Source organism: Limisphaera sp. VF-2, from assembly GCF_049537125.1.
Taxonomy (GTDB): Bacteria; Verrucomicrobiota; Verrucomicrobiia; order Limisphaerales; family Limisphaeraceae; genus Limisphaera.
The window spans coordinates 1,845,077-1,902,747 of the sequence record NZ_JBMVQY010000001.1 but is presented as its reverse complement, the minus strand read 5'-3'; the positions used below and the strand labels follow the sequence as shown (position 1 = coordinate 1,902,747).

At 63.9% G+C, this 57,671-nt stretch carries 40 protein-coding genes and 1 riboswitch (2 of these 41 running past the window's edge); of the genes, 16 read left to right on the top strand and 24 right to left on the bottom strand.

Going from position 1 to position 57,671, the window contains the following annotated elements:
- The 10 genes from ACPDIT_RS06750 to ACPDIT_RS06705 form a co-directional block, all read right to left on the bottom strand.
- Positions 1-308, bottom strand: partial view of a tetratricopeptide repeat protein gene (locus ACPDIT_RS06750; RefSeq protein ID WP_423442413.1) — the beginning only. It extends 637 nt beyond the left edge of the window; the window shows 308 of its 945 coding nt (coding positions 1-308); it begins with the start codon at positions 306-308; its stop codon lies off the left edge, out of view.
- A gap of 4,328 nt (positions 309-4,636) precedes the next feature.
- A complete protein-coding gene (locus ACPDIT_RS06745; protein WP_423442412.1) occupies positions 4,637-4,852 on the bottom strand; it encodes a hypothetical protein in 216 nt (71 codons plus the stop codon).
- A 77-nt stretch (positions 4,853-4,929) separates the two neighbouring features.
- The gene (locus ACPDIT_RS06740; protein WP_423442411.1) at positions 4,930-5,370 is read right to left on the bottom strand and encodes a hypothetical protein; all 441 of its coding nucleotides are present in this window, start codon (positions 5,368-5,370) and stop codon (positions 4,930-4,932) included.
- A complete protein-coding gene (locus tag ACPDIT_RS06735; RefSeq protein WP_423442410.1) occupies positions 5,364-6,317 on the bottom strand; it encodes a hypothetical protein in 954 nt (317 codons plus the stop codon). The genes ACPDIT_RS06740 and ACPDIT_RS06735 overlap by 7 nt, the downstream gene beginning before the upstream one ends.
- A gap of 27 nt (positions 6,318-6,344) precedes the next feature.
- Complete coding sequence (locus tag ACPDIT_RS06730; protein WP_423442409.1) at positions 6,345-6,617, bottom strand: hypothetical protein; 273 nt, start codon at positions 6,615-6,617, stop codon at positions 6,345-6,347.
- 12 nt (positions 6,618-6,629) lie between these two features.
- Positions 6,630-6,905: a WXG100 family type VII secretion target gene (locus ACPDIT_RS06725; RefSeq protein WP_423442408.1), complete on the bottom strand. Its 276-nt coding sequence runs from the start codon at positions 6,903-6,905 to the stop codon at positions 6,630-6,632.
- A gap of 17 nt (positions 6,906-6,922) precedes the next feature.
- Positions 6,923-9,673 (bottom strand): FtsK/SpoIIIE domain-containing protein, encoded by a 2,751-nt coding sequence (locus tag ACPDIT_RS06720; protein ID WP_423442407.1) that lies wholly within the window; start codon positions 9,671-9,673, stop codon positions 6,923-6,925.
- 2,334 nt (positions 9,674-12,007) lie between these two features.
- The gene (locus ACPDIT_RS06715; RefSeq protein ID WP_423442406.1) at positions 12,008-13,171 is read right to left on the bottom strand and encodes a hypothetical protein; all 1,164 of its coding nucleotides are present in this window, start codon (positions 13,169-13,171) and stop codon (positions 12,008-12,010) included.
- A 2,198-nt stretch (positions 13,172-15,369) separates the two neighbouring features.
- A complete protein-coding gene (locus ACPDIT_RS06710) occupies positions 15,370-16,299 on the bottom strand; it encodes an NYN domain-containing protein (protein WP_423442405.1) in 930 nt (309 codons plus the stop codon).
- 162 nt (positions 16,300-16,461) lie between these two features.
- Positions 16,462-16,656, bottom strand: coding sequence for a hypothetical protein (locus ACPDIT_RS06705; protein WP_423442404.1), 195 nt, complete (start codon positions 16,654-16,656; stop codon positions 16,462-16,464).
- Between the two features lie 1,093 nt (positions 16,657-17,749).
- On the opposite strand from ACPDIT_RS06705, the gene ACPDIT_RS06700 reads away from it, so the two are divergent.
- The 3 genes from ACPDIT_RS06700 to ACPDIT_RS06690 all read left to right on the top strand — a co-directional run bounded on the left by ACPDIT_RS06700 (position 17,750) and on the right by ACPDIT_RS06690 (position 19,776).
- Complete coding sequence (locus ACPDIT_RS06700) at positions 17,750-18,217, top strand: MerR family DNA-binding protein (RefSeq protein ID WP_423442403.1); 468 nt, start codon at positions 17,750-17,752, stop codon at positions 18,215-18,217.
- Between the two features lie 58 nt (positions 18,218-18,275).
- Complete coding sequence (locus tag ACPDIT_RS06695; protein WP_423442402.1) at positions 18,276-18,698, top strand: mercuric transporter MerT family protein; 423 nt, start codon at positions 18,276-18,278, stop codon at positions 18,696-18,698.
- 550 nt (positions 18,699-19,248) lie between these two features.
- The gene (locus ACPDIT_RS06690) at positions 19,249-19,776 is read left to right on the top strand and encodes a putative iron-sulfur cluster-binding metallochaperone (protein ID WP_423442401.1); all 528 of its coding nucleotides are present in this window, start codon (positions 19,249-19,251) and stop codon (positions 19,774-19,776) included.
- 763 nt (positions 19,777-20,539) lie between these two features.
- Here the strand turns inward: ACPDIT_RS06690 and dps are convergent.
- Both dps and ACPDIT_RS06680 read right to left on the bottom strand, forming a co-directional pair.
- On the bottom strand, positions 20,540-21,031 hold the full coding sequence (gene dps / locus ACPDIT_RS06685; protein ID WP_423442400.1) for a DNA starvation/stationary phase protection protein Dps: 492 nt from the start codon (positions 21,029-21,031) through the stop codon (positions 20,540-20,542).
- A 395-nt stretch (positions 21,032-21,426) separates the two neighbouring features.
- Positions 21,427-22,545, bottom strand: a complete 1,119-nt coding sequence (locus ACPDIT_RS06680; protein WP_423442399.1) for a sigma-70 family RNA polymerase sigma factor — start codon at positions 22,543-22,545, stop codon at positions 21,427-21,429.
- A 401-nt stretch (positions 22,546-22,946) separates the two neighbouring features.
- Between ACPDIT_RS06680 and ACPDIT_RS06675 the strand changes: the two genes are divergently transcribed.
- The 9 genes from ACPDIT_RS06675 to amrA all read left to right on the top strand — a co-directional run bounded on the left by ACPDIT_RS06675 (position 22,947) and on the right by amrA (position 31,385).
- Positions 22,947-23,864 carry a MerR family transcriptional regulator gene (locus ACPDIT_RS06675; protein ID WP_423442398.1) on the top strand — a complete coding sequence of 306 codons (918 nt, stop codon included), beginning with the start codon at positions 22,947-22,949 and terminating at the stop codon, positions 23,862-23,864.
- A gap of 93 nt (positions 23,865-23,957) precedes the next feature.
- On the top strand, positions 23,958-24,416 hold the full coding sequence (gene tsaE, locus ACPDIT_RS06670) for a tRNA (adenosine(37)-N6)-threonylcarbamoyltransferase complex ATPase subunit type 1 TsaE (protein ID WP_423442397.1): 459 nt from the start codon (positions 23,958-23,960) through the stop codon (positions 24,414-24,416).
- Complete coding sequence (tsaB, locus tag ACPDIT_RS06665; RefSeq protein ID WP_423442396.1) at positions 24,385-25,071, top strand: tRNA (adenosine(37)-N6)-threonylcarbamoyltransferase complex dimerization subunit type 1 TsaB; 687 nt, start codon at positions 24,385-24,387, stop codon at positions 25,069-25,071. The genes tsaE and tsaB overlap by 32 nt, the downstream gene beginning before the upstream one ends.
- Positions 25,068-25,706 carry a thiamine phosphate synthase gene (thiE, locus tag ACPDIT_RS06660; RefSeq protein ID WP_423442395.1) on the top strand — a complete coding sequence of 213 codons (639 nt, stop codon included), beginning with the start codon at positions 25,068-25,070 and terminating at the stop codon, positions 25,704-25,706. The genes tsaB and thiE overlap by 4 nt, the downstream gene beginning before the upstream one ends.
- A 54-nt stretch (positions 25,707-25,760) precedes the next feature.
- Positions 25,761-26,993, top strand: a complete 1,233-nt coding sequence (locus ACPDIT_RS06655; RefSeq protein WP_423442394.1) for a KamA family radical SAM protein — start codon at positions 25,761-25,763, stop codon at positions 26,991-26,993.
- 128 nt (positions 26,994-27,121) lie between these two features.
- A complete protein-coding gene (gene nusB / locus ACPDIT_RS06650; RefSeq protein WP_423442393.1) occupies positions 27,122-27,625 on the top strand; it encodes a transcription antitermination factor NusB in 504 nt (167 codons plus the stop codon).
- Positions 27,626-27,668: 43 nt separating this feature from the next.
- Positions 27,669-28,514, top strand: coding sequence for a PHP domain-containing protein (locus tag ACPDIT_RS06645; RefSeq protein ID WP_423442392.1), 846 nt, complete (start codon positions 27,669-27,671; stop codon positions 28,512-28,514).
- On the top strand, positions 28,511-29,425 hold the full coding sequence (gene ftsY, locus ACPDIT_RS06640) for a signal recognition particle-docking protein FtsY (RefSeq protein WP_423442391.1): 915 nt from the start codon (positions 28,511-28,513) through the stop codon (positions 29,423-29,425). The genes ACPDIT_RS06645 and ftsY overlap by 4 nt, the downstream gene beginning before the upstream one ends.
- Before the next feature lie 697 nt (positions 29,426-30,122).
- Positions 30,123-31,385: an AmmeMemoRadiSam system protein A gene (gene amrA / locus ACPDIT_RS06635; RefSeq protein ID WP_423442390.1), complete on the top strand. Its 1,263-nt coding sequence runs from the start codon at positions 30,123-30,125 to the stop codon at positions 31,383-31,385.
- A gap of 328 nt (positions 31,386-31,713) precedes the next feature.
- On the opposite strand, the gene ACPDIT_RS06630 is transcribed toward amrA, so the two are convergent.
- Positions 31,714-32,052, bottom strand: a complete 339-nt coding sequence (locus tag ACPDIT_RS06630) for a c-type cytochrome (RefSeq protein WP_423442389.1) — start codon at positions 32,050-32,052, stop codon at positions 31,714-31,716.
- Between the two features lie 552 nt (positions 32,053-32,604).
- Here ACPDIT_RS06630 and ACPDIT_RS06625 point away from each other — a divergent pair.
- Positions 32,605-33,159: a cob(I)yrinic acid a,c-diamide adenosyltransferase gene (locus tag ACPDIT_RS06625; protein WP_423442388.1), complete on the top strand. Its 555-nt coding sequence runs from the start codon at positions 32,605-32,607 to the stop codon at positions 33,157-33,159.
- Positions 33,160-34,056: 897 nt separating this feature from the next.
- On the top strand, positions 34,057-34,458 hold the full coding sequence (locus ACPDIT_RS06620) for a hypothetical protein (RefSeq protein WP_423442387.1): 402 nt from the start codon (positions 34,057-34,059) through the stop codon (positions 34,456-34,458).
- Between the two features lie 191 nt (positions 34,459-34,649).
- On the opposite strand, the gene ACPDIT_RS06615 is transcribed toward ACPDIT_RS06620, so the two are convergent.
- The 4 genes from ACPDIT_RS06615 to ACPDIT_RS06600 are packed head-to-tail and all read right to left on the bottom strand — an operon-like array spanning position 34,650 to position 39,319.
- On the bottom strand, positions 34,650-35,903 hold the full coding sequence (locus tag ACPDIT_RS06615) for a hypothetical protein (RefSeq protein ID WP_423442386.1): 1,254 nt from the start codon (positions 35,901-35,903) through the stop codon (positions 34,650-34,652).
- Positions 35,904-35,945: 42 nt separating this feature from the next.
- A complete protein-coding gene (gene wecB / locus ACPDIT_RS06610; protein WP_423442385.1) occupies positions 35,946-37,076 on the bottom strand; it encodes a non-hydrolyzing UDP-N-acetylglucosamine 2-epimerase in 1,131 nt (376 codons plus the stop codon).
- A gap of 15 nt (positions 37,077-37,091) precedes the next feature.
- Entirely contained in the window at positions 37,092-38,261 is a 1,170-nt protein-coding gene (locus ACPDIT_RS06605; RefSeq protein WP_423442384.1) for an NAD-dependent epimerase/dehydratase family protein, read from the bottom strand.
- A 29-nt stretch (positions 38,262-38,290) separates the two neighbouring features.
- Complete coding sequence (locus tag ACPDIT_RS06600; RefSeq protein ID WP_423442383.1) at positions 38,291-39,319, bottom strand: polysaccharide biosynthesis protein; 1,029 nt, start codon at positions 39,317-39,319, stop codon at positions 38,291-38,293.
- Positions 39,320-39,666: 347 nt separating this feature from the next.
- Between ACPDIT_RS06600 and ACPDIT_RS06595 the strand changes: the two genes are divergently transcribed.
- Positions 39,667-41,139 (top strand): family 16 glycoside hydrolase, encoded by a 1,473-nt coding sequence (locus ACPDIT_RS06595; protein WP_423442382.1) that lies wholly within the window; start codon positions 39,667-39,669, stop codon positions 41,137-41,139.
- Positions 41,140-41,809: 670 nt separating this feature from the next.
- Here the strand turns inward: ACPDIT_RS06595 and argS are convergent.
- The 5 genes from argS to ACPDIT_RS06570 form a co-directional block, all read right to left on the bottom strand.
- Positions 41,810-43,549, bottom strand: a complete 1,740-nt coding sequence (gene argS / locus ACPDIT_RS06590) for an arginine--tRNA ligase (protein WP_423442381.1) — start codon at positions 43,547-43,549, stop codon at positions 41,810-41,812.
- Between the two features lie 99 nt (positions 43,550-43,648).
- Positions 43,649-44,116 carry a PTS sugar transporter subunit IIA gene (locus ACPDIT_RS06585; RefSeq protein WP_423442380.1) on the bottom strand — a complete coding sequence of 156 codons (468 nt, stop codon included), beginning with the start codon at positions 44,114-44,116 and terminating at the stop codon, positions 43,649-43,651.
- Positions 44,117-44,358: 242 nt separating this feature from the next.
- Complete coding sequence (locus ACPDIT_RS06580) at positions 44,359-46,467, bottom strand: hypothetical protein (RefSeq protein ID WP_423442379.1); 2,109 nt, start codon at positions 46,465-46,467, stop codon at positions 44,359-44,361.
- A gap of 4 nt (positions 46,468-46,471) precedes the next feature.
- Positions 46,472-47,137, bottom strand: a complete 666-nt coding sequence (locus ACPDIT_RS06575) for a PEP-CTERM sorting domain-containing protein (RefSeq protein ID WP_423442378.1) — start codon at positions 47,135-47,137, stop codon at positions 46,472-46,474.
- A 271-nt stretch (positions 47,138-47,408) separates the two neighbouring features.
- Positions 47,409-47,577: riboswitch (cobalamin riboswitch) on the bottom strand.
- A gap of 842 nt (positions 47,578-48,419) precedes the next feature.
- Positions 48,420-53,726: a beta strand repeat-containing protein gene (locus ACPDIT_RS06570; protein WP_423442377.1), complete on the bottom strand. Its 5,307-nt coding sequence runs from the start codon at positions 53,724-53,726 to the stop codon at positions 48,420-48,422.
- A gap of 566 nt (positions 53,727-54,292) precedes the next feature.
- On the opposite strand from ACPDIT_RS06570, the gene ACPDIT_RS06565 reads away from it, so the two are divergent.
- Positions 54,293-55,096 carry a 3-keto-disaccharide hydrolase gene (locus ACPDIT_RS06565; protein WP_423442376.1) on the top strand — a complete coding sequence of 268 codons (804 nt, stop codon included), beginning with the start codon at positions 54,293-54,295 and terminating at the stop codon, positions 55,094-55,096.
- Positions 55,097-55,162: 66 nt separating this feature from the next.
- Here the strand turns inward: ACPDIT_RS06565 and ACPDIT_RS06560 are convergent, their stop codons facing one another.
- Both ACPDIT_RS06560 and ACPDIT_RS06555 read right to left on the bottom strand, forming a co-directional pair.
- A complete protein-coding gene (locus ACPDIT_RS06560) occupies positions 55,163-57,499 on the bottom strand; it encodes a glycoside hydrolase (RefSeq protein ID WP_423442375.1) in 2,337 nt (778 codons plus the stop codon).
- Positions 57,500-57,627: 128 nt separating this feature from the next.
- On the bottom strand, positions 57,628-57,671 hold the final stretch of the coding sequence (locus tag ACPDIT_RS06555; protein ID WP_423442374.1) for a radical SAM protein. It continues 1,048 nt past the right edge of the window; the window shows 44 of its 1,092 coding nt (coding positions 1,049-1,092); the start codon falls outside the window, past its right edge; it ends in the stop codon at positions 57,628-57,630.

Sequence of the window (57,671 nt, the reverse complement as noted above, 5' to 3'; positions counted from 1 at the left end):
GAGAGGACTTTCTCCTGAAGTTCTGGTTCAACATCTGATGTAACAATCTGAGCACAGACTTTTGCGGCGTCCGGCCGAGGCAGTCGACGCAGAATGCGGATTGCCGAATCCCATGCTGGAGACAGAGACTTATCGGAAAGGCTCTCGACGGCCTGCTGGATCGCACAGGGATCACCGATAGAGCCGATCGCCTCCAACGCTTTGATGCGGTCTTCCAAGGACGCCGTGCGGACAATATGCAGGAGGCGCGGAACGTTCCGCTGTGCTGCCAGCTTGTCAATATTGGGACGAAAGAACGGGATGGTCATGTCATCTCCTGGTGCTTGTTACGCCTGCCGTGCACGATGGCCCCCCGCCCCACCGCACACGCGAAGGCGGGATACGGCTATGAAAGCTCTCTGTGAGCGTCGCCCGGCGACAACGGGAGTACACCACAAAGGAATGCAGCAAGTGCGGCATGCGTTGGTTGCTCGCTGCGTCTGCTCCCCTTGAATTGTTCTGGCCGCACCGTCACAGGGCAGGACGGTCGCTCCCGTCCGAACGGGAAAGTGAAAAGGGAATCTCGCCTCTCGGATGCATTTACGCAGGTGGCTAACGTAATCGTGCAATGTGCCAACAAGAATGTTGGTTACCATCCTCTTACACTGGAAGGATGGAGGCTGGTTGAGTTCTAAGGTGGCCGGGCTTGGGAATGCCACCGCGCCGGTGAACGTCTCGACTGCGCCAGTAAATGTACGCGCGGCAGCCGCGCAGGCCGTGAACCGGAGCCAAGCCTCACCCGCTGCGGCGAGAAGAACAGCGGGTTTCAGTCTTTCGAGCGTCATACGGACTCCGTGCAGTGCAGTTGGAATGTGATGGAATGGTTGCCCAAACCCGGGCGGCCTGAGTGCGTTCGACAGGGCTGCCCCCGATCGGACCACCCGGAAAGACCCACCTCTTGTCGAGAATTGCCTCCCGTGGCGGAACAACCGAAGACGAAGCCAACGATCAATGAAGCCTCGCGAGCCTGCTGCCGGACCTTTTTGTGCAGCCACGCGTTCATGGAGATCCTATGGGGTGAACACAATCGGCCTTTGTTCATCGCATAGCAGAATTATGGCCAGTGTCAACAGTTTTTTAATACGAGCGGACCCGGGCTTCCTGAAAACGCGGCGAGTCTTCCTAAGCCGCCGGGTGCAAAGTGGGTGCAAAGCAGTTCAATGATCTTCCGGACACTTGTAAACGGGCGATCCGGGCGCCCGGTTCGTGCCATCGGGTCAACGCAAAACCCGAGTTTTGCGGAGTGCGACTGTGCATGCTCGCTCCGTTCGGGAGAGCAACAAGATCAGCCCCGTCGGGACTCTCCTACGCCGGCCGCGGCGGCACACGAGATCCGAATGTGCAATGGCCTCAGAGTGCATCCGCGCACTCGGCCAGCCGCATGGACGGTCAAGCACGAACCTTGCTGTTGCTCATGCTCAAGGACGCTGGCCTGATGCGTCCATGCAGATTGCCCACACGGAGCGATCCGGTTGCGCACCCTAACGGCCCTCTTGTGCACTTGCACAGCCTCGTCATCTCGAGGCAACTGACACTGAAGAAGTCCCCACAGTCGGACAGTACCGTCCTGATCGGCAATCCCCACGTCCAAACGAGCCGGCTGATGGCGCTGTATGGGATCGTATCTCTCAACGGATTTGTGCCATCGTTTACTGCTACGTCTAGCGCCTTTGCCCTTCAAAGGTGAGAAAACGGCTCTCCCGCCGGGGCACCGGCCCCAATGGGCCCCTAAGTCGATGTGCAACCCGGCCACAACGGGGGCGTTTCGCTGGAAAGTTGGAGACTTCGCAGGAACAGCTCCATACGGCGAGCATGACATGCTACGAGGCTTTTCATCTTGAGGAAGCGCCATGGTTGCAACCCGACCATGTGACCACCGGCATAGGCCACGGTGTGGATGCTTGGTTCATCAGGCAGTGCTGAAAGCGCAGAGACCAACGGTTGCCGGGGCAAATGGTGCGCAGGCACCGTGGCGCGTTGTCTCCGCATGCACTCGGGCTTCTCCCGTGCGCTTTGACTGGCTTGGCGTACGGCTAGCAGGATGCAACCTCCGCCTCGCCCTGCAGGAGTTGCCCGCACAGTCACGCGCTGCGTTCGTTGACATGCCATGCGCACGACCTTGGAGTAGAGTTTGCTGCGAGAAACGACTCTTGCACACCGGCAACCTCCGTACTCCCTTTTCGACAACGGGCAACCCTTTGAGCCTCGCCGAGCACGTGTCTGAAAGCTCGGGAGACGGCGGTACGTCTCATACAATGGGTGTTCAATTTCCGGGTGTCGGCTCTTGACGCAGTTCCTAACATCGTCGCAATGAAGGCAGATCCATCCCGAGCCGTTCGCCGACGCGTTAATTGCTGAGGAGACTTGCAGACGGCCCTCGGTGTTGCCGAACCTTGAGAAGCTGCACCAGCAGACCAGGGAGTCGGCGTTGGCTTCCGCACAGCGCCTTGGAAAGCGCACCGGCCCATTCCTCCATAGCGTTCGGAGGGCGCTCCGGTCCCCGTACGTTCCCTCACATGACCTAGGGAGGCAAGACGGTGTAATCGGTCGCAGCGCAAAGGATGCATCTGTCACCAGACTGCAGTTCTACTAAGAGCATCCAGGTAACTACAGCCGAGCGGGCCTGAAAGGAGCGCAGGCACAAACAAGTCGGCACCCCGGCCGCGCGGAGCTGCGAAGCGCTAGGGGCGAGCCGTGCGCTGTCAGGTTTTACCCCGAAAGAATCGTCTCAATCGCGAGCCACCTGTGCGAGCTCGAGGTCGATCGATCCGGACTCGCTCGGGCCCGACGATCCGGCGCCAAAAAGCGACCGTCACCTCCGACAGGAGCGAGCCCAGGTACTGGAAGCGTATCTCCCTTGGAAGAAAGATCAGGATCAAAATGAAGGCCAGAGCCAACAAGACGCACAGCACCTTCGCAAGAGCGATCCTCAGGAGAAGGCGGAGAAGTCTCATGGGCCGAAACGCCAAACCCGTGTGCGTTCGCCGGCATGGACGAGAGGGATGCGGTTGCGCCGGGCCTCACGTTTGGCGCAGCAGTATTTGCCTGTTCGCGTGCCGGCAGCACCACGTCCTCGCCCCTCTCGCCCTCCAGAATCGCCGGCCCCTGCCGCAACGAGAACCCGGTAAAGACGTTTCACCGGCCGGCTACCCATGTTCAAGGTCTCGACGCAGCTCCTGTTGGTACAGGCTTCGGATCCGGTTGCAACCTTGGCTCATGCGCGGGTGACATTCACGGGCCGCCCGAAACTCCAGCGTAAGCCTTCAAGGCTGCAGCACATCAGACGCACCATACTCCGAACTCCCACATTTTTGCGAGTGCGAACTTGAGGTCCGTGGCCGACGGAATGCATTGGGGCATGCCGTGAAAGCCGTGTGGTGGGGAAGCAGGAACCGGGGCCTCGCTGCGTCCGGAGGGACACCAAGCACAGCTGCCGTTCGGCTCCGGCCCGTCCCGAAAGGTGCCCCATGCGCTTGAACCCGCGTTCATGCTGCACCCAGGTTGCCTCCACCGCTCTGCTACCCAAGGGTTCGTTGGGCTGTGGGGCCTGGCCCTAATCTATCGGCTCCATCGCGCTTGTGCAGGCAGGACAGTTCCCGGACCACCTTCCGCCGCTTCGCACTTGGCCTTTTTGGCTCGCCCCACAGTTCCTCCCACGGCCGTCTCGCCTTTGCCGGCAACTCGTTCATCCATCGGGGCTTCGATGGTTCCCAGCAAGCCGCCGTGGTCACCCCCGTCGCGCCCCAAACCTGCCCCGCTTACCGTCGCCGGGGGCCCGACGCAAGCCGCGTTTCTGTGAAGCCCAACCAGCCCAGAGCAGGTGTGCAAGGTGGCCTCAGGGCCATGGATCCCCCGGTTGAGCCGCTGCCCGCAAGCCAGGTAGCAGGACACAGTGGCGGTGATCGGCCCACACACCAGCCTCTGCGGCCCGGGCCTGCAGCACCCGGCGCGGCTGCAGTACTTTCGCTTCCGGCCCCAAGTTGTGACCCCTGACAGCGAGGCACCCTTCGGTGGACGGGGCCAAGTACACCGCCAACCTCGTTGCAGCCCTGCAAGGAGGGCGACCCGTGAGGCCCCCATACAGACAGACCGACGCAGACAAAGCCCGGATTCATGGCGTTTCTGAATCCGCTCCCCACCGCTCTTCCCCGTTCAAAAGCTGAAGCGCGCCAACGTAAGTGGAGATACCGCGCTTCTCACCGGGTCTTGACCAGATCCCACGCCAATAAGAAACGACACCATGCCCGAAACACCAACGATCATTTCTTGCTGAATACAACCTTTTCAACGCCCCATGGTTCCTGCGCATTTCACGAGCCCAGGACTGCATTGCGGGGACGACCGGGGTTGCCGGGTATGCCGTGCGCAGGGCGTCTCTTCTCATGGCGCCGGCCTTGATCTCCAACATGTCCTGGGCCTCTCTCCCGCGATTCTTATGAGAGTTGAGTTATGCAGCTCATCGACCGTCGCGATCCATCAGGGATGTGCCTTGGAGTCGTCATCCAGGAGAATCCCGACGCACATTTTCTGGGGCCAGTTTGCTTATCGGACCGGAAACCTTGGCGAACCCATCCCCTGCACCGCTCAGCCTTCTTTGTCACCGAGGGTCCCGCAACGCCAGCCGAAGGACATGCTCGAGCTCCGCCATGGCTTTCAAGGCCTCCGGCACTTCGGCCTCCCATTCTCGCCAGAACGCCCTCTCAAAGTAGTCGCCAACGCTGTCGGACCACTGCTGCCGAGTGATTGCCCACTGGCTCTCGAGGTTTCTCCACTCTCCCTTCAGCCGCTCGTAGCCTGCGTCCAGTGCACTCATTGGACAACCCCGTGATCCTCAACCTGCTCCACGCCTCGCTGATCTCCGTTTGCCAAGTGCATCCCCCATAATCGACTTCAAAGGAGATGCCTTCCGATCGTGATCCGGACCACGTTCGACGCAAGTCGACCCTTCCAGGGTTTTGGCCCGGGCTCTTCCCAGGCACTCAGGTTTTCATAAACCGCTTGCACCGAATAAGCGCCCAGTCTCACCAGCCGGTACCCACGCGTCAGCTCGTACTGCTTTTCCACCGCCTCCCCCGCCTGTAGCTCGATGACATCCGCATTCCGGGGTGCTCCCACATTCACAAACATCCGGCAAGGAACCTCCCGGCCTGCCTCGTCCCTGACAATGAACCTGATCTCCCGGCACTGGGGAGGTGCACACTCTACATTCCACGCCAACCGGGCATTGACCCGTACACTCGCCGCCCCACAATTCCGCAGCACGACCGTGCCGATGATCCTTTCACCCACCGCATAGGCGCTTTTCTCCAATGCCAGCGACAGCGTTAACATGGGCCCCACCACCCTTCTCGGTCACTCGATCGCGGCCTATGCCCGGCTTTGAACCTGTCCCGCTCAGCCTCGTACCAGTGCTTGAGACGTCTCAATTCCTCCACCTCTTCATGGGTCAGGCCGTACTTGTCGGCATTTTCAATCTCCTCATCATACGCGGCAATCTCATACTCCAGGTAAGCCACATCGTTGCTCGGGAACCCCCGATCCCGTATATCCTTCGCATGTTTGGCCTCATGCGCAATCGAGGATGCGAGCCAACCCGGGGACCGACGGAACGCCGCCGGCCCGATCAAAACGCAGCGATCCGCGTCGGTGGTACCCACACAATCCAAGCGCGGCTCATATCGGGGTTTACCGTTGATGGCACTCGGATCGATGTCATAAATCGCAATGGCGATATCAATCGCATCCTGGTACCGGCCCTCAGCAATGGCCCGCTTTAGTTCGTCGCGCGTGCAAGGTGCGACCGCCTGCCAGGTCCGGGAGACCCCTCCCGTGGCCGCGGCCGGTTCTGTAAAAGAGGGCGTTCTGATCTCCGTATAGGACCGGAGCTCTGCCAGCTTCCTCTCCAAGAACCCGTGTGCCTTCACGGCGCTGGTGGCACACAAGGCCTGCAATCGGCCGGCGTGCACACGGAAGATCCGGTATTGCTCGTTCGCCTGCCTCTGCCAGTACTCCAGCCGCCGCAATGCTTCCTCGGCCTCTTTCAGTTCGCTCGCGGCCCGCTCTTGCAACTCATCGTTCTGCTCGTCGTCGAGGATTTCCCGGTGATGTTCCACCTGCTCCAGCAACGCCTGTCGGCGCTCTTCAAGCAGCTGCAAGCGCCTTTGGATGTCGGCTTCCATGGCCTCCAGAACCTCGCCCGTCACAGCCACAAAGCGCCTCAGACCGGCGTCCAGATCCTCCAGCGCCTGAAACGAAACCACACGGACTTCGCCACTCATGGCCCCCGTGGAGCTTGCACGTCCACTCTAGTAACGCCGATCCAGGTATCGATCGAGGAATTCTGCCTTTTTTCGCAGGTACCGCGCGTAGGCGTCAGCACGATGGTAAAAAAGGGTCAAGCGGGTTATGGTATGCGAAAGCACCCGTTCGAACCGCAAGTACTTCTCGTCGCGCCATACCTCGCGCAAACTGTGAAAGCTGTTGATCATGGCCGTTTGCCGTTGCCGGACGCCCTCCGCCCGCGCCTCGAGGGAAGCGGCAAACTTCCGAATCTCGTCAGGATCCGCGATCGCCTTCATACCCGGCTCTCTTTACCCACGACTCCGGAGAAACTTTTCGACCGCTTCTGCATCCTGCTCAAGAAGCGGCGCCAGGGTTCTGACCTCTTCAGCAAAAACTTGCAACTGGCGTTGGGTTGCCACGAATTCCTCCACAAAACGTTCGTATTCCTGGTCGCGCCAGGTTTGCGCCAGGCGTGCCAAATCGTTGCCAAGGCCGTTGACTTGACCCTCAACCTCCTTTGCGAAACGCTTGAGCTCTGCGGCAAAGCTCCGCAGCTTCTCCGGATCAACATGCACCTGTGGCATTGGGTCACCTCCTGTGATTATCCACCCGTGAGACGAGTACGCAAACGGTCTGCCGCCTGCCGGAGCCACGCTCTCTCCGGAAGCGCAAAAGGCCTGAACTTCTGCAACGAGCCCGGTCGGTCGTGGTCAATGAAAAGCATCCTGTAGGGTTTGGCCAGTTGAGCCGCAGCCGGTTCATCCAAGAGAGCCATGGAATCTTCAGCGCTCATGGGCCCGGCCACGCGCAGGTTGAATTCACGAAGTCCCTGACGGTTCACCACCCGCATTACGTTGGCACAAGTATCGCACCACGTCAACACATGTACCCCCGCCTCAGGTCCTTCCCGAAGCAGGAACGCAAACTGTTCCGACGGGCTGGGGCGTCTCTCTTCTCCCGAGGTGTGGAACGCAAAGCCCCATTCTCCCTCCTCCAGACGCAGTTCCCGCGCCCGGTGCAGCCCCTGGATGACGAGGTATAGCTCGGGGCCTTTTATCCGCTCATCAGACTGCCGCTGCTGGAGCACTCTGATGAGCTCATCGAGCAGCCCCTGCAGGTCCCGGCGACCCCGAACCTCAATCCGGTGGGGAAGAAGTGCAGCCATTTCTTCAGCCAGGTCGGCCCACGGGCTGTCGGCAGCCGTAAGATCCACAATGCAAAACCGGGCCGCCTCCGGACGTCGCTGAGCGCTCACACTCAACACCGCTGCAGCAAGCACCCCCACCCCGTCAGCTTCCTCCCGGGTGACGACCAGCAGATGACTACCACTCTGACGCCGGAGGCAGGCTCGCACCGGCGGCCCAATGGCAATCGGTTCCCCAAGCCACGCCTCCGCGGGCCTCCTTTGATCCGGCCAATCTTCAGCCGCAAGGAGTTCGCCCAGGGGTCGGCAGTTCTCTGGCCGCGCCGGCTCGTGCCCTTCGAAAACGATGGGTGTAGTGGTGTGGCCCCTGCTGTGCGCCAAGGCCGCCACCGCCTTTAAGTGCCCAAGACGATCCTTCTCCGTCAGAAGCGCAACTTGGAAAGGACTGTTGCCCTCTTCGCGACCACTGGCCGCATTGTAAATGGCCTCCCCGGGACGGGAAAGCAGCCGAGCCGCAGGGTTGTCGTCCGCCAGGATCAATCGGGAATCGGCCTCGCTACACTGCAGGGCAATGCGGACGGCCATCTGATCGACCGTGCTGCGAGGCAAAGTGTACTGACCCGTGAGCGTTTGCGAGGCCAGTAGGACATGCATACCAAAAGCCCGCCCCTGGCGAACCAGCCGATCCAAAAGCAGGGTCGCCTGACGCGAGATCCTGTCCTCCCGGGTGAAGAACTCCTGAAACTCGTCCACCAGGAGCAAGATGCGCGGCATCCGGAGTCCCCGCTGCCGGTACTCGGCGATGTCCTGCACCCCCACAGTGCGAAACGTTTCACCCCGTTGCTGAAGTTCGATGTCCAGCCTCTCCAATACGCTCAAGCCGAACTCTCGCTCGCTTTCAATGGCCACCACCCGTGCGTGCGGCAAAGGCACATCGGCGTAAGGCTTGAATTCCACCCCCTGTTTGAAATCGACCAAATAGACTTCCACCTCATCAGGAGGATAAACCGCAGCGAGAGTGTTGATGAGTACATGCATCAGGTTGCTTTTGCCGGAGCCGGGGCGCCCCACCACCAAGACTTGATGCTCCATGTCCTTGCCCAGCCTCAGGTACTGCAGTTTGCCCGCCCCTGCAGGCCCCAGGGGGACTCGAACCTCTTGGTCGGCGCAACCCTGCCACCAGCGATCTTGCGTCAGCCCCGCCAACTGCAGCAGCTTGCTGTAGGGAACCTCGACTCTCATCGCCTCCCGGGCCCGCTCGCCCACGCCCTGAAGGATGCGATCCAAAAGCTCTTTCGGCGGCGGGGTGTCCAGTTCCAACCGGCAGTCGCAGAAATCCTCGTCGCACCACACGAACCGATCCTTCTCCCGGGCAATGGTCTCAACCGCCCGTTCCAGGTCCACGAGATTGAACCCATGAGGCAGGGGTTTGTCCGTGTCCATCACTACAAAGCAATACACCCCGCAACGCGGCCCGTGCTGCGCGATGCTCACCAGACGACGGATCGCGGCCTCGGTAAAGTTGACCGGAAAGTCCAGCACCACCAATACCCGATACGGCTCGGCTATTTCGCCGGCATTATGGTTGTACTCTTCGATCGTCCGGTGTTCGTTGCGGAGATATTTCTGAATGATCGTCTCCATCTGCTCCGTAAGCTCACCCAGACGCTCCTCAACCTGCTGGGGCTCCGTCCACGCCTTTCCGTTGATCAGCGACTCGTGATAATCGGCCAACTGGAGGAACGACGCCACATTCTGCCCCAATCCGACCGGATCGATGAACGTAAACCGCAGCTTGCCGGGCGGCGTCCCGGCCAACAATCGCAGCAGCGTGCCCTCCAACGCTTTGACCGCCTGACGCTTCGCTTCTCCGTGGACCTTGATCAACAGTCCGCGACCGGGGGCGAAAGGTATTATTGCAGGAACCGTAATCCTGGGCTGCAACCGGGGAAACGCGGAGCTCAGATCGCTGGCGTCGATCGTCAACGTTCCGAGTCGCACAGCAGATAGCGGGAAGGCCGCCGGGGCCCAGCTTCGCCACGCCTCGCTTGCCCAGTCCATCCCGCCCCAGCCACTGGCATCGCTCAATTCCGCAATACCTCCCCCCATTTCCTCGAGCAGGGGCAGAACTTTTTCCTCAAGCCCGGCCAGTTCCTCCTGACAGCGAGCGCTGGTCTGCTCCTGCCAGCGCGCAACACATACTTTCAACGATGCTATCGCCCGAACAACATTCAGGCATTTCTTCCTGAGCGCACGTCCAATCGCCATCCTTGTTAACACTAACGGCACAATGCAGATTAGGCATATGCCTACCATCAGCGCTACCTCCACGGAGCCTTCAGGCATTTCTCCATCTGTAAGCCATATTATCGTTCCTCCACTAAGCATGAGTGCACCGATGACAGCTAAAAATCCACTACCAGTAACCACCACTCCACCAACGGCATCGAATGCCCTCAAATACCATTGATGACAAACGCGTGAAAACTGAGCATTTAAATCCTTCGCAGTCACGAGTACACGGGGTGCATTATTCTTTAACACCTTCTCAATGTTACCGTGCCATACTAACTCTTTCTTGGATCTGCGGTTACGTGCCGTGCTTCTCGCTCTGCTGATCTCATAGGCCTCGGTGTTTTCCGGCTGACTCACGTCCCATGGATCTAGCGCCTGTTCGACGCTCTTCAGAAGGTTTGCCAACACGTGTGAAAGATCACTCATATATTGGCTCGCATTCGGGGGCAATGCTTCCGCCTGGACCTCCGCTTTCGGCGGTTTGGCCCACTCCTCCATTTTGTTTTTGATGCTTTCGGCGATGCTTTCAAGCTCCGCTTGCACCCGGTCGCTGAGCGCCTCCGCTGCTCTTTGTATGACCTCAGCAGCCCATATGCCCCGGCGGCACGGCTCCAACACTTGTTGCCGGAGTTTCTGCACCAGCGTGCGCATCTGGCGCGCCGGGCCATTCTGGGCCGCCCGTGGAGGCTCCTGGTTCTCCCCCGCCCGGTTTTTTACAATGCCGTCTTTTCTTTTCATCGGCACTTCGTTGGTCCGCATGGCACACAGGCAGCTTGTTCAGGTTTCAGAGGGAAAAACTCACGTTGGGCGTTCCTCCCGCCACACCGTCCGCGAGCCACCATCTGAGATGCCTTGCGAGGCCGCGGGACCGATCCAGAGCACCATGTGGCTCCTCTCCCGCAGGCCCATCTGCGCCGGCGAGGATCCGCACGCGTCGGCGCTGCGGTCCACTCGCCAGCAAACGGGTTCCCATTCGATCTCGTCCCTCCACGGTTGCAGCATGACGTTTTGCTCACGGACTCCATCCATATCCGGCATTTCCGCGCCCTGGCTCTTCGCTGTGGAACGCAGATCGAATTGCCGAAACCGGGAGCGGCTCCGCAGCACAGCCGACACACCGCGGTCTTCGCCCCTGACCGCCCGCAGCATCTTCTGCGGTGGCAGCACTCCCGCTGCCCGCAAAGGCTCAGCAAAGGTACTCATACCCTTGCCGCTATTGTTGATTCGACCAAAGTGCCTTTGCTGGCCAAGATGCCTGGAACAGTTCACCACGAAGCATCCGAACCATGATCTCGATTCGCGTTTTGAGAAGCTCGCATTCGGCAAACCGCTCCCGGGGTACCGGGCCAATCCCGAAGACCGCCAGTCGGCCCGGTAACGCCACGGTCCGCCGCCCGCCTTCAATGCCATCGACTCCGCGGCGTCGGCGGACCCGCTCCATGTGCGTCCTTGCCCCCGCTGCCGGTTCTCGTCAGCCTTTTCCCTCCCGGCGGTCGCCGAACGGCTGCTGATACCCCCGTGAGGCTCGGCGGAGCGACAGGAGAAACTTTTCACGCCGGCCACAACGTTGCCTTCACACCCCCTCGGCTGCCGGAACCCGCAGCGGCCGGCGGGGACCAGCCGCGCCCGCACTGCACAGGTTCGCCTCTGAAGCCCTCGGAAACCCACAGCGTTGGCCCCGCAGTAGGCGCTCCCACAGCACCTGGCCGGCCTCTCGTATCGAGCCCGGCGCTCCTCAAGTGAACCTGGCCGCCCTCCGCCACTCCCCGAAGCTGCCAGACCCAACGCAGCCCTTGCCCCCTCCTCCGCTGCATCCGAGGCCAGGCCTCGGCAGACAATCCCTAGCGCTCCACAATAAGCCTCCAGGGGCCTGCCAATGGTCTTCTGCTCCCTCAGAAGCAAGGCCTCACGCCCCTGCCACCGCCGTCCCTCCACCTGCTTCGAAAACTCTCGTACTTCCCGCACTTCCCACCACTGCCCTGGGGGAGCAGTGCCACGCTGCCGTGACCTTTCCTGCTGCGCAGCCGCGGAGATCATGCTGACAATACGACTCAAACACAGCCGTCCCTTGGTGTCAAGCCAATCCTGCCCGGCCCGCCGCGGTGCTTCACTTCCGGAATCTTTCTCCGGAGTGCAATCTGCGCACCGCATATGCGACCACTTGTTCCCGCGACCGGCGTCAACTCTGGAGCGGCCGTCCTCTGCGCCAATACCCTACCACTGGCCGGCCCGCCCCGACAAACGCAGCTACGAGTCGCCATGTTCGTCACATTCGCTAAACCGCATCCAGTTAGTAAACACCAGCGCCATGCGAGGGACCTCGGGCGTGATCATTACACCCGGATTCCCCGGACGCCTTGCCCTCATATAGTTTATCCACTCGCTGCGGCCAACGACCGGGGAGCTTGTCTCTCCGACTACCTCGAATAATAACTTGCCCTGGTACATACTCACCTTTGTCTTCTCCATCAATGCCAGCAACTGTTGCATCGGCGAAAGCTGCGGCGCATAGGCATGCACAAACACACAATCGACTTCGTGGGCAAAGGCGCACACACCTTCGGTCGTCGCAACGAAAGCCCCGGTGATCAACCGCTTCTCGCGATGGCTGATGAATTCCCATATGCGATTCTGCCACTCGCCCACTGTTTTTCCCCGCGCCAGTTCTCGTACATGCCCGCTCGGACGAAGAACCGGGTCGTTTCGAGGTATTCGCCGCCCCTGAGCCCCATATATGGTGACCCCTTGCACACCCGGATACCCGTTAGTGTGCACAAGCCGTAGCTTTTCAAGCTTAAGCACATACGACTGAATGGGCATTCCGCTGTCCCAGAGGTCTTCATATGGGCACACCTGGGCCAACCGGTCGGCACTGTCCCACAGAGCCCTGATCTTAGCCGCATCCCCGTCAGCCGCGGGAGCGTTTTGCTGCAGGCTGTAGGCGATGAGGACCAACTGCGAAGAACACTCTAAGTGCCTGGCGGAATGAGGAGAAGCATAGATGAGCGCATCGAAGTAATGCGCATAGGCATGAAGGTGCGTGCCGTCACAGTAGTAGGCGCCTGGCACCACGTGACCCTGGTGGAGATCGATACATTGCTGGTTGACGCGGCTTCGTGCCTGGCGATCCGCGTTTGGGGTGCCAAGGATATTCCTCGTTTGGCCGCTTGGGATCCGTTTATACCGCCATGATCGATCCTTGTGGCATTGCGGCTTGCCGTTGTTGGCGTCATATATTTCGATACCTATAATGTCCGGGTAGCGGCCATGTGACATCTGAAGCGTGTCAGGGATGCGAAGCAGCGCTGGATAAATACGATGTTGTTGGTCTGCGTGGGAGTGGTGCTGGTATGGACAGACCGAAAACGCGAGTTTGGCGCGTTGGCACAGTTGGATCCAAGAGGTGGACATTGCTGACCTCCAGAATATCGACACTAAACGTTGCGACCGAGACCCGCTGTTGGGCGGTGGGATCGTGTCATGCAGGCACGGCGTCGCCTGAAACCGTTGTCTGTAGCCGGCGAATCAACCTTGTCGAGGCCAAGTGCCAATCGACACACATACTTGTCTTGTCCGCTCCATGGGCAATGCTGCACACCTGTCAAAACGGGAGGCAACGTAGAGCGGAGGTTCACTGCACACGGACGCACCCACAGCGCGCGGCGTTCGGGCGCACAACTTGCAGCCCCTGGCGTGGTGGCCCCGCTGGGCCAACGCGGCCCTGTACGATGGACTTGGGACAGCACACGCGTTTTATCCAAACAAGGGGTCATGTTTGCAGGCACATCTTGCTGCCAGTGGCACGGATCGCCTTTGGGACATGTGGTTGCGACGCGTGTGCGGTCTGAACCGGTGAGAGCGGGCGTGCCGACAGGCGGCGTCAGGACACAACAGAGTGTAGTCCGCCACCTACCTCTAGAGCGGGCCGTTGCGCTTGAAGCGGCACCGGTCTTGCGGACACGTCGCGCTCGGCTCCCTACGCTCCACGGTTCGGGCCGACGGTCTGTGCAACGGTAGTCCATTCGCCCGTGCCAGCACAGTGCAAGACGTCCGGTAACGGAAGACGACCCTTTATCATCGGGAGCCCGCGAAGGCGCTTTTGGGGAAGGCCGAGCTTTTCCAGAGCCGATAGGGCCGAAGCCCTGAACAGACCGGCCCTGCTTAGGTGCTGCGAAGCCTCCAAAACGGAGCGGCGGCGAGAAGAATGCGCGTAGGTGCACGGGGGCGCCCGTGGGTAAGCTGACGCCGGCACACCGGAATCCGAAAACGGTTGGCGTCATCATATTCAACTCCGAAGCAACCATCTTGAACGCGAGCGGCCGGGGCGGGGCCGAGGTCGGTGGTCCGAACTCGCCTGGGCCCGAAAATCCGTCGCCACAAACTAACAGTCATCTCCGACAAAAGGGAGCCCACGTATTGACGACGTATCTCTTTGGGGAGAAGGATTAAGACCAGAATGAAAAGCGGGGCCAGCAAGATGACCACCGTCATCACAGCAATCATCTTCAGTAGCAAACGTCTGTATGGCCGGTCGCGACCGATGCTGGCTCAGCAAGTAACATTTCGCAATGGGCGGTCCGATGATTGATTCGTGGGCCAGCCTGAAGAGATTCGTCACCCAGGCCCCGCGGATGCTGTGAAGGTGCAATCGGTCAAGGACGGGACCCGAACAGCCGCAATCCGAACCTCCTCGGGTAAAAGCACTGGAAAGCCGCGGACCGAACCACGCCCGACCCGGATTGCGTGCCGTGTCGCAAGGCCCGGGCTCAGGAAGCCCGGCTGTGCTCCGGGGCGCACCGGCCGCTGCTGAACGGTCACGGCTTGTGCCCAGCGTCCACGATTGGTCGCCCCCTTGCGGAACCGGAACTCCGGCCGGCGTTGAGGCGCGTTCCGCCTCATCAGGAACTGCGCCAAGCCAAGTGCGTCAAACCTCTCCGCGAAGCTGGGCAGTATCACTGGCGGGACCTGCTAGCAGCGTCTTCCCAACGGATCCGGGCCCAAATGGGACTGCAGGGCCCTTTTGGGGAAGCAGGCTTGTGTTTTCCTTCCGATCCCACGCCTGAATCCGGCAGGGTGTTGAGAAAGAGGTGTCCTCCGAAAATGTCCCTCGGTTCTTCGTACATTCTCGCATATCTTCTGTCGGCACAAAGCACTTTTTTAACAACCTACCAGGGTCGCGCGATTCAACACCTCGCTGCGGCGGATCCCGGCCACCGACAACCCCTGGCTCCCTTATGACGCCGGCCCCACGTGCTGCTGTGCGCGGCGAGCGTAAATATACAGTCCTGCTGGCTGACGCCTCTCGCGGCGAGCACGAATCCCCCTGAGGCATACGCTGTGTACAACTCCGCTTTCCTCCCCTTTCTCCCCATGGCCCGGCTGGAGCGTGACGTCATGAACCATCTCCCGCCTCAGCCCTCCTTGAAAGGGCGATCCGGCACCACCTTCCCAGATGCCCGGCTGAGCTCGGCAGGTCGGGATCCGTTTCGCCTCGAGCCCAAGAAGCCGGCGTATCCCCTTGGCACCGTGCGCAACACCGCGTCGCACACTCGCCATTCGGGCTCCGCCCACTCCTATGGATGGAAAGCCCCGCGACAATGGGCGCACGCCTACTCCTTTTCAACCTTTTCAATCTCAACTGCCCAAAAGGCTCCCGGACGTCGGGGGTTTGGCTCCAGCTTGAACCGGACCGAGTCTCCCACCTTGAGCTCTTGGAATAACCCGGACCTGACATTCCTAGCAATAAAGAACCAACGACACTCTCGGGCCTGCTCATCCGCAATGAAGCCGAAGCCCGCAGCATCAAGCTGGTCTATGATTCCCTTGTGTTGTCTACCCACCTCAACGGGCATTCGGGCCGTCGAGCTGCCCTCATCCACAGAGATTGGTTCCTCGCCCTGCAGGAACATCGCCTCCACAAGGGCGTCATCACTGTGCCTTCCTTCGCCGATGATTTGCTCCATACGAACGGGGTATGTAACCTCTTCGAGAAGAGCTTTAGCCACGCGTGTTGAATGCCGGTGACCTTTGTCGTCCGTGCAGTCGAACTCCCAGGCAAGGAGCATCACACGCGTGCCGAGCGTGTTGATTTTTCTCACCAGCGGCAGGAAGTCACCGTCGGATGCGAGCAGCACAAGCACGTTGAACCTCTTATAGACGGCGAGCTCAAATGCTTCAAGTGCCAGCCAGACGTCAATCCCCTTCTCACCTTGGTCCGTTCGTGGCAGATAATGAGTGATAATCCCAGCGTGCATCAGAACGTCGTCGAAGGCGCGCTCGGCCAAAAGCTTACCGGCTCGATCAGCTTCGGTGGCCGAGAATCTGCCCCGAAAGTAATGTGCGTCGACGACGCGGCAGTGCGATGGGTGTACACCCTCCAATTCTGCAACCTTATGTCTGATAAACTCATGCAATCCCTTCAGCTCGAGGCGTTGTTTCCGCGGATGCGCGTAGCGATAGTAATCGCTGACAGCAGAAAAGTATCCGCCGTCATAAAACACGCCTATCCGCGTCAGTTTTTCGTCGGGCATTGAGATCATGGACCGTCACCCCCCCTTCTGGTCAACCGGTGGAACTGGTATGTTGTCAAAAACAGCCAAGGGTTTATAGGATGCCGTACAATTCGCTCGTGCTCAAGACTCTCGTTCCAAGAGGAAGGTTCTGTCAAAATCCTTCAGCCACGGCAGGGGTTTTGGCGGGGCTCATTCGGTTTCGCTTTCCTCCACGATTTCCCTGACCTCATCGTACCGCACGACTAACGTTCGGCCATCCTCCAACTTGGCACGCAGCGCTTCATCACCGAGCATGTCCAACGTAGCTCGGTGATAGAAAGCTCCTGTCATTGTGGCGATAAAGACTCGTTTGCCAATTAGATTAGCGAGCATCTCGCGGTCCATATTCACCTCCCTTCATACGCGGTCGCCGGATTAGGAGACTAATGTGCGCGCACACCTTCGGCGTGGCCGCAGTCCTGGCGAAAGCAGCCCAAGGCCGAGCAATCTCGTTCAACAGATGGCGCATGACAGTCGCTATACGAGCCATTGGTTCAGAAAATCAAGCAGAATCTTCAGCAGGCATGGCGCGAAGTGGTCGTCGCGGTTAGAAGGAGACATTCCAGAAGTGGCTGGTTGCATGGGTCTGGCTAGCCCTTCGAAGTGACGGCCAACGGTTGGAACGGCCACGACCTTTCGGCTCTCCCGCGTATGCCAGCTCCGACCCCGGCGCTCGAACTGCCCGCGGCTTTCCATTTCCACGTTCATTCTCACTGCGCACAGGCCGTTTCCCAATCACCAGAGCCCCGCGACCCAGGCCGGTGCGCAGGCACGGCGGCTTTTCCCCAAGCGTCAACGCCGTCCCGCCTGTGCAGGAGGTAGCCGAAGAGGAGCTGAAACGCCCCGGACTGCAGATGGCGCAGGGGGCTGGGGTATAGCTTTCGAAACTCCTTGGCTGTCAGCCAGCTACGCTGGCCAACTGCCTCGGGACTGGATTCGAAGGGCAGGGATACCACTGGGCCAGTCGGGCCGACACTGTGCGAGCGTGGCAGCCGAGCATGAGCAGGGGGTGGACGAAGGAAGGTGCGAAGCGCGTGCCACTGGTGCCAGCGACGCACCGAGATCGGCGCCGCCTCCGGTTGCATCGCCGGGCAACCCCACCGGGGCGGGCGGCGCATCGGGTCCACATCCTCCCGCAGCAGCCACTCCCCAAAACCGCCCACGGCCTCCGACCGGTCCCGGGGCCCGCCAAACGCTGCTCAGTCGGGTTGGGCGGGCAGGGACATTCAAGCTCGCCCTTCGACAGGCTGCGAAGTTTTCTTCGCAAAGTCGTCCCTCCCCCACCAACGAGTTCCGCGGGTGCTCGCGAGAAATGAAGGCTTTTTCGACCCCCGGCTACAAGCATTTGCGCCCCGAGTGGCTTTCCGGTCTTTCCGTCGGGCTCCCCGGTAGTACGGCGTGCCTGGAATGCGCCGAGTCCGAGTTCGTCTGGCGCTCGATGAAACCCAAACGATCTCTAAGGGTGGGCCAGCTCGCCGCGGAGGCCGGCGTCGGCGTGCAAACGCTGCATTCCTACGAACGGCTCGGTCGGCTGCCCGAGCCGGAACGGTCGGCTGCCAACTACCGGCGTTATCCGCCGGGGCTGCTCGACCAGGTGCGGTTCATCAAAAAGGCCCAGGCACTGGGGTTCGCCTTGGAGGAGATTAAAGAAATTCTGACGTTGGGCCGACAAGGGCGTGCCCCGTGCAGGTCAGTAGTCGAGATCGCTAGGTGGCATTTGGCGGGGTTGGAAATGCAGCTTGCGGCCCTGGAGGAATTTCGGGGCGGGCTCCAAGCCTTTGTGTCCCAATGGGAAGAGGAGACCTCCCGTCCCCGGAAACGCGCCAGGGCCTTCTGTGATCTGATCGAGCGGCTGCCCCTGCCACCCCGGACGGGCAGGCCGAAACATTTTTCCAAAAGCCCTTGACCCTCCAGCCGACCAGAGGCCGTAGGCTCGGGCAAGACATCGAAGATGGAGAACGCATATGGACAAATGGAACGCTCTGCAAAAGGTCACTCTCGCCGGCAGCCTGCTGGCCGCCATTACCGCATCGCTTTGTTGCATCGGCCCGCTGGTGGCCGTGCTGCTGGGCGCGGGCGGCTTTGCCGCATCCGCGGCGTTCGAGAAATGGCGCCCGGTGTTTCTGGTCGTGGCGTTCGTCCTGCTGGCCGCGGCCTGGTATCTGACGTATCGCAAGCCGAAAGCCGCTTGCGAGGAAGGCTCCGCCTGCGCGGCCCGACCCGTCGCCAGATGGAACAGAACTCTTCTATGGTTGGCCACCGCGCTGGTGGTGGCCGCGGCGGCGTTTCCGGGTCTGTCGTCGGTGCTGTTGCGAGGCGAGCTGCCGGGTTCGGGCGCCTGTTGCGCGCCTGCCGGCGTCGCCGACGAAAACGGCGCGCCGTTCTGACGGCGAGGCTACGGAGCACGGATTGGGCGGCGGGCGCGCTCAACCTTCGGGCGAAACTGCAGGCACAACCGGGCATTTGAAGCACTCGGCTTCGTTTCGACACCACGAAAGCGGTCTCCCGCCCCAAGCGGGCAGGGATTCCTCCGGAGAGCATCCCTGCAGTGACTAACACCACGAGGTTCAAACCCGACCGTCCCGGTGGAAGGGGAAGCTTCGGGAACCGAAAAGAGGCCGGTGAGGAATGAACGCTCGACGGCGTGGGTTCGTTGCGATGCGAACGCACGGTTCGCAGTCGGTCGGATTGCCAACGAACGGTCGATGTGACGCCGGTCCGTTCCATGCCGGCCCTTTTCTCGAAACCTGCGGATGAGGAGTCCGCGATCCGGTGGAGCGGATGATTCCGCCCAGGTTGGGCAGCTGAGGTTTGACGGGTCGTGGAGTCGGGCTTCAGCTCACCGGACGCCGGGAAAGGTTCAGCCTTGGGGTCGGTTTGGATTTGTTCTGGTGCAAGTTGGGACGACTCTTGGTAGAGTTCGAAGGGAGTTCTCCGATGGGAAGCTGTTGCTCAACCCCACCGCGGGCGAAAGAGGCTCTGGCGGAGCCGGGCCAGGGGGCCGCGACGGCCTGCCCGGTTTGTGGTCAACCCGGGCAACGCGTCGAAACACGAACGCTGAAGCACATGGTGCAGCCGTGGCACCTGGATCGCGTCAACAAACCGGGCTTTTTGTTCTGCAGCTCGTCGCACTGCGAGGTGGTGTATTTCCATCCGGAGGGTGACTGTTTGCGCAAACAAGACGTGCGGGTGCGGGTGGGCCTGAAGGAAACCGAGGATCCCGTGCCCCTGTGTTACTGCTTTGGCTTCACGGAAGCGATGGTGAGAGAGGAAATCCGGGCCACGGGGAAATGCACCATCCCGGAACGCATCGCCGCCGAAATCAAGGCCGGCCACTGCGCCTGCGAGATCCGCAACCCTCAGGGCTCATGCTGCCTCGGCAACGTCCGGGCCGCCGTCAAGCGGGCGATGTCGGCCGTCGCAACCTCTGGCAGTGTCGCTGGGCTTTCCGCATGCGCGGGCTGACCTCCCGGTTTTACCGCGGAAACCAAGAGGGGAAATGTTTCCGCCGTGCGGCGTTGTTCTCCTTTGCCCCACCCAAAAGGCTGCGGAAAAAGTCATTTTGCGCAGCAAGAAACCTCTGGATGACCTCGAAAATCGAAGCCGGTTTTTTGGAAGCACGCCTTTTTCAACGAGCTGCGAACTTGGGCGACTCACCCTGCTTTTGTCCAGAGCCGCCGGGGTCTTTAAAGATGCGAGCTACGGCGCCTGCCGCGTCGCCCGTGCGTCGATCGCCAGGAGCACCACAGGGCTGCGGCTGCTCACGTCCAGGTTTTCGGCTCTTCTGAAACCGCGGGACCGGACGGGTGAGCCAGCGCTGCCCGCATGGGTGCGTGCAACGCTTCGCGACGTTGATGGTCCCCTGATTCCGCTCCCGTGGCGGCCGCGCCCGAGAAGGTGGACTTGTCCGGCAGCCGCGTGCAGCTTCTCGGGCCGCCCGCATTGCGGTTCCACGCCCCCACCGTGGGCGTCTCCCGATTTCCGAGGGCCTGGGGGGCGTGGCCAGTCATTCATGACGGCCCGGGTGCGAACGGGTCGCTACAGCACGCACCGGCCCAGCGCCTCAACCAAGGGAGGGCCGGGCCCTGTGGGTCTCGGATCCGCAGCGGGGATCCGCTTGTGGGCGCCTGTCCGCCCGGGATGGGCTGATTCTCGGACCGATTTTCAAAAAGCCGCCGGGCCGCGGCCCCCGACGTGTTTCCTGAACCCTGCGGCGCGGCTGGGCTTTCTATTTCTGGGCGTGGGCTTCCAAAAACCAGAGGGCCTTGTCGAGCGCGCGGGAAATCTCCGTGAGAAGGTCGGCCGTGCCGGCGTCGCCGGCGCGGGTGGCTTCCTCGATGGCTGCGCGTGTGGAGGCAGCCAGGGCGGCAAACCGCTCGGCCAGCGCCTCCACTGTGGGCAGGCTGTCGACGGTTGCCGCCGGGTACTCGGGGAGTCGCGAGGCACTGGCGGCGGCTCGGACCGTGCCCAGCGCCAGGCCGCCCAGGGCGGTGATGCGCTCGGCCAACAGGTCGATCTGGCCCAGCAGTTCACCGGCCAAATCGTCGAAGAGCTCGTGCAGGCTGTAAAACTGGGCGCCCTTGACGTTCCAATGGGCCTGCTTGGTCTGGCTGTAGAGGTCGAAAGTATCGGCGACCTGCTGTTGCAAAAGGGCGCGCATCCGTTCCCGCACGTGGACCGGAAGGTCGATTCGAGTTGTGAATGATTTGTTGGCAGTCATATCAGTTTCCGTTGGCCCTCAACGTAGGGCGCTTGTAGCCGAAGCGCAACAGCCGCGTTGCGCGGGAAGTTGTTCGTGCCCGCCGGACCGGGCAAGTGGAAAACGTGGAAGCTTTGTTTGCGCGGGCATTTCGGATCGTTTCTTTGTGCGTGGACCGGCAGTCCGGGAACGCCGCCTCCGCCGCAGCCGCGCCGGGCGGGGTGCGGAGTTGAGTGGCACAAGGCGCAGGTGGATGTGCCTCCGGATCCCGCCGTCAGGCGTAGTGCGCCGCCCATCTGTCCCTTCCACAGGTTCCTCAGATCCGCCGGGGTGAAAGGCCGACCCCGGGCGTTGGACGGGAGTCAACGCAACGCCGGGAGCCTTTTGAGCCAAACAGTCGAGAGGCCCGAGCGGCCTCAGGTCGAGACGCCCAGGGCGTGGAGGTCTTCCTCCAGCATGCGACGCAGTTTGTGCAGGGCCAGGTTTTGGAGCTGGCGGACGCGCTCCCGGGTGACCCCGAATTTGCGCCCGACCTCTTCCAAGGTTTTTTCGGGTCCGCCATGGAGGCCGAATCGGAAGCGCAGGATGCTGGCTTCGCGCTCCGGCAGGCGATTGACCAGTTCAAGAACCTTGGCGGCCGTGGTCCGTCGCTCGAGGATCTCGGCCGGATTCGGAGAAGACTCGTCCGGGACCACCTCGCCGAGGCGACTGCTGTCCTCGTCCCCCAGGGGGGCGTCCAACGAGGCGGGTCGGATGGCAGCCGATCGGAGAGCGGCGACCTTTTTGGGCGTGGTGTTCAGTTCTTGGGCCAGCTCCTCCTCGGTGGGTTCCCGACCGAGGGTTTCCTGGAGCCGCAATTCGGCCAGCCGCAGGTGATAGATCTTGTCGGCCACGTGCACGGGCAGACGGATGGTCTTGCCCTGGTTGGCCAGGGCGCGGCGGATGGATTGTTTGATCCACCACGAGCTGTAGGTGGAGAGCTTGCCGCCCTTGGAGGGATCGAAGCGTTCGACCGCCTTCATGAGGCCGATGTTGCCCTCGTTGATCAGGTCCAGCAGCGGCAGGCCAAGTCCTTCGTATTCACGGGCGATTTTGACGACGAGGCGGAGGTTGGCGCGGATCATGTGTTCGCGCGCGGCTTCGTCGCCCTGCTTGATGCGTGCGGCCAGCTCGACTTCTTGCTCCGGGGTCAGCAGGGGTACCTGGCCGGCCTCGCGCATGTAGAGGGTAATGGCGCTGGCGGCCTCGCCTCCCAAACGGCGGAGCTCTTCCAAGGGGTCCGCGCCGGGGGCGGGGTCGGCGGGGTTGGTCGTTTCCGCCTGGATCGTGGCTCGCAGGGTTTTGCGATGGATGGGGTTGAGCCAATCTTTTTCGGAGGAGCTGCCGGCCTTAGGGGCTTTGGCGGCGCGGAGCGGCTTGGCCTCGCCGGACGGAGCGTGATTCGCTTGTCGGGCGCGCGGCTTCGCGGCTGAGCGCTTGGCACGGGGCGGCCGCGTCGTGCGGCGGACCTGGGTTTCAGTTTTTGGGGCACGCATAGTTGCTTTTGGGCGTTCGTGGTGTACGGTTTCGCCACGAAAACCTGACTCACGGTTACAAGATTCGATGCGTTTGGTCAATGTTTTGTTCAATTTTTTTGCCGCGCACCAGACAAAAAAGGTGTTGCAAGCTCCCAACACTTTCGTCACCAAGTCGTTACGCATCCAGGCGCAACGCGGTCCCATCGCCTGTCCCGGCCGCCGGGCGGTGCCGTTGCATTTGATGTCCAAGTTGCGCGCTCGCCCCTGGCAAGGGATCTGGGGCTGGGCCGCCCCGGCGGTTGGCGGGCGGAGGGGTTGCCGTGGGCCAAAGGGGGCGCGCCACGAGTCCGGCCGGGAGCGGCGGGAGGGCGGCGTGTTGATGGAGACAGTAGTGCATGCGGTCCGGTCCTGAGGGCACCTTGGATACGCCTTTTTATTCGATTCGTGTGGTGGCGGAACGCACGGGGTTGAGCCCGGATCTGATTCGGGTGTGGGAGAAGCGGTACGGGGCGGTTCAACCGGTGCGCACGCCGTCGAACCGCCGTCGCTACTCGGAGCGGGAGGTCCAGCGACTGGTATTGTTGAGCAAGGCGGTGGCGGCGGGGCATCCCATCGGGACGATTGCCCACCTGCCGGAGGACCGATTGCGCGCCCTGGTCCTAGCCAATGGGCATGGATCCACCCACGGGCCGGGGAGCGGCTGTGCGCCGCACTGTGCTTTTGTGGAGGAGGCTCTGGACCGGGTGGCCCGGTTCGATGAGCCGGGGTTGCGGCAGGTGTTGAATCGGGCGCTCGTTACGGTGGGGGTGCAGGGGTTTCTGTGTCGCATTGTGGCGCCGCTGATCGAGCAGGTGGGGGAGCAGTGGCGATCCGGAGCTTTCCTGGCGGCGCATGAGCATTTCCTGAGTGGAGTGTTGCGGGTGATGTTGGGGAGGCTGGAAGGGCAGTTGTCGTTGCGGGCGCCTCGATTGGTGGTGGCGACGCCCGCGGGACAGATGCACGAGTTGGGGGCGTTGCTGGCCGCGGCGGCGGCGGCGCAGGTGGGGTGGCGTCCGGTGCAGTTGGGGACCAACCTGCCGGCCGCAGAGATTGCGGGGGCGGCGATCCGGTGCGGTGCGCGTGCGGTGGCGTTGAGCATTGTGTATCCGGCCGACGACCCGGACTTGCCGGAGGAACTGCGCAAGTTGCGGGAGTTCCTGCCGGGGACGCTGGCGATTCTGGTGGGCGGGCGGGCCGCTCCGTCGTATCAGACGGTGCTCGACCAAATCGGGGCGTCCGTGCATGCGGACCTGCGGTCGTTCTGCGACGTGCTGGATGGGTTGCGCCGGTACCGTTGAGCGGGCGGTTGGTGGCCTCGAGCGCTTCCCGTGTGCCGGCCGCAGCGGAGCCCCGAGCTTCCCCCTGCGGGTGATCAGCCTTATGTTGCCGGTGTGGAGTGCGTGCTTTCGAGCAGCCCGGAATGTACGGAGGGGTTGGGGATGCGGTGGGCGGAAACCGTCGCACCGGGCTGGGTCATTGCTCTGACGGGTGATCTGGGGGCGGGCAAAACGCAGCTGGTCCGTGGGGTGGCACGCGGGCTGGGATTTGGGGGCCGCGTGCATTCGCCGACGTTCAATCTGATCAACATCTATCGAGGCGGACGACTGCCGGTGTACCACCTGGATTTGTATCGTCTGGAGACCGGGGAGGGCCTGTGGGAGGCCGGTTTGGATCAGTTCCTGGTGACAGATGGATTGACCATCATCGAGTGGGCGGATCGGCTCGGGCCACAGGGTTGGCCGGACTGGGCACCGCAGCCGGTGCGGCTGCGTCGGGTGAAGATGGAAGTGACCGGGCCGCAGGAGCGGCGCATTTTTTATGAAGATATTGGCCCTGGATTTCTCGGGTGAACCTCGCGGGGTGGCCTTGCTGGAGGGGACGCCTCCGGACATGTGGGAGGTGCGGGCCGAGATGGAACAGCGAGGTGGCCGGTCGGTGCCGGCTTTGGCGATGGTGGGGCGCGTGCTGGAGGAGACGGGGTGGGACCGGTCGGAAGTGGAGGCGATTGCCGTGGGCCTGGGGCCGGGCTCGTACACGGGCATTCGGGCGGCCCTGGCCCTGGCGCAAGGTTGGTTTTTGGCCCGGGGCGTGGCGGTGTACGGGGCCAACAGCATGGACAGTGTGGCAGCGCGGGCCTGGGGAGCAGGGTTGCGAGGTCGGGTCCGGGTGGTGGTGGACGCTCAACGACGCGAGCTTTATGTGGCGGGCTACGAGTTGCGGCAGGAAGGATGGTGCAGAGTGGAACCGCTGCGCCTGGAGGCGGTGGAGCGTTTGCAACAGGCCAACGACCGGGCGGACTGGATCTGGGTCGGTCCGGAAGTGGACCGATGGTTTTCGGAGGGGCGCTTGATGGGCCCCTCGGCTGTGGAAGTGGGCCGGCTGGCGGCTCGGGAGGCACCGCGTCGGCCGGAGGCGTGGGAACCGATTTATTTGCGGCCGGTGCAATTTGTGAAGGCGCAGCCCGTCGTCGGGGGAACGGTCGTGACTTCGGAGGGAGTCCCGTGAAACCGTTGGCGGAATGTCGGCTGTACGCGTTCGTGGACACGGCCTATCTGGCGGGCCGGGATCCGGTTCAGGTCGCCGAGCAGCTTTGTGCCGGGGGTGCGGATTTGATTCAGTTGAGGGCGAAGGACCGATCCGTGGCGGAGATTCGCGAGCTGGCCCGGAGGATTCTGCCGGTGACACGCGCGGCGGGGGTGGGCCTGGTGATCAATGATCATCCCGAGGTGGCGTTGGAAGTGGGAGCAGAGCTTTGTCATCTGGGGCAGGAGGACTTCTTCGACGGGGGCCATCTCCATGTGCAGGAATTGCGGCCGGAGGGCCGGGCGCTGCTTGTGGGATTGAGCACCCATGCGCCGGAGCAGGCGCTGCGGGCTGTGGCCGCGGGCGCGGATTATGTGGCAGTGGGACCGGTGTATGCGACCGGGACCAAACCCGGGGCCAGGCCCGTCACGTTGGAGTATGTGCGCTGGGCGGCGTCGCATTTGCAGGTGCCGTGGTTTGCGATTGGCGGGATTACGCTGGAGAATGTGGACGAAGTGTTGGCGGCCGGCGCCACGCGGATTTGTGTGGTTTCGGCCATCTTGCGTGCGCCGGATGTGGCCGCGGCCTGCCGGGCGTTTCGGAGCCGGTTGCCATAAAGGTGCGGGTCGGTTCCTTGACAGGCGGGGGCGCCATCCTATAGTTCGGTCACCATGGAGCCGTCAGCTTCATCTACGGAAGGCAGCGAGGGCGGGGGAGGTCGCGCCGCCTTGAAGGCATTCGTGAGCGCGGGGCGGGGGTATTGGCGGGACGTGCCCGCCGAGCAATGGGAGGACTGGCGCTGGCAACTGAAGAACCGGATCACCACCCTGGCCCAACTGGAACGGTTGCTGCCCACCCTTACGCCCGAGGAGCGCGCCGGCACGCAACTGGCCAATCAGAAGCTGGCCCTGGGCATCACCCCGTACTTTTTCAACCTGATTGACCCGGCCGATGAGTTTTGCCCCATCCGGCGGCAGGTCATCCCGAGGATCGAGGAAACCGTGACCGCCCCGTGGGAGATGAGCGATCCCTGCGGGGAGGAGGCGCATTCGCCCGTGCCCGGGCTGGTCCACCGCTATCCGGACCGCGTGCTGTTTCTCGTGACCGACCGGTGCGCCTCCTACTGTCGGTACTGCACGCGCTCGCGCATGGTGAGCAACGCCACCGGGTACGACTTTCACCCCGATTTCGAGCAGCAGATCGCATACATCCGCAGCCATCCGGAGGTGCGGGATGTGCTGCTGAGCGGGGGTGATCCGCTGTTGTTGAGCGACGAAAAGCTGGAGGCCTTGCTGGGAGCGTTGCGCGCCATCCCGCATGTGGAGTTCCTGCGGATCGGCACGCGCATTCCGATTTTCCTGCCCCAACGCATCACTTCCGGGCTGTGCAATGTGTTGCGGCGGTACCATCCGTTGTTCATCAGCATCCATTCCAACCATCCGCGGGAGCTGACGTTGGAGGCACGGGCGGCGCTGGAGCGGCTGGCCGACGCGGGAATTCCGCTCGGCAACCAGTCGGTGTTGCTGCGGCATGTGAACGACGATCCGGAGATCATGCGGATCCATGTGCAAAAGCTCCTGATGTGTCGGGTGCGCCCGTATTATTTGTACCAGTGCGATCTGATTGCCGGTTCGTCCCATTTGCGCACCAGCGTGCGACGCGGCCTGGAGATCATGCGCCAGTTGCGGGGGTACACCACCGGTTACGCCGTGCCGACCTATGTGATCGACGCTCCGGGCGGCGGCGGCAAGGTGCCGCTGACGCCGGAGTATGTCGTGAGCCATACGGCCGACCGCGTGTTGTTGCGCAACTACAAGGGCGACCTCTATGAATATCCCGAGGCGCCGGACGAGGTGCCGCGGGCAGCATCCCGGCGCCCTCAATGCGAGCCCCAGTGCGTGTAAGCGGGGCTGCGGGGTTCTCTTCGTGGGCGGCAGGGGCCGGATTCGGAGCCGGTGGAGGCGCTGCAAGGGGGCCAGATTTTGATTTTGTGTTTTCGGAAGGCGGCCGTCTGGGTCATGTTCACAGTGCTATGGGCAAGGGGAAACGACGTGAGGCGCGCGAACGCGCCGTGCAGTTTTTGTTCCAGTACGATCTGAATCCTCCCGAGGATCTCGAGGAGGCACTGCGGGAGTTTTGGGAAACGCAACGGCTGGCGGCCCTGGCAGAGAAGGGGGGGCCGACGTGGGGCCAACCCGTCGAACTGCCGCCGCCGACGGCCGAGGAGATCGAGATTCGCGAGTTTGCCGAGCCGCTCATCCGCGGCACGCTGGCACACCGCGACGAAATCGACGCCAAGATCCGCCAGTACGCCCTCAACTGGGACCTGCATCGCATGGCGGTGGTGGACCGGAATGTCATGCGACTGGCCATTTACGAAATGCTCTACCGGGAGGACATCCCCCCCGTGGTGAGCATCAACGAGGCGGTGGACATCGCCAAGAAGTACTCCACCCCGGAAAGCGGCAAGTTTGTCAACGGGATCCTCGACCGCATCAAGAACGATCTCATGCGGCCGGCCCGAACAGTGACCTGAGCGCCGCAGGCAGGGGTTCCCTTGGTGAACGGGGGTGGGATTTGTGTTTGCCGATCTGCATTTGCACACGCGTTTCTCGGACGGGACCTACACACCCGAGGAACTGGTGGCGGAGGCGCACCGGCAGGGCTTCGTGACGTTGTCGATCACCGACCATGACACCGTGGAGGGCTGCCCGGCCATGGCGCGCGCCTGCGCCGAGCACGGTCTGCAGTTCATTCCGGGCGTGGAATTGACGGCGGAGTACGAGGGACTGGAGGTCCACATCCTGGGGTATGGATTTGACCCCGGCCATCCGGAGCTGCTCGAACAGATGGATCGATTCCAGGCCGTTCGGCAGCAGCGGATCCACGAAATGGTGGCGCGTCTCAACGAAATGAACATCCCCCTGCCGGTGGAGCGGGTGTTTGCCCTGGCGAACTGTCGCTCGCCCGGGCGTCCGCACGTCGCCCGGGCCCTGGTGGAGGCGGGGGTGTGCCGTGACCTGGACGAGGCCTTCGAGCGGTTTCTCAAAAAGCACCGGCCCGCCTGGGTACCGAAGTGGAAAGTGTCGGTGCCGGAGGCCATTCGTTTGTTGCACCGGGCCGGAGGCGTGGCGGTGCTGGCACATCCCGGGTTGTACTATGCCGATCCGGTTTTGCCGGACCTGGTGCGTGCCGGCCTGGATGGCATCGAATGTTTTCACACCAAACACACTCCGACCGTGACGGAGCGGTATCTTGCGCTGGCCGGCCGCTACGGGCTGGTGGTCACCGGAGGATCCGACTGCCACGGTTACAACAAAGGCCAGCCGTTGCTGGGGTCGATCCGCCTGGCCCCGGAGTTTGTGGAGCGGTTGCAACATCGGATTGCCGCGCGCCGTGCCGAATGCTCGATGAAAGGGTCATGAGGGGATTGTTTGCCAAGTTCAAGGAGGGCCTGCAAAAGACGCACAGCAAACTGGTCCATGAAATCAAGCGCGTCCTGACGCGGTCGCCCCGCATGGACGCCGCCACCCTGGAAGAGCTGGAGCAGATCCTGCTCGGAGCGGATCTGGGTGTGGCGATGACGCAGCAAATCCTCGAGGCGGTGCGGAAGGCCTACGAAACGCAAGGGTCGGCGGGTCTGGACGTGTTCTCCGTGGCGGCCCGCGAGGTTGCCCGCAGTCTGGCCACGCCCCGGTCCGAACTGCGCAAAGCAGCCCATCAAACGACGGTGGTCTCCATTGTGGGCGTCAATGGCACCGGCAAGACCACCACCGCGGCCAAGCTGGCATACGCCGTGCGGCAACAGGGCCACACCGCCCTTCTGGCCGCTTGCGACACCTTCCGCGCTGCGGCCATCGAACAACTCAAGTTGTGGGGTCAGCGCCTCAACGTGGAGGTCATCGCCGGAGCCTACGGAGCCGATCCGGCGGCGGTGGCGCATGACGCAGTCGCTGCGGCCAGGGCGCGCGGGGTGGATTACGTTTTTCTGGATACCGCCGGCCGGCTTCATACCAAGCACAATCTGATGCAGGAACTGCAGAAAGTGCACCGCGTGGTGGGTCGCCAGATCCCGGGGGCACCGCACGAGGTTTTGCTGGTGGTGGACGCCCACACGGGCATGAACGCGCTGCAGCAAGCCCGGGAGTTTCACAAGGCGGTGTGCCTGACCGGCCTGGTGGTGACCAAACTGGATGGCACCAGCAAGGGCGGCATCGTGGTGGCCATCCAGAAGGAACTGGGCGTGCCGGTCAAGTTCGTGGGGCTGGGCGAACAGCCGGATGACCTGCAACCGTTCGACGCCGAGCAATTCGCGCGTGCCCTGTTTGAGGAGTGAATCGGGGAGGAAGGGCCGGCGGCGGCCCTGCTCGAACGAGGGGACCGTCCCTGCGCCGAGCACGGCTCCGAGCCAGAGCGAATCGCGGTACCCGGATCGCCATCCATTCGCCGTTGGAAGAATCGCGTCGTGAATGGGGGCGCGTGACCCGCAGTGGGCGACGGCTGCTGCGGCTGTTCCCGCCGGGTCCGTGTCCTGTGCCATGGTCGCCGTCGGAGCGCAACGCGGAGGCAAACCGACTTCTACGACGTGCAAGTCGCCGGCCACCTTGCCGGAAGTGCCAGGGCTGTGGTAGGTAATGACGAACAGGTCGAGCGCGGGAGCAACGAAACGTTGGCCCATGAACCAGGCGTGGCACTCCGGATCGCTAATCCAAGACGGGGTCATTCCCGCGAGGGCCATTGCACCGGCCGGTATGTCATCGTCGCACCCACAAGAGCCGGCGGGAAGCGCGCCACAGAACGAAGGGGCGGGACCAGGCCCGGAGGCATCGTATCCGTGTGGCGGGGAGGCCGCGGCTCACACGCCAGCTTCTGCCGAACAGGCAACGCGGGGCGAACCGTTTGCAGAAGCGGTTTGTGGCCGTGCGGATGCCGCCCGGGAGGAAGCCTGGAGGCGGCTGCGCGCCCTGGTGGTTTGCTCGAGCCGACATGGTGGGGCCCGGCCGATTCTCCAAGAGTTATGGAAGCTGGCAGGGATGGCCCGGCCGCGTTCCCTGCTGATTCTCGCGGGGAACCCTGCCCTGGGCCGCCGAAAGGTGGTGGTGTCTGGTCCGCTTCGCGAGCAAGCGGAGGACACGCCAGCCTGGAAGACCCTGACCCGCCAGTTGCTCCAACAGGGCGCATTTGAGGTGGCTCAACCTCAGCAGGTCCCGTCCGTCTCCCAGAAGGGGGCGGAAGATGCGGGGGCGCAGGAAGGGCCGTGGGGGCCTTATGCGCATTTGCCGGGCGTGCACGAGGCGGCGTGGCTGGCGGCGCATGGCGGACCCCGGAACCTCACATGGGTTCTGGTCGGCTCCCCGGACGCCGGGGCGCTGGCCAGGACGTTGGCCGAAAGTCTCACGCCGGAGACGCTCCTGCTTGGCCTGCTGGAGCCCGGGACGTGCCGTGTGTCGCTTTTGCCTGACGGCAACGTAGCCGGGGAAATGCAATCCCGGGCCGGAGCGCTGGTCCGAGCGGTGACCGCTCTGTCCGAGTCGTCAGGACTTCCTGCGGATCCGATCGCCCGCACGCTTGTGCATTTGGCCCGCGGCCTGCACTGGGAGGGCCTCTTGTGGACCCCTCGACAGGCGGGAGGAGTCGAGCAGTCTCACGTACACTCAGCCGCGGAAGAAGAGGCGGCGGTGTTCCTGGACCCGCCCGTGGGCAGCTTGCTGACGCCTGCGGAGCGCAGGCTTGTGCTGCACCTGGCACGGCGTGCGGTGGAGTCGGTTGTGCGCACGGGTCGGCTGCCGGACGTCAACCCGACAGCCCTGCCGTTGGCGCTGCTGGCGGTGCGAGCGTGTTTTGTCACTCTCACGAAAGACGGTCAGCTCCGAGGCTGCATCGGGCATCTGAAGGCTCAGATGCCCCTGTACCAGGCCGTGTTGGAGAACGCTCGCGCGGCCGCGGTGCAGGACTACCGGTTCGAACCGGTCCGGCCCTCGGAATTGGAGGATCTCCGAATCGAAGTCAGCGTACTGACGCCCGCTCGGCCGTTGCAGTACCGGACGCCGGAGGAATTGCTGCAGCGTCTGCGCCCCGGCGTGGACGGGGTGATCCTGGAGATCGGTTCATTCACCGCCACCTTTCTCCCGCAGGTGTGGGAGAAGTTGCCGGACAAGGAACAGTTTCTCGACCAGTTGTGTTTGAAAGCGGGGGCGTGGCCGGGGGATTGGCGCAGACTGTCCCCCGCCGTGTCCACCTACCAGGTCGAAGCCTTCGCAGAAGATGGCGACCTTGCTGCGGACTCCGGATCGTGATCCGCAGAGTCCCGGGGTTGGCCGGGGGTCAAGTCGGAGGCAGGCGCGACGAAGCGCTTCGGCTGGAGCGGACAGAGGCACGGCACGGCATCGCTTCTCGCCCTCGTCCACGCTCTTGGGCGCCGAAGGAGTCAGGCCGCAGGCGTCGCCAGCGGACCGGGAAGGGACCTTTACAGCAACGGGTGCCCCGGCTAACGCGGCCGACCTTCCCGTTTGTGTGGCCGTCTACTGAAGAAAAGCCCCGCCGCTCCTTCGCAAACCGAAGGGCAACGGGGCGGAAAGGTTCGACGCTGGCGCGTCGCAGAATCGACGGATCAACGCAAGCCGCTCACTGCTTCTTGAAGGTGCGCATGTAGGCGACCAACGCCTTGATGTCCTCGTCGCTCACGCCTTCCAGGGGCTTCATGAGCGTCTTGCCGTCCTTGTCTTTGAGTCCTTCCTTGATGGCTTTGAAGGCGGCGTCATCTTTCAACTCCGCCTGGACCTTGGGATCCGTGTAGTCCTTGGCCCCCAGCTTCTTGCCCATCTTGGTGTCGCCCTTGCCGTCGGCGCCGTGGCATTTGGCGCATTCCTTGTCATACAGGGCCTTGATCTTGGCCTCCGCCGCCAGGCCGCTCACGGCCAGGCTCGCGACCAGCGCGCATACCAACCACCATGCTCGTTTCATAGTTCCTGTTCCTTGTCTCTGCGAGGCCCGGGCCCGATGCCCCCTTGCTTTTGCAGCCGGCGGTGCATTTGCCGGACCTGATGGGCCGCACGAAACCGCAGCGTGCAGTCCGAGCCGGGATCGGTCAATCCCAGGCCTCTCTTATCCTTGGACACATTGCGTTGTGTTCGCATTCATGACTTCGCATTCTTTGTTCAAAATGCAGCTTTGCTTGACCCGCTCCGGGGGCGGTCTCGGTGGCACAGGCTTCTGACCGCAGCAGGAGGACCGGGATGGCGCCTTGTCCCTCGGAGAACTGCGCCGTTTCGATTTCCTCCCGGGAAGAAGTTTGCGGCCAAGGTAGCGGCGAGGGTTCTCACTCTGACATGCGGCCCGCCGGGTTCAGTCTCGGGGCCTTGATCGGGACGGACCGGCCTTCCGGAGGTAACTGCGTGCCGAGGGGTTCGGGAACCAAGTGCCGTGAAGGGGTCACGGGGTGCGCTTTTCGAGGAGCCGGAAAAGAGGGGTTTTTGACAAATGGCGTCTGGGGGGTCACCCTAGGGGCGCAGGCCCATGAGCATTGTCACCAAAAACGGCGATGGCGGACAGACGTGTTTGATGTACGGCATGCGCGTGCCGAAGCATCATCCCCGCATCGAGGCGTGCGGTGCGGTGGACGAGCTGAACGCGGCGCTGGGCCTGGCGCGCGCGCAAACTCCGCCCCGGTGGTTGGCGGAAGCGTTACGACAGGTTCAGCAGGATCTCATTGTTCTCATGGGCGAGCTGGCCACCGACCCTTCTTGCCACGAGCGGCTGCGTCGCGACGGTTTTCCCACGCTGGGACCGGGGCATTTGGAACGCCTGGAAGCCGAGGTCAGGCGGTTGGAAGCGGAACTGGCGCCCCCTCGGGGCTGGGCTTTGCCGGGGGCAAATCCGTTGGCTGCCGCACTGGATTTTGCGCGGACGGTATGTCGTCGGGCCGAACGGCGCGTGTGCGCACTGACGGGTCCGGATTCGGAGCCGCATCGCCAGGCGGTGATGTACTTGAATCGCCTCTCCGACCTTCTTTGGTTGTGGGCCCGGCGGATGGAGCAACCGGACGAAGCCCGCGGCAAGGGTCCCTCTTGACTTGAACGGTCTCGCTGGGGCCGGTTCGAGGGTCGGCAGGCACAGGTGGAGAGTCCCTGCCGGAATCGTGAGGGTTCGGCGCTGACGGAAAGCGAGCAAGGGAGAATCGGCTGCATGACGACCCCGGCGGTGCAGTGAGAACGGAGCGGTACCGGAGCTGCTTTTGCGTAAGGAGCTCATCACCTTGAGGTTCCCGACCGGGTCGCACGATGCACCCGAGCTTTCCCAGGGCTGCATTTCCGTTGGAACTGGACGGTGGAGCTCCGGCGCCGCGGAGGCCCGGCTGCGCCGAGGCTGCAAGCGACGTTTCCCAGAGCAGCCGCATGGCGATCCCTTCCCTCCGAGCCGATCCAGAGTCGGAAAGGTTGGGGGCGGCGGCGCGTGGCGGGTCTGCTCCAACGGAGCGCGGATCCTCCAGCCCAGGGCGATGCTCTGTGCAACTATGTGTCCCCAATTCACCTCCGCCCTGGAGGGGCGCAATTCGAGGTGGCAGGCCCGGCCCTCGCGATGGGGCGCCTCGGGCTGGGCCCTTTCTGGGTGCAGCGGGTTTGGGGACCGGGTTCCGAGGGCGTTGGCCCGGGCGGGTGGACGGGATGCGCCTTCGCGGCGTGGATTGGCCTGTGCGGCCAAGTGGACCGCGGAGGGCGCTTTTCAGTTACTGAGCCCAATTGGACGGGCTGAAGGAATGCCGGTTCCCCTCGGCTTTCGCGGACCGGGGACGCCCGAAATCCTTCCGGAGTTTGGGGCGAGTCCGAAAGCTCAAACACGCGCTTCCCAAGTTCCCGGCGAGGGCCCGCTTGACATTTCCCGGGAGCAGGCGCATAGGTAGAGCGGTTCGGGTGGAAACCGAGTGCACTCGATCGTCGAACGAGAAACTGCGACAAAGAAAGCTTCCCTATGAAAACCCGGTTCGTTCCCTGGACGTTTCTGTGTGTTGTGAGTTGGTTGGCGTGGACGGCTGCCTGTTGGAGCGCCGACAAGCCGGCAGTGGTGGGCAAGTGGAAATGGTCAATCGAGCGTGGTGGTCAGACGATCGAAACCACGCTGACCATCAAACAGGAGGGTGACAAACTCACCGGCACGGTCACCGGTCGCAACAACACGGAGACCCCGGTGCAGGATCTCAAGTTCGAGAAGGGCGAGTTGAGTTTCAAGGTCACGCGCGAATGGAACGGGCAGAAGATGGTGCTGTCGTACAAGGGCAAGCTGGAAGGCGATACCATCAAGGGCACCGTGGAGCGTGACCGGGACGGGGAGAAAACCACCCGGGATTGGGAAGCCAAACGGGTCAAGGAATAGACGGCTGGTCTTCGGTGCGGTTCCGGTGCCAGGGGGCCCCGGGTCCACTGACCCGGTTGCGGCGCCGGAGCAGCACCGAGGAAAGCCCGCCTCGGCTTCCCAATTTCAGCGGCCGCAGAATGTCTGCGGCCGTTTTGCTTTTCAGTGTGGACGGCGGCGCATCCATCCGCGCCGGGGACCCTCCGGTTTCATCAACCCGCCGGGAGTTCCGGGGCGGCGACCACATGCCGCCAATAGATCGGCAGCTGCGTCGTGGAGGACCAGAACTGCGTCTGACTCGCCACGGGTCCCAGGGCTCCGGCGCGAAATCGGGCCCAGAACCGCTCCAGAATCTGCGCCACGCCCTGAACGTCGTTCGGATGGCAACAACTGTCTCCGTACCCGGCCCGGGCCAGCACATCTGCCATTTCACTGCCGGGTGGCACCAACGCAAGAATGGGCCGGCGCGCGCCGAAGTAATCCACTATTTTGCTGGGCATGAAAAGGTCGTGTGCCGGCGCGACCACCAAGAGCAGGATCGGACTGCGCCGCACCTCTTCGAGGTAACCCTCGTAGTCCAGCAACCGGCCCTGCTCGAAGACCTCTCGGAGCTTCAGGGACTCGAGGAGGGCGTCGTGCTGCGGCAGCCATGGTCCGTGAACCCGAAACCGGGTGCAGCCACGGGCCTCCGGATGGAGTTGCAGGAACCGGGCCAGGCCGCGGAGAAAGGTTTCCGGACTCCGGGCCCCGCGCCAGTCGAAGGTTCCGAAATAGACGATACCGAACTCCGGGTGTACCGCGGGCGGGGGCAGCGCATCGAAGACCTCCGCGTCATAGAAGTAGGGCACATGAGCCGTGCGCGCCCGCGGCACCAGGCCCATTTGGACGTATGCTTCCAGGTTGGAGCACGCGGTGAAGACGACTCGTCCGACCATGTGCAGGGTTGTGCGCTCGAGATTCTCCAAGCGTCTGCGCCAGGCCCGCTGCAGGGGGGAGCGGCGTTTCACGCGCCACTGTTGGGGCGAAACGGGTTCCTGGTAATCGAACACCCAACGCCGGTCCACGGCCGGCGGATGCCGACCGGCCAGCAACATCGAGGCCGGCAGGACCATGGCCAGCGTGCGGTCCGCGGGGCCATGTTGCTCCAGCCTCCGCAGAACGCGTCGCACCCACCCGGCGCAGGCATCGGGAAACATCACGGCCGAGCAGGCGAGGACAACCGCGCGGAACAGGGCCGGATGCTTGCGTGCCCGCTGTTGCCAGCGCAGCACGGGGTCGTCCACCCGGTGGATTCGGAGCCGGGGATGGTGCAGGGTCTCCGCAGCGTTGTCGGGCAGGGCCAGGGAGCTGGTGAACACCTCCACTTCCCATCCCTGGGCCAGGGCGTGCCGGACCACGTAAAAGGGCCGCTTGGCGTTGGCGTGGGTGCTGGGCGGAAACGTGTGAGTCAGGACGTGGAGGCGCATGCAGGGGCCGGTCCGGCCGGCCATGGTGCGGAGCCCGCGGGCTCAATGTTTGTACCAGACGCGGCGGTTTACGTAGTCGGTGTAACTGAGGATGATCTTGGCCACCTTCCACGAGACATGATCGACCTGGTAATCCGGGGGGAGTCGGCAGGGCCCGAACTGTTCGAACAGGCGCACGGTGACTGCGACGCTTTCCACGATGTGGCGCGGATCCAGGCCGGTCATGATGACGGCGCCCTCGTCCATGCCTTCCGGGCGTTCGTGGGCTTCGCGGACGGTCACGGCGGGAAAGCCGAGGATGGAGGATTCTTCGGTGATGGTGCCGCTGTCGGAAAGGGTGCAGTAGGCTGATTTTTGGAGAGCCACGTAGTCGAAGAAGCCCAGCGGCGGCATCAGGCGCACCTCCGGCTGCAGTTTCAGTTTGCTTTGTTGCAAGCGTTGGCGGGTGCGCGGGTGACAGGAGAAGATGAGGGGGAACCGGTATTGACGGGCCAGGGCGTTGAGGGCACGGACCAACTGGCGCAGGTGCTGCGGGTCGTCGACGTTTTCCTCGCGGTGGAGGCTGACGACGAAGTATTGGCGGGGCGTGAGTCGGAGGCGTGCCAGCACGTCGCTGGTCTCGATGGCGGCCCGGTGATAGTCGAGCACTTCTTTCATGGGCGAACCGGTTTTGATCACCCGGTCCGGCGGCAGGCCCTCGGCCAGGAGATACCGACGCCCGTGTTCGGTGTAACAAAGGTTGATGTCGCTGACATGGTCCACGATGCGGCGGTTGATCTCCTCCGGCACCCGCAGGTCGAAACAGCGGTTGCCCGCCTCCATGTGGAACACGGGGATCTTGCGGCGTTTGGCGGGGATCACTGCCAGGCAACTGTTGGTGTCGCCCAGCACCAGCACCGCGTCCGGCTCCTCGCGGGCCAGGACGGCGTCGGCCCGGGCGATGGTGTTGCCGATGGTCTCGGCCGCCGTACGGCCGGCGGCGTTGAGATAATGTTTGGGGCGCGGCAGTCCCAGGTCGCGGAAAAAGATCTCGTTGAGCTCGTAATCGTAATTTTGGCCGGTGTGGACCAGGACATGCCGGGTGACTTCCTCCAGCACGGCGATGACCCGCGAGAGCCGGATCAGTTCCGGTCGCGTGCCCACGATGGTCATGACCTTGAGCGAACTGCGCATGGCAGGAGGCATGCCTCAGGCTTGCGAGGAGGGTTGGGGCGAGCGGTCGGTCGGGCCGGGGCCGGTGGCGAGGACCGGGTCCGGATGGGTATCGGGTCGGGCGGGGTCGAAGATTTCACTGGCCCAGAAAAGGGTGATCATGTCGGTGGTTCCCGTGTTTTCGATGGAGTGGGTGTACCCCGGCGGGATGTCCACCACGCGAATGTCCCGGTCGCTCACCTCGTACTCGAGGATTTCCGTGCCGTGCACGGGTCGGAGGCGAATGCGGCCCTGTCCCTGGATGACGCAGAATTTCTCGACCTTGGTATCGTGGTAGTGGTTGCCGCGGGTGACGCCGGGTCGGGTGAGCGAAACAAACACCTGACCGGCATGGGGAGATTTGATCAGCTCGAAGAGCCAGCCGCGGGGGTCGGTCTTCAACTCGACGGGACGGGCGAGGGTTGCCGGGTCGCAAAATGACAGATAGGTGGCGTGCAGGGCGCGGGTGAAGGGATCGGAAAGATCCGGCAGCCGTCCCTGGGCGGCCATGTCTCGAAACGCCACGATCCGGTCATGCAACTCGCCGAGCGTGACGGTGAACTCCGGCAGCACCTCGGGGCGGTGACAGACCGGCGGATGATCGGGTCGCAGAATCACGGTCTCGAAGCTGCGCACCACGTCGTCCACGTAAACCAGCCGCAGTCGATGGGCGCGGTCGCTGATTTGCACCGGGAGTCCGCGGCTGATCTGGTGGCAGAAGGTGGCCACGACCGTGTTATAGTGGGGCCGGCTCCACTTCCCGAAGACGTTGGGCAACCGATATACATACACGGCGGTCCCCACGCGGCGCTGGTATTCTTCGACGACCTGCTCGGCGGCGCGTTTGCTGCGGCCGTACGGGTTGTCCAGGGCCGCCTGGATGGAAGAGCTGAGCAACAGGACCGCACGCCGGCCGGCGCGTTCCAGGGCCCGACAAAGGCGCCGGGTCAACTCCACGTTCCCGGTCACAAACTCGCTCTCCTCCCGTGGCCGGTTGATCCCCGCCAGGTGCACCACCACGTCCGCCCGGGCAGCCAGTTCTTCCATGCGTTCGGGCGGTGCCGGAAGGTCGAACTCCAGGATTTCGAGAGCCGGCCGCCGCCGCAGGGCCGTCACCAGGTTGCGACCGATGAAACCCGCCGAGCCGGTGACCAGGACGGTTTTCATGGCGGAAAACCCAACCGCGGAGTCGGAGTTCAGACGCCGGCCAGCACCTCGCCGCGAAGCGCCGCCTGGATGTACGGCAGTTGCAACAGCATCTCCTTCAGCTCCGCGTCGGTCAGCCGGCGCGTGTTGGCCGAGGTGTAGTCCTCCATTTGGGCCACCTTGCGTTCCCCTTTCTCGAAGTACAGGGCGTAGTTCAGATCCCGTGTATCCGCCCGAATCCGGTAGTAGCGACCCAGGTCTTCGGCCCGGACCATTTCCTCGCGGTTCAGCAGGGTTTCGTGCTTCTTTTCGCCGTGGCGGGTCCCGATGATGCGGATTTCGTTGTCCGCTTCGAAAATCTCCAGGAGCACCCGGGCCAGCTGTCCGATCGTGGCTGCCGGGGCCTTTTGCACAAAGGTGTCTCCGGGCTGGCCGTGTTGAAAGGCGAACAGCACCAGGTCCACGGCATCGTCCAGGGACATCATGAAGCGCGTCATTTCAGGGTCGGTGATCGTGAGGGGCTTGCCGCTGCGAATCTGACTGACGAACAGGGGGATGACCGAACCGCGCGAGGCCATCACGTTGCCGTAGCGGGTCACACAGATCGTGGGCTTGCGATCCCCCAGCAGCCGCGCCTTGGCCACGGCCACTTTTTCCATCAGGGCCTTGGACATGCCCATGGCGTTGATGGGATAGACCGCCTTGTCCGTGCTGAGCACGATGACGTTTTTGACCCCCTCGGCGATGGCGGCATTCAGGGTGTTTTCCGTGCCGATGACGTTGGTGTAGACCGCCTCCATGGGGTAGAACTCACACGACGGTACCTGTTTGAGCGCCGCCGCATTGAACACGAAATCCACGCCGCGCATCGCGTTGTGGATGCTTTCATAGCTGCGCACATCGCCGATGTAGAACTTCAGTTTCGAGCTGCGCAGCTCATGGCGCATGTCGTCCTGCTTTTTTTCGTCCCGACTGAAGATGCGGATTTCTCCGATGTCGGTGTGCAGAAACCGGCGGACCACCGCGTTGCCAAAGGAACCGGTGCCACCCGTGATCAACAACGTCTTGCCTTTGAACATCTCCACTCAACTTGCGCCCGGGGAACGCCCGCGCCACGGTCCCGTCCCCTGGCCCACGCCGTGTTCGATCCCTGCGACCGCGGGGGACGACCCGGGGCTCGGTTCGCAGCGGCGCCCGAGAAGATTTCGGGGCCCATCGTGCCTCGCATGGTCAGGCGCGGGCCACGCAGTGGCAAGCGCAAAACCGGGGCGGGAACCAGCGGCTGCAGGACCGAGGGATTTTCGCAGCGTGCCGTCCTGTGCCGGCCCGGTCCCGGAACCGGATTCCACGGCCGGAGAGCTCGCGGGCGGGCGCGGCCGCGAGGCCGCGCTTGTTTTGCCCGGCAGGCCGGCGCAGACTGCGGCGCATGAAACGAAGGGGAACCCTGTGGCGCTGCGCGCTGGTCCTCGGCGCAGCCACCGCCGTGGTCGGGGCGGCGGAATGGATTGACCTGTTCGACGGCCGCACGCTGGACGGTTGGCGCGCCAGCGAGAATCCCGCCACCTTCCGCGTTACCGGCGGCGCCATCGTCGCCCACGGTCCCCGGGCACATCTCTTTTACGTCGGTCGCCGGCCGGAGGACGCGGATTTCAAGAACTTTGAATTCGAGGCCGAAGTACGTGCCGCCCCCGGGGCCAATTCCGGGATCTACTTCCACACCGCCTGGCAGGAAACCGGATGGCCCGCTCGGGGTTTCGAGGTCCAAATCAACAACTCGGCCCGCCTACACAACAATTACCTGGAGTTGAAAAAGACCGGCAGCCTGTACGGGCTGCGCAACATCTACAAACAGTTGGTGGCCGACGACACCTGGTTCCGCCTGCGGATCACCGTGCAGGTGCCCCGCGTGCAGGTCCATCTCAACGACCAGTTGCTGGTCGATTACGTCGAGCCGGATCCCCCTGCGGCCCCCGGAAGCCGGCCCGGCCGACGGCTGGGGCGCGGCACCTTCGCCCTGCAGGGACACGATCCGGAGAGCCGGGTTGAGTTTCGGCGCATCCGTGTTCGCCGTCTCCCGGACGAGCCGCCTGCAGCCGTGGAACGTCCCCGGGTGGATGACACCTGGCGGCAGATGATCGAGCTGGGCATGGCCAACTTTCCGCTGGTGGATTTCCACGCCCATCTGAAAGGCGGGGTGACCCTGGAGGAGGTCCTGGTTCACATGCGACGAACCGGGATGAACTATGGTCTGGCGGCCAATTGCGGCGTGGGCTTTGACATCACCAACGATGCGGGGGCCGAGGCCTACCTGACTTCGCTGCGCGGTGCACCAGTCTTCGTCGGCATGCAAGCCGAGGGGCGCGAATGGGTCCGCCTGTTTTCCCCCGGTACCGTGGCCAGGTTTGACTACGTGTTCACCGACGCGATGACCCTGACCGATCCCCAGGGCCGGCGTGTCCGGTTCTGGATTCCCGAAGAGGTGCACATCGGCGACAAACAGGCGTTCATGGACCACCTGGTGAACACCATCGTGCGCATCCTGGAGACCGAGCCGATCGACTTCTACGCCAATCCCACCTACCTGCCGGACGTGCTGGCGGCGGAATACGACACCCTGTGGACACCCGAGCGCAAGCGCCGTGTGATCGAGGCGGCGGCGCGCAATGGGGTCGCCATTGAGATCAACAGCCGACTCGAGCTTCCCAAACCGGATTTCATCCGCCAGGCCAAAGCGGCCGGAGTGAAGTTCACCCTCGGCACCAACAACCCGGATCGGCAGATCCTCCCCAACACCTACGGGCTGCGCATGGTGCGGGAATGCGGTTTGGGCTGGCAGGATATGTGGATGCCCAAACCCGACGGAGAAAAGCCCGTGCAACGCCGCGGGTTCCCCCGATAGGCGCTGAGCCTGCGAAACGTTGTGCGCTCCCGGTCGAAGCGCACCCATGGGGCGCTGTCGATCGCATGAGGCGGGCTCGCCGCTCGCGGCGGCTTCAGGGCCGCGGATGAAACACGGTGGCAAGATTTCCAGTCGGCACCGGCCGAGCCGGGGCGCCCTGCCAGCCACGCTGCCGGAGTTGCATGGGTTGGCGCCTGCGACTGCGGAGCAAAGGCGTGAACGCTTTTGAAGCAGAGCCCCGCCGACCGGAACGCCTCGAGATCGCAGGCAAGTGGCGCATGCAGCGCCAGCAAGCGTTTTCCAACGGGCTCAGGGGCGTGGTGGGCCCGAGGGATCCGGGCGCCGTGCCACCAAGACGGCTGATCGAAGGCATGCAGTCGCAGCCAGAATCACAACCCTCGCGGCGCCCGGACTCCGCAGGGTCCGGCGAAAAGCGGGACGGGTGTGGTCGGGAAAGTGGCCGGCATCGCGGCGATCTGGTGGGCACAGGCAACGACCCGGCGCAGAGCCCCGCACGAGTTGGACCGTCGACCAACTCTGCGCCCAGATTCCTGCGAAGGTGCAACGATCAGCTCCAGGTAACCAGCGCAGCGGCAGCGGGATTTCCGGGCGCGGAACCGGAGGTCTCCGCCATGGGGTCGGACGGTCAACGGGTGGAAACACCCCCGGTTCACATCTGCTCCAGCACTTCCACCCCCAGGGCATCCAGTCCCAGGCGCAGCACGCGGGCGGTTACCTCGCACAAGTAGAGTCGATGGGTCCGTTCCGGCTCGGGGGCCTTGAGCACCGGACAGGTCTCATAGAAGCGAGTGAATCGCCCCGCCAACTCGAACAGGTAGTTGCACAGGTAATTGGGCCGGTAATCCTCGGCCACGGCCTCCAGCACCAGACCGAAATCGAGCAGGTGCCGGCCCAGGGCCAGTTCCTCGGGGGTTTGGAGGCGGAAACCTTGAGCCACGGCGGCGCGGGCGGTTTCGGGGCTCAGGCCGCCCTTGCGGAAGATGCTGGCGATGCGGGCATACGCGTATTGGAGGTAGGGAGCGGTATTGCCGGTCAACGAGAGCATCCTCTCCCAACTGAAGACGTAGTCGCTCTGTCGGTTGGAAAGGAGGTCGGCGTATTTGACCGCGCCCAGACCAACGACGCGAGCGATGCGCCGGCGCAGGTCTTCCGGAAGGTCGGGCTGTTTGGCGCTGACCACTTGGAGCGCACGTTCCTCGGCTTCATCCAGCAGGTCCGCCAGCTTCACGGTCTCTCCGGAACGCGTTTTGAAGGGCCTGCCATCTTCGCCCAGGATTGAGCCGAACCAGACGTGGACCAGTTTCACGCCGGCGGCCTCGGGGCGCCACTTGCGGAACGCGGCGAACACCTGACGGAAGTGCAATTGCTGGCGCCCGTCGGTCACGTAGAGGATTTCGTCCGGGTGCCAGGTTTCGATGCGGTAGGCCAGGGTGGCGAGGTCGGTGGTGGCGTAATTGAAGGCACCGTCGCTTTTCTGGATGATCAGCGGGGTGTCCTTGAGATCCGGGAGGTCGTCAAAAAAGATCACCTTGGCGCCCTCGCTTTCGCGGGCCAGACCGAGCCGGACCAGCTCGTCCACCATGGCTTGGAGGCGGGGGTGATAAAAGCTTTCGCCCAGGGTGTAGTCGAAACGAACGCCCAACCGCTCGTAGATGCGATCGAATTCGGCCCGGGAACGGGCGGTCATTTCCTGCCAGATCGCCCGGTTTTCGGGATCGCCGGCTTGCAACCGCACCAGCTCTCGTCGGGCGGCTTCCATCATGGCGGGGTCCTCCTGGCAGGCGGCATGCACCGTTTTGTAAAGCCGCTCCATTTCGGAGATCGGGTCCCGCGCCAGGTTGTCCGGATCGAGGAACCGTTTCCATCCCAGCAGGAGCATGCCGAACTGGGTGCCCCAGTCCCCCAGGTGATTGTCCGTGATGACGCGATGGCCCAGCTGCCGGAACACGCGCGCAAGGCAGTCGCCCAGGATGGTGGACCGGATATGGCCCACGTGCATGGGCTTGGCGACGTTGGGCGAGCTGAAGTCGATGACGATGGTGCGCGGCTGCGCGGCCCGGTTCACGAAGGGCAGCTCCTCTTCCGCCGCGGCCGCCACGGCATCGGCCACGGCTTGGGGCCGCAACCGGAAGTTGACGAATCCGGGGCCGGCCACCTCCACGGTTTCACACAAGTCCTGTGCTTCCAACCGGGCCAGGACCTCGGAAGCCAGTTGACGCGGGTTGGTTCGGCGCGCCTTGGCCAGCGCCATCAAGGCCGTGGCCTGGTAATCGCCGAATTTGGGATCGGGACACGGCCGCACCTGCACCGATTGCAGATCCGCCTCCGGACAAACGGCCGCCACGGCGGCGCGGAGACGGTCTTGCAGGATGGAAGAAGGCAACTGCATGGAGCCAGAAAGAGGTTCGGTCACCAGGGCAGACAGTCCCGGCGGGATGCGCGGACCGACCGGTCCTTTCCCAGCGCCCCGGCCGAGGTTCGTATCGAATCACTTCTTGCCGCAGTGCTGTCGGATCAACGCCATCATGGTTTCGGCATCCGGCGCCTCCTCGAGGGCCTTGCGGAAGTCGGCCTTGTGCAGGAGCTTGGCGATGTTGGCCAGGGTGTGGAGATGTTTCTGGAACTGTCCCTGCGGCACCAGGAAGAGCATGACCAACTTGACCGGTTGGTTGTCCAACGCCTCGAAATCCACGCCGTGGCGGGATCGGCCAAGGGCGCCCACCACTTCATGAATCAGCTCAGTGGAGGCGTGAGGGATGCCGATGCCGAAGCCAATCCCGGTGCTCATGGACTGTTCGCGGCGGCGCACGACCTGGGCGATGGCTTCGCGGTCTTCGCTGCGAATCTTGCCCGCCGCCACCAACACGCCGAGCAACTCGTCAATGGCCTGCCAGCGATCCCGCGCTTGCAAGTCCGTGACGATCTGCTCCTTGCTCAAGATGTCAGCCAGATCCATAACCGTGGCAATCAGTCGGTGCATTTGGCCCGAAGATCGGGGCCTTGGCAAGGGTGAATTCGTCTCCGGCCGGGCTGCTCGGAGCCCGATGCGGAAAGGTGGCGGGGTCGACGTCGGGTCCGGACCCGTTTCGTCGATGTCATGAGGGGTCCTGCCCAGAAGACCGCACGGAGACCCCGTGCCCGGGCGCCCGCCAAGGGGTGGCCACTGGAGACGCGGATCGCCCGGCAAGGTTCGCGCCATTACCGGCGGCTCAGCCGCAACCGATAGAAACCCGCCTCGGCCGGAGCCAGTGCATCCTGCCATCGCACCCGCGTGGCCTGGGGAAGGATCTCGTCGCGCACCACCGTCCAATCGCGCCAGTCCGTGGTGCGTTCCAGAACGTGTCGCCACCCCGGCACCGAAACGAACTCGAACCACTGTCCCCCGGGGGTTTGGGTGATTTGCAGCACCGGCCGCGAAATGCGAACCACGACCAGCGTCACCGGCGAGGTAAGCCCCGAAACCACAACCGCCGGCGGCGCGGTTTCGAAAAGGAAATCAAGGCGCGTCCAAACCCCTCCCGGGGTCTCCTGGCCCCAGACGTCCAAATCGCGTCCGTCCTCCGAGCATCCTGCCGGCAACCGCACGCGCGCTTCGGCCTCCGAAACGAGCGGGGTGTCGGGAGAGAAGGGCTGCAAGGCAAGGTGCACTCGAGCCACCTCACAACCGGAATCCGGTGCAGGACCCGGTTCTGGTGGAGCCGGCGCGGTGCTCACCCACACCGGCTGATTCAATGCGAGCAGCCGAATCTGCACGGCCCACCGTGCCGGGTCGTGGGGGGATTGAAACCACAGATCGGCCCGACCTTCAGCCACGTTCCGGGGAAGCATCCACAAGCCCTCCCCGACCGTGAGGGGACGCACCCGCGTGATGGCGTCCACTTCGCCCCCGGCGCGGTCCGGCGCACGGCCCTCGATCCTGACGTAGCGAACCGCGGGAAATCCCGAGGGAGTCAGATCGAATCCGGTGCCGCCGGCCGATCGGCCGTAAAGTTTCATGACGTCAGTGGCCAACCAACCCCCGTTGGTCCAGAGCTCCGAAAGGGCAGGGTTCACCGGCAGGGTGCAATCCGTTGGCTCCGGGCTCCACCGCCCGGCGTCGCGGTCCCACAGGTAAGCCTGAGTGGGAAATGCCGTGTCGGCAAAAGGCCCGGACTCATACGTGTACCACGACCAGGTGTCCGGATCGTCCTCGCGTTCGTTCGGGGCCCCCGTATAACCGGGGCTGACCGACACCAGGAGTGGCTCGGCAAACAAGGTACCCGTCAACCGGAGCGCCGCGAGGCTGTTTTCGTCGGACACCGCGCGGTCGGCCACGTAAAACGCGTTCCCGAAAACGAGGAAGTCCAGGCCAAACGGATGCGCCGGATCATTGGTCAATGGCGGGTCGAACTCTGCGATCAGATGGCAGCCATCGGGAAACGTCAGCAGCAAGGGGGAACCCTCTGGTGCGTCCCGATGAAAAGGTGCTTCGACCACGCTCGCGCGCCGCATGGACTCACGGCCCGAGAAAACGGCCCATAGATCGTGAAACCAACGGGTCGGCGGGCCCAGGACGGCCGTCGGATCGTCATAGGGCGATGCGCCGAAAGGACCATGGGCCTGCAGCAAACGGGTTGTGTAAGGACGGACCGGCCCGGGCGCGGCCGCGGCGGGAAACGACGGGTCTGTCGATTGAGTCGCGTCCCAGACCAGTGCCACCCAGGTACCATCGCGCAGTTCGCACTCCTCCAGCGCGGGTCCTACGGGGATCCAGTCGCCGGAGACAGGCATGTGCCCAAAGCCTCCCTGGCCGCCGGCTTCGCGCCAGACGTGCCACGTATGGAGAGCATCTGCAGGTGCGTACCAATCGCCCGGTTCCAGCGGTTGGAGGTTCTGCAGCTCCGTCGTCGTAACCGACACAGGCCCGGCAACAAAGGCCTCGGGCAACAGCCATCGCTGCGGCCCGCGCAGGCCGAACCGCTCGTTCCGGTTTGCGTCCAGCCCTACGGCGCGCACCACCGTCGCACCTGCAACTTCGGCCGCGGTCAGTATGAACAACCGACGGTCCGTTTGCAGAACGGCGTGAACGAGGTCCGCGGCGGTTGCCGTGCCGTTCCAGCGAAAGCCCCATGCCCATGCGACAGCGACCGGCCGCGACAAGTTTGTGCCGGACGAAACCGGGGCAGGCACGGGCCACGCAACGACCAAGGCCGCCCGGTTCGTGCCCGTGCCTGCCCACACTGCCAGTTCGTCCAGGCTCAAAGCCAGCGCAACCGGCGCCCATGCGAGCACCGGCACGGAGAGGAACACTCGAACCAGGTTTTGCACTGCATCAGGCAGGCTGACGCCGCGCCCAGGCCAGCAAGCCTCCGCCCAAGAGGAACAGGACCCACCCTGTGGGCTCCGGCACTGGCGCCGGCGCGGGCGTGCCGGGAGGTTGACCGGCGAAGCCCGGGGCGAACCGCCACCCGTCCCACACGCCGTCGCTCAAGACCCGGTCGGCCGCGCCCACCATGGACGAGGCCCACGGGTCGTCGGCCGTGCTCTTCGTGTAGTAAGCCCAGAAGCCGTTGTTCCAGCCCTCCCGCCAGTGGTCGGCCGGATCGTCCGCCGTGCGGGCGTCGTTGGGGCTCAGACTCCATGCAACGCCGTCGGCGTCAAAGCCCGGGGCTGGCGTCACCGAGAAGATACCGTTGTCGTTTCGGTCGTAACCAAGGCCGAACACGGCGGTGCCCCAGGCGTATTGGCCCAGGTGCGCAAACAACCGTGCGTCCGCGCGGACCACGGCCACCAGCATGTCGAGGCCGGAGGCCTGGCCGTTCCATTGATAACCCCACAACAGCGACTCCGGTCCCAAGCCATCGGCCCAATCGATGACCAGGGCCGCGCGATTGGTCCCGGTGCCCACCCAAAACTGCACCTCGTCAAACGTGGCGCCTGCACTGTTCACCCCCAGCAGCCCCGCACAGGCGGCGCTGCCCCATCGTAGAAGCAACATTCGTTTCTGCATGTTCCGGTCCCTGGTTATGGCCGTGCGGGAGGCGTGGCCCCCGCACTGCCGGGTTTGCCAAGACGAGACCAGAACCGGGCAAGGCGCTTGCCGCGGGCACGGTTTCCCAACAACAAACGCCTTCCTCCGGCAAACGACGAAGGAAGGCGTTCTTGAGAAAACGGTGCTGCTCGGAGCCGCGGACGTGCCGTCGGCCCCGACATCGGACTGGCCTCATCCTTCTCTTTTGCGGAGAAGTGGATCCCGCTCCGGGCGGAATCCCGACGAGCACAGGCCAATCGGTCTCCTGACTCCGGGCTGCAAACCGTACTCCCGCCTTCCCACGCCGATACGCGCAGTGGCCTTTGGGAGCTTGTCACCCGTTACAGTGGCGCAACCGTCCCCGACTTACACGGGGTTCCCATCACATTGGCCTGTGGAATTCGCGACCGCGGCCGGCAAAGGGGCGCGCGGCTTCTCTCAAAGAGCGCCGCCCTTGTAGGCGCATTTGTCATGGCTGTCAAGCGCGGCCGCAAGGCCCGCGCCCGGCCCGGCGCAGCTCAGGTTTTCGACATGCCCAAGAAGTTACCGGAGTTTGGAACGTCCCCGGCACGGGAAGGCCGGGGAAAAAGGACGCTGCCCGGAGGTCCTTGAATCCGGGACTCGCAACAGAAAACGTGTCTGCCACTGACTCCAGATCGCAGGGGCCATTTCACGTGCTGAAGGCGCATCCCATCCAGATTCTGGCCCGACGGGCAGCCATGACGCGTGCCCGGGGGCGCAACCATTGACCCGACATCGAGGCAAAGCGGTTACCGAGCGTGCTGCTCTGAGCTGTCGCATCTCCGCCCCGTCGACGCGGGTTCGCGGCACGCCGAAGGGGCGAAACCTGCCCGACGTCTTTTGAGTTGGGTGGCCATTGGGTCTGCCAGGGATTCCCGAGAAACGGTCGTGAGTCGGCACGGTCGGTTCACACCGGGAATCCGGAACGGGCCTGCCGGGCGCAGCGGTGCTGTTCAACCTTCGGCTCCTTCGGTGAAGGACCCCGGGCCTGTCCACGTTGTGTGCAGTTTGCCAGGTGATTCCCCACACAGGCTTCGTCGGGTGCCCCGGCAAAACTGCCGGAGCCCCATCGTGGGACGGGAAGGCCGATCTCGTCCGGCGGTTTTACGTGGGTTCTCGGGATCAGAGCTCAGCAGCTCGCCGCTGCGCCGACCCAGTAAGAAGACAGGGGACGAGGCCGTGGAGCCCGTCCCCTGTCCCGGGGTTCAGAGCCAGGACGCAGTTGCGCCTATGGATAAACCAGGCGGTAGAAGACGTTCGTCCTGGAGGCGTCCGGTACGATCAGCACACGATTGGTGTTCTGCGAGCCCGGCACCGGGTACCACTGATCCGAGGCGGTGATGCTGACGGCATTGCTTTGCAGCGTCCACCCGGTGCGATCGGCGGGCCAGGAGAGTTCGAGCTGCCCGGCAGTGAGCACCGCCGTGATGTTGGTGGGCGTGGTGTTCACACTGGGCTCTGCTCCGCTGAGCAGGCGGATGGTGCCGTCCACCGCCAACATGTTCGTCCAGACATATTGAATCGAACCGTCCACGTTCTGGAACGGCAGGTTGATGGCGCCGAAGTTCTCCGCCGGGACCGGCTTGCTGAACAGCTGGAACACGTCGCCGGTCTGCAGGTTGTTGGTGTCCAGTTGGCTCACGTTCAGAGTGACGCCGGGCTGGATGGTGATGTTGTTGAAAGCCAGCCGGTCGCTCTGGGGCCCGGCCGAGCGGCTGATCCTGAAGTTGAGCGTGCCACCCACGGTCAGATCGCCATCCACCGTGAGGGTCCCGTGGGCGTTGGGGAATCCCGGCTGGATCGAGCCGGCCCAACTGATCTGCACGTTGCCCCGGATGGTGCCATTGCCCTGCAGCGACTGTTCGGCCGCCGAGCCCACGTCCAACAAACGGTCGCTCCGTCCGGTGACATCCAACACGCCCGGCGCCACCACCGTGATCACCGGCGAATACCCGATGGAGCCGTCGCCGCTTTCGGGTGCTGCGGCGAGGGCCAGGACACCATTGCTGATGGTGGTGTTGCCCGTGTAACTGCTGGCGCCCGTCAGCGTCCACTTGCCGCTCCCCACTTTGACCACGTGCACCACGTCCAGAATGGTGCCGGCAAAGGTGGCATCGGTGTTGAGCCCGCCCACCACCATGGTCATGGTCTGACCGGGGGAGCCGCCGCCGCCGGAGGCAGCTCGAATTGTGGCCATGGGACCGCCCGAGATGTCGCCGAAGGGAATGATCGAGTTGGCCGCGGCACGGGAGTACATGCTTACGTTATCCGCCAGGTACACCCTCGCGTTCGGGAACCCGCCGGCCGTGGCCACGCGGAAGTCGAACCCGGACGGTGCCGGATTGACGGCGTTGGTGATCACATTCAGGCGGCCGTGGAAGTTGGTCCAGTTGCCGGCAATGTCTCCGCGCACGTAGTTGACGCCGAGGTTGACCGTGCCTTCACCAGAAACGGTGCTGCTCCACGTAAACCGGCCGGGCAACCAGAACGTGATCTCCTGCCCCGCCGGCACATGGACCGGCACGCCGAAGTTTCCGGAGGCCACGGCTCCGGACAGATCGTTCACAGTGGCCGCAGCCAACTCGACCACATTGGTACCCACGGCGGTCAAGGTGCCGGTCCCGAACGCGTTCCCGTTGACGCTCACGAAACCATCGACCGCCGGACTGGTGGGGGGCGGGACCAACGTGACGTAGGTATTGCTCAGGAGCGTGCCGCCGCTGTAGGTGTTCGGACCGCCCACGGTGCTGATTCGGTTGCTCGGGCCGGCAAAGACGAGACTGCCGGTCCCTTCAACGAGGTTGGTCAGCGTATAGACCGGCGGCCGATGGACCGCGAGTCGGCCGGGGGCCTCCACGGTGATCCTGCCCGTTCCAAGTTGACCGGAATCGTTGACCCCGTCACCCAACTGCAGAGTACCCCCCGTAATCCAGGTGCGGCCGTAGGCATTGGCCTCACTGGTCAGGACCAGAGTACCAGGGCCGAGCTGGGCCAGGGTGCCATCGGCGCCGACCACGGCCACGGCGTTGGTGATGGTGTCACTCCGGCTGAAGGCCAAGGTGCCGCCGTTGGTCAGGGTCACCGTGCCGGCAGTCCCCAGGGTGCCCGTCAGGCCACCCGCGCCCACTTGCAACGTACCGCCGTTGACCAAAGTGCTGCCGGACCAGTTGTTGTTGGCTGCCAAGACCACCCGGCCCGGGCCGAGCACCGTCACGTTGCCGGAGCCGGTGATGCTGCCGGCGTTGGTCACCACGCCATCGCGATGGAAGACGAGGCTCCCCTGGAGATTGACAGGCCCGGTGCCGAGCGAACCCGTGCTGCCGCCGTCACCCACTTCCACTTGCGCACCCGGGGCGACGGTGGTTGTGCCGGCATAGCTGTTGTCGCCCGTCAAGACCACGGTGCCGGATTCCACAACGACAGAGCCGGCGCCGCGGATGGGGGAGGCCACCGTGCGGCGGTCCGGCAGATTGTAAACCAGGCTGGCGTTGTTGGAGATCGCGCCGGTCCCCAGACTGCCGCCCGCCGTGCCGTTGCCGACACGCAAGGTGCCGGCCTCGATGCGCGTGGATCCGGTATAGTCGTTCTCCGTCAGGACGGTGAGCGTGCCCGAGCCGCGCTTGGTCAGCGAGGCCAGGCCGGTCAGCCTGCCCGACCCTTGGAAGGTGTAGTCCGTGGCGGCGTCCACGATCGCCTCGGCGGGCGAGAGGCTGCCCACGAGGTTGACGCTGCTGTTCGCTGCGCCGGTCGCGTTGAAGAGCACGCTGTCCCCGTTCAGGAACACGTCCGCGTTACCGTTGTTCAACCAGTTGGCCGTGGTATTGACGTCCCAGGCGTTGTTGTTCAGCCCGCCCCGCCAGACCAGTTGCAGGGCCTGACCCGTGATGGTGAGGTCGATGGCCTTGGCCCCCGGATCGTGCACGAGCGACGGCACCAGACGAGAAGGCGGGTAGCCCGCGAGGGTCAGATTGGCGGTGGTGCCGCTCAGGGTGCCGCCGTAGGTGATGAGGCGGTAGGAGCCCACGGGCAGGGCTTCCAGTAATCGCACGGCGACCGTGTTTTGGCCGCTGAGATTCAGGTTGCCGCCCACAGTGAGGCGGTCCGAGGCAGTCGTGGAGAGGTCCATCTCCAGCGTGGCGCCACCGGCAAGAGCCAGGTCGCCGGCAAAGGTGAGCGTCCCGACACTGTCGCCGGGGCTGATTGTGCTCCCGTTGCCGGCAGTGACATGGCCGCGGATCTCGCCGCTGCCGGTGAGGGTCTGACCGGCGTTGAGGGTGTAGCCGGTGGTGCCCACGTCGAACGCGGCTCCATTGGCCACCGTGATCAGGGGCGTTGTGGCCAGGGCGCCGCCGGGAGCCACTTCCAGCGTACCGGCCTCGATGCGGGTCGGCCCGGTCCGGTTATCAATCGCCGCCAGGCGAACGGTCCCCGCGCCACTCTTCACCAATGCTCCGGGGCCGGTCACAGGCGTGCCCAGGGTCAAGGTCGTCCCTGCCTCGGGTGCAATCGTGCCGCCCCCGGCGGCGAACGTGAGGCCCCGGTTCGCATCATCGAGAGCGAAACTGCCGGTGGGGCGCAGGATGCCGCCATCGAAGGTCAATTGATCCGGCGTGAAGCTGGCCGGGGCGGAACCCAGGAACGACTCCCCTCCGAGAAGAAGGACGCCGCTCTCGAGAATGGTTCGTCCGGTGAAGGTGTTGGCCCCGGTAAGTCCCACGTTACCCTGGCCGCTGATGCGCAGCGGTCCGGGGCCGGAGATTACATTGGCCACCGTAAGCGTGGCACCGGCATCGGCACTCAAAACGCCACCGGCCGGGTCCAGCCAAATGCCGCGGTTGGCATGGCTCAACGTCTGATCTTGCAGGGCGCGCAGGCCGCCACCGGCCAGGGTCAATTGATTGGCGGCAAACGAGGCGGGATTGGGTCCGAGCGCGGCCTCGTTGGTCACGCTGAGGAAGCCCTGACGGACAATCGTTCGGCCCGTGTAGGGATTGGCACCGCCCAGCGGAGCGAGCACCAGTGTGCCCGAGCCGCGTTGCTCGACGTTGCCCGGACCGTCGATGAGGTTGGTGACGACCAGCAGATCGCTGCGTCCAAAAGCCAGCGTGGCATAGTTGGTGATCACCGGCGTCCGGCCGGGCTTGCCGCTGGTGCCGCTGCCGAACTGCAATACGCCGTTGCTGACCACGGTGATGCCGTTGTACTCGATGGTGGGACCGTTCAGGATCCACGTGCCGGTGCCCTCCTTGATAATGCCGATGCCATTGGCCACGCCGGGGGCGGCAAAGTTGCCACTGAAGGAGGCGTCGGTGTTCAGACCGCCCACGCGCAGGATCATGGGCAGCGAGCTGCCGGCGCCGGCGCCGGTGCTGTTGGCAAAGATGTTGGCAATGCCGGGTACGTCGGCCGCCAGCTCGCCGAAGGCGACCACATTCCCGCTGGCGCCGTTGTTGTAGATGTTGACGATGTTCGCATTGATCCCGTTGGTGGTGATGTACACGCGCGCGCCGGCCCAGCCTCCGTTGACCACAAAGTCATCAGTGAACCGCAGGTCGCCGGCCTGCCGCGGCGTGGCGGCCACGACCACGCGGCCGGTAAACCCGCCCCAGTTGCCGCCCAAGTTGTCGCGGACAAAGTCCACGAAGAGGTTCAACGTTCCGCCGCCGTGCACGTTGCCGCTGAAGGCGGGGAAGGCCCGCGGCGACAGGTAAAGAGTGCCGGTCTGGCCGGGCTCGATGACCAGGTCGTTGGGCAGGCCCGACACGGTGGGCGTGGTGCTCGGGTTGCTGCCGGGGACGGCGGCCAGGTAGCTGCGCAATGCGCCGCCGCGGAAAATGACCGGTCCGCCCGCTGCGCCGCCCAGGGCCACGCTGTTCACCGGGTTATAACTGTCGTTCCGGGCCGTGGGCCCCAGTTGCAACATGCCGTTGCTGATGATGGTCCCACCGCTGATCTGGTTCACCCCTGCCAGAGGACCGTCCGGCACGGGGCTCAACACCAGGGTCCCCGGTCCGTCCTTCACCAGCGTGTTCGTGGCGATCACGTTGGCGTTGATCGTGGCGATACCCCAACCCGTGATGAGGTTGGCCCGGTCGCCCGTGGCCAGGTGGACACTTACAAGGCTGTACGGCGACGCGTTGTTGCTGAGCACCAGGGGATACCCGACGTTGTCGATCTGCCAGTGCCCCACCGTGCTCGGATCCGTGTCCTGAAAAATCAGGTGCCCGATCACCACCGGCTGGTCCCCTTGCCCGGCCGCGGCACTGACCGAAATGGCGGCATTGTTGGCGGGGTCGGCCTGGAAGGTCGCGGTTTGATCCGGACCGAATGCCACCAGGCCATTCAACCAGTTGCCCGGGTCGTTCCAGAACCCCCCGGCGCCGCTGATCCAAGTGCCGCTTTGCGCCTGGGCCATCAGATGCGCCGTCGTCGTCCACAGCAACCCCGTCAGGGCCGCATATCGCCACCAGTGCTTCGATACCGCTCGACCGTGGAAGAGGGAGGCTGAAGAAGTCCTGCGTCCGCGCTCGTTCATAGGACCTTTCCTGGGTTGACAGCAGTCCGTGTCCGAATCGCCGCGAGCGTAACAGATCCGGGCCTGACGGCGGAAGCCATCGGTGCGGCGGCCAACCGGACGCGGACAGCTCTCGGGTTCATTTCCAAGCGACTTCACTATAGTGGCAAACAAGCCCTCGGCACATGGCCAATTCTGGCGATGAGGTCGGAGAAACCGGGAAACCCGGCACGGCTGCACGAAGCGGGTGAACCCGAGCCGAGCCCGAACCGCATGCGTCCACCCGGCCCCTGGTCAGCCGGGGTGTCGATCCACCGACCGCGTGTTTGGCGAAGGGTCAACCGGTCCCTCGAGGCGCGCACAGGGCTCCATGCGTCAGGGGCGCCTGAACGACGCAGCCGGTCCCCCAAGTTGGCCGCCGGGCCCGGGCGTCTCTCCGTGGCAACCGACAACTCGTCCCTGCGGTCCCCCGGCAGAATCCCCGCTTGGGTGGTGGTTGCCTCAAAAGCCGGGCCGACTCTTCCGACAAGCCGGGGCGGTCTATCTACGGAATTGCCTCCGGGCAAACCGTGGCCTATGCCGTCTCCATGCGCAGAGCAGAGACCGACCACGGACAGGCGCCTCTCCGGGCCGCGACGCGAGCAAGGCACGAAATCCTGAGGGCGATTGGGAGGGCAATCGTTCTGCTCGGGTGCCTGGGGCTGGGAATCGTCCGGGCTCAATCTCCCTCCGCCCCGCCCGAAATCGAACTCTTCAATGGCCGGGATTTGACCGGTTGGCGCACCCCGTTGGGGGACTGGCAGGTCGTGGGCGGGGTGGAACTGGATCCGGAACAACCGACCCGCCTGCGGCCCCTGCCGGGAAGCGGCGCGGTTTGGAACGGTCCGAAAGGCCGGACGGTCCACCTGGTCTCGGAGCGGGAATTCGGAGACGCTGAAATCCACGTCGAGTTCTGCTTGGCGCGTCGGTCCAACTCGGGTGTGTACGTCATGGGTCGATACGAAGTGCAGATCTACGACAGTTACGGCGTGGAGCGGGACAAGTACCCCGGGATTGAGTGCGGAGGGATCTATCCGCGGTGGGTGGGGGAGCGGGAGGTGGAAGGGCACTCGCCCCGCGTCAATGCCAGCGGGCCGGCCGGGGAATGGCAATCGTTTGACATCGTGTTTCGCGCGCCGCGGTTCGACTCCACGGGCCGCAAGGTGGAGAATGCGCGGTTTTTGCGCGTGATACACAACGGACAGGTCATTCACGAGAATGTCGAAGTGACGGGTCCGACGCGCTCGGCCCTGTTCGAGGACGAGCAGGCCGTGGGGCCGCTGATGTTGCAGGGCGATCACGGGCCGGTCGCGTTCCGCAACGTGCGGGTAAGGCCGCTTCAACTCCCCTGAACCGGATTGCCCGGCTTCTTAACGAGCCTTTGCCAGACCGGGAGCCAAGCCCGGTGGCGCGGCGCTTCATTCGGCCGGGTCCACGCGAAAGCTGCGCCCGGGCACGATCTCCCCATCCGGTCCCTGCCACGCGGCCTGGGCAAAATTCACCGTGATCGTGACGCCGTTGGCAAAGCGGGTCTGCTGCACCGACCGGTCCGGCGTCAAAAACCGGTGATCCGTCATTTCCTGGTAGCCCAGCCGGCGGACGATCGGACACACATTGCGGTAGCTTTGTACGAAGCGGTCCTTTTGTTCCTGCCAGAGTTTGCGGTCGAACATGAACATGGGCGGGGTGGCGTAAAGAATGTTGAACAGATCACGCAGATCCCACAGCGCGGGCAGTTTGTTGTTGTAATCGCCCCAGTACCATTGGGCCACCACGCAATCGTGGTACACCAACTCCCACAGGGGCAGTCGGTAACGCCATCCCACCTGGTACTTCGCGACGGGTTCGGGCACGTCGGTCCAGATCCGGCTCATGTTACGGCCGGCATCCGGCACGCGATAGGGGCCCAGGCTCAGCATCCCCTCGAAGTAATGGACAAACGGCACCGCGGCGTCGTGTCCGGTTTCCGAACCGGTGACCAGGTTCATCTCCTCGGAGACCAGCCGCAGGAGTTCCATCTTCCAGCGCCGGCTCTCCGTGCGGGTCATGGGATGGGCGGGATCGTAACATTCGCGCCAGGGACTTGCCGTGGTGGTGTCGATGAAGCGTGCCCGGTAAGGATGCGTGGCCAGCTCGGCAGCGATCCGGCGGCGCGCATACTCGGGCGCACGAAGGTCACAGAGCACCCCGCAGGGGATGCGATCCCCGTCCCGGGTCTCCACCTCCCAGCCGGGAATCCACCGGCCGCGGGCGTCCCGGATGAGATCGTGCGGCCAGGCCTCCGTGGGCCAGTCCGGATGGATTCCGCGCAGCCGCGGGAACCGGGCTGGGTCCATGACGTCCTGATAAATGTCGTAACGGCCGGTGAGCACGCCCAGTTCATTCAAAGCGCGGACCACCCCGGCAGGTTGTTGATGACTCCAAAGGATGCGCTCGATGCCGGTCTGCTGCATTTCCCGAACGATTCCGAGCGCATCCCGGTCCCAGCACCACACGTTCACGGCGCCGATCAGCAGGTCCACGTTCGGGTTGGCCCGCCGTTTTTGCTCGAGGGTTCGCACCAGGCCGAGGGATTGGGCGTGCCGACGGTACCGCTTCGCCATGGCGACGTGGCCGCCCTGGTCGAAAAACACGTATCGCAGTCGGCGGGGATATCCCCATTGACGCTTCTGCGGATCCCATTCCGGCGCCAGGAGCAGGCGCCCGTCCACGCGGTGCATGCGGACGGCGGCATCATCCGGCGTTTCCCAAATGGCGCTGTATCCGGCCCGGCCGTCGGTCACGCCCCAGAACGCCATGCACAAGCCGTGTCCGCCGTAGGCAATCAGCCGGAACAGCTCGACCTCCGGATCGTCCACGGGAAAGGAGATGCCCTCGTTCATGGGGAGGACCAGGGACTCGCCCGGGCGCGTTTCAAAGGGGTGCGGGTAGCGCACCGGACTGGTCGGCATGGGTCCGGGTGAATCCAGTTGCACGGTCCACTCGGGGGCATCCGGCTCGAGCCGAACGAGCATCTCCAGAGGCCGGCCCAGTCCGTAATGCAGCAGGCGCACCTGCCATTGGCGCTCGCCCGCGCGCACGGAAAGCACACGCAGTTCCCGATGCAGGGGGATCTGCCGCCACTGCCGCCCCGTGCGCCGATCTTCCACATGGAACGTGGCGTGGATCGTGTCGAACGCCAGCCGGAGCCGAGGATTTTCCAGAGAAAGCTCCCGCGGCAGCGACGGGTCGGGCTGGAAGTTCACGTCGTCCAGCCGGGTGAGGGTTACGTCATCCACATCGAGGCGGACCGGGCCGTGACCTATGAACCGCGGTTGCAGGGCAGCAACGTCTTCCGGCACGATCCAGCGTGTCCGAACCATTTGCCAGCCGTCGTCCGTCTCGATCTCCACGCTTCCGTAGGACCACTCCGCCACGGAGCCCGCGGCCGTCCAGGTCGAGGCACACAGAGACGCGGACCCATCGCCGGTTTTGCGCACCCACGCCGTCATTTCGTACACCTCGCCGGTCTTCGACGGAATGCGCAGCACGGGCTCAAAGGACCAATCTCTGGGTCCGTCGTGTTCGATGCGGGCATGGGCATTCCCCGAGTGGGCAGCGTTGGTGAGGAGGATCACCCGGCCCGCGCCGCGGTCCCGGGTCCAAAGGTCGCGCCAACCGACCAAGCCCTCCTCGAATCCGCCGTTGGTCAGCGTCAGGGCTTGGCAAACCGCAATCCCGGCCGCGAACCATATCAGGGACCACGGGCGCAGCATGGTGCCCTTTAGACGCCCGGATCGAAGGCGCGATTCATGGAAAGCAGGGGAAATGAAGGGAAACCCCGGGCCGGAGGGGATGCTCCGACGAAGGCGATCGCAGCCGCGGCTCCTGAACCGGCCCACGCTCACTGGCGCACGTCGAAGCGGTGAATCCCGGCGCGTTCGGCCT

Excerpts from the sequence above, each read along its gene's own strand:
- ACPDIT_RS06615 (WP_423442386.1), bottom strand. The coding sequence starts at position 35,903 with ATGCGCCTCCACGTCCTGACTCACACGTTTCCGCCCAGCACCCACGCC.
- nusB (WP_423442393.1), top strand. The coding sequence starts at position 27,122 with ATGGGCAAGGGGAAACGACGTGAGGCGCGCGAACGCGCCGTGCAGTTT.
- ACPDIT_RS06565 (WP_423442376.1), top strand. The coding sequence starts at position 54,293 with ATGCGCAGAGCAGAGACCGACCACGGACAGGCGCCTCTCCGGGCCGCG.
- ACPDIT_RS06705 (WP_423442404.1), bottom strand. The coding sequence starts at position 16,656 with ATGGACCGCGAGATGCTCGCTAATCTAATTGGCAAACGAGTCTTTATC.
- ACPDIT_RS06740 (WP_423442411.1), bottom strand. The coding sequence starts at position 5,370 with ATGTTAACGCTGTCGCTGGCATTGGAGAAAAGCGCCTATGCGGTGGGT.
- dps (WP_423442400.1), bottom strand. The coding sequence starts at position 21,031 with ATGACTGCCAACAAATCATTCACAACTCGAATCGACCTTCCGGTCCAC.
- ACPDIT_RS06735 (WP_423442410.1), bottom strand. The coding sequence starts at position 6,317 with ATGAGTGGCGAAGTCCGTGTGGTTTCGTTTCAGGCGCTGGAGGATCTG.
- ACPDIT_RS06620 (WP_423442387.1), top strand. The coding sequence starts at position 34,057 with ATGAAAACCCGGTTCGTTCCCTGGACGTTTCTGTGTGTTGTGAGTTGG.
- ACPDIT_RS06695 (WP_423442402.1), top strand. The coding sequence starts at position 18,276 with ATGGACAAATGGAACGCTCTGCAAAAGGTCACTCTCGCCGGCAGCCTG.
- ACPDIT_RS06745 (WP_423442412.1), bottom strand. The coding sequence starts at position 4,852 with ATGAGTGCACTGGACGCAGGCTACGAGCGGCTGAAGGGAGAGTGGAGA.
- ACPDIT_RS06655 (WP_423442394.1), top strand. The coding sequence starts at position 25,761 with ATGGAGCCGTCAGCTTCATCTACGGAAGGCAGCGAGGGCGGGGGAGGT.
- ACPDIT_RS06625 (WP_423442388.1), top strand. The coding sequence starts at position 32,605 with ATGAGCATTGTCACCAAAAACGGCGATGGCGGACAGACGTGTTTGATG.
- ACPDIT_RS06595 (WP_423442382.1), top strand. The coding sequence starts at position 39,667 with ATGAAACGAAGGGGAACCCTGTGGCGCTGCGCGCTGGTCCTCGGCGCA.
- tsaB (WP_423442396.1), top strand. The coding sequence starts at position 24,385 with ATGAAGATATTGGCCCTGGATTTCTCGGGTGAACCTCGCGGGGTGGCC.
- ACPDIT_RS06575 (WP_423442378.1), bottom strand. The coding sequence starts at position 47,137 with ATGTTGCTTCTACGATGGGGCAGCGCCGCCTGTGCGGGGCTGCTGGGG.
- ftsY (WP_423442391.1), top strand. The coding sequence starts at position 28,511 with ATGAGGGGATTGTTTGCCAAGTTCAAGGAGGGCCTGCAAAAGACGCAC.
- ACPDIT_RS06600 (WP_423442383.1), bottom strand. The coding sequence starts at position 39,319 with ATGTTCAAAGGCAAGACGTTGTTGATCACGGGTGGCACCGGTTCCTTT.
- ACPDIT_RS06585 (WP_423442380.1), bottom strand. The coding sequence starts at position 44,116 with ATGGATCTGGCTGACATCTTGAGCAAGGAGCAGATCGTCACGGACTTG.
- ACPDIT_RS06605 (WP_423442384.1), bottom strand. The coding sequence starts at position 38,261 with ATGAAAACCGTCCTGGTCACCGGCTCGGCGGGTTTCATCGGTCGCAAC.
- ACPDIT_RS06715 (WP_423442406.1), bottom strand. The coding sequence starts at position 13,171 with ATGTCCACCTCTTGGATCCAACTGTGCCAACGCGCCAAACTCGCGTTT.
- ACPDIT_RS06560 (WP_423442375.1), bottom strand. The coding sequence starts at position 57,499 with ATGCTGCGCCCGTGGTCCCTGATATGGTTCGCGGCCGGGATTGCGGTT.
- ACPDIT_RS06630 (WP_423442389.1), bottom strand. The coding sequence starts at position 32,052 with ATGAAACGAGCATGGTGGTTGGTATGCGCGCTGGTCGCGAGCCTGGCC.
- ACPDIT_RS06730 (WP_423442409.1), bottom strand. The coding sequence starts at position 6,617 with ATGAAGGCGATCGCGGATCCTGACGAGATTCGGAAGTTTGCCGCTTCC.
- ACPDIT_RS06680 (WP_423442399.1), bottom strand. The coding sequence starts at position 22,545 with ATGCGTGCCCCAAAAACTGAAACCCAGGTCCGCCGCACGACGCGGCCG.
- ACPDIT_RS06710 (WP_423442405.1), bottom strand. The coding sequence starts at position 16,299 with ATGATCTCAATGCCCGACGAAAAACTGACGCGGATAGGCGTGTTTTAT.
- argS (WP_423442381.1), bottom strand. The coding sequence starts at position 43,549 with ATGCAGTTGCCTTCTTCCATCCTGCAAGACCGTCTCCGCGCCGCCGTG.
- wecB (WP_423442385.1), bottom strand. The coding sequence starts at position 37,076 with ATGCGCAGTTCGCTCAAGGTCATGACCATCGTGGGCACGCGACCGGAA.
- ACPDIT_RS06570 (WP_423442377.1), bottom strand. The coding sequence starts at position 53,726 with ATGAACGAGCGCGGACGCAGGACTTCTTCAGCCTCCCTCTTCCACGGT.
- ACPDIT_RS06725 (WP_423442408.1), bottom strand. The coding sequence starts at position 6,905 with ATGCCACAGGTGCATGTTGATCCGGAGAAGCTGCGGAGCTTTGCCGCA.
- ACPDIT_RS06700 (WP_423442403.1), top strand. The coding sequence starts at position 17,750 with ATGAAACCCAAACGATCTCTAAGGGTGGGCCAGCTCGCCGCGGAGGCC.
- amrA (WP_423442390.1), top strand. The coding sequence starts at position 30,123 with ATGGCCCGGCCGCGTTCCCTGCTGATTCTCGCGGGGAACCCTGCCCTG.
- ACPDIT_RS06690 (WP_423442401.1), top strand. The coding sequence starts at position 19,249 with ATGGGAAGCTGTTGCTCAACCCCACCGCGGGCGAAAGAGGCTCTGGCG.